Consider the following 57,671-nt stretch of genomic DNA (forward strand, 5'->3'; position numbering starts at 1 on the left):
ATAATTCGTTTGTAGTGAGGACTTTAGTCCTTATTTATAAAAATCTCAGGACTAAAGTCCTCACTACGAACCACAGGATTTTTACAGGATTTATCAAACAATTAAAAACCCGGTTTATGCAAGAAATCGGGTTGTTTAAAATCGATGGTGAAGCGCGATTTGCTGTCTAAACTATGCGGAAAATAAAAGGGTAGCGGTAAGGTTGGTTAGGATCTTGCAAAACGTGGAGGATAGCCATGATTGTCAGTCCCCAATGCAGCAGATAACCTAGGGGCACTAGGATAAACCCGGCCAGCCCGAAAGTCACTACAGTTAAGGCCACAATCACAGCGCTGTACAGCCATACATTCAGGTGAAAATTGATTGCTTCTGTGGCGTTTTCTTTGACAACGGGGTCATCAGATACTAACAATACAGCGATCGGCGCTCCGATCGAGAACAGTAAGGTGCTGAAAAAAATCGCCCCGTGACACACCAGTGATAGCAGCTTCCGCTTGTCGGAGTCGTACATATGGCTTTTATTCCCTTGACTTTAGCAATAAGTTTACCTTTAATAGTCACTCTAGCACAGGCTATAATGGCGATCGGGTGATGATTCCCCTACCTAATTTGTGATGACAACAGAACTCGAAACTGAACTGCTAACTGCTGTTGAGCGCCGGCGCAACTTTGCGATTATCTCCCACCCTGACGCGGGGAAAACTACTTTGACAGAAAAGCTGCTGCTCTACGGAGGTGCGATTCATGAAGCAGGTTCTGTGAAAGCGCGGCGGGCTCAACGACACGCTACTTCTGACTGGATGGCGATGGAACAGCAGCGGGGAATTTCGATTACTTCTACTGTTTTACAGTTTGAATATCAAAATTATCACATTAATCTGCTCGATACTCCCGGACACCAAGATTTTAGTGAAGATACTTATCGCACTCTGGCTGCTGCTGATAATGCGGTGATGCTTGAGGACGCTGCTAAGGGTTTGGAACCGCAAACTCGCAAGTTATTTGAAGTTTGTAAGCTGCGACGTTTGCCTATTTTTACTTTCTTTAATAAGCTCGATCGCCCTAGCAGAGATCCTTTGGATTTGTTGGACGAAATTGAGAAGGAATTGGGCTTGCAGACTTATCCGGTGAATTGGCCGATCGGTACGGGCGATCGCTTTAAGGGTGTTTTCGATCGCAGAGGGCGCAAAATTCACTTGTTCGAGCGGAGTCAACACGGTTCTCGCGCGGCGGTTGATACTGTAATTGAATTGGGCGATCCGCGCATTGAGGATTTGTTGGAACAAGACCTTTACTATCAGCTTAAAGAAGAGTTGGAACTGCTCGATGAGTTGGGAACTGAACTGGATTTAGATTTGGTTCGGGCTGGGAAAATGACTCCGGTTTTCTTTGGTAGCGCGATGAGCAATTTTGGGGTGGAGCTGTTTTTAGATGCGTTTTTAGATTACGCTATGAAGCCGATCGCCCGCAACAGCAGCGCCGGAGAACTTCCGCCAACTTACGAAGACTTTACCGGGTTTGTGTTTAAGTTGCAAGCGAATATGGACCCGAGACATCGCGATCGGGTGGCGTTTATTCGGGTTTGTACCGGTAAGTTTGAAAAAGACATGAATGTGACTCACGCTCGGACTGGTAAAACGGTGCGTTTGTCAAGACCTCAAAAATTATTTGCTCAGGATCGAGAGTCGATCGAGGTTGCGTATCCCGGCGATGTGATTGGTTTGAACAATCCGGGGGTTTTTGCGATCGGCGATACTATTTACACCGGTCAAAAACTCGAATATGAAGGGATTCCCTGTTTTTCGCCGGAACTTTTTGCCTTTTTGAGAAATCCCAATCCTTCTAAGTTTAAGCAGTTCCGAAAGGGTGTTTCGGAGTTGCAGGAAGAGGGCGCCGTACAAATTATGTATTCGGTTGACGAGTCGAAACGCGAACCAATTTTGGCGGCTGTGGGACAGTTGCAATTTGAGGTGGTGCAGTTCCGAATGCAGTCGGAATATAATGTCGAAACTACGATCGATATGTTGCCTTACAGTGTAGCTCGTTGGGTTGATGGCGGTTGGGATGCGCTGGCAAAGGTTGGACGGTTGTTTAATACTGTGACGGTGAAGGATAGTTGGGGACGGCCGGTTTTGTTGTTTAGAAATGACTGGAATTGCCGTCAGGTGGAGGGGGAACATCCTGTTTTGATGTTAAATGCGATCGCGCCTGTGGCTTCTGGTTTGGCCGTTAGCGCGGAGTAGGGAAACCCTGATAAGACCGGGCGAATGGAATTCGCGGCGACACAAACACTCACGCGCCTCCGCGGGTTGAGGAAAACACGATCGTTGAAATTACGTTATTGTCTTCAGTCGGCGTCCGGCGTCCAGGATCGTTTGTGTAGACGCGGTTTCAACCGCCGTCTCATTTGGTAACTTTGTACCGATTAGGACTTACGCCGCGCGGGTGGCCAGAAACCGGGTTTTTTCGAGAATTCTTCGTTGTGATTCGCAGATTTAGGGAAAAACCCGGTTTCTTTGTCTGCGTCCGTAAATCCTGCGCGCGGGGCCAGAAACCGGGTTTTTTCGATAATTCTTCGTTTTGATTCGCAGATTTAGGGAAAAACCCGGTTTCTTTAAGTCCTGCGCGCGGGGTCAGAAACCGGGTTTTTACGATAATACTTGGTTGTGATTCGCAGATTTAGGGAAAAACCCGGTTTCTTTGTCGGAGTGGGTAAGTCCTGCGCGCGGGGCCAGAAACCGGGTTTTTTCGATAATTCTTCGCTGTGATTCACAGATTTGGGGAAAAACCCGGTTTCTTTGTCGGATTCACTCGTTCGCATCAAGCTAACTGCTGATAGTATCCTCACGCAAATAATCGAGAGATTCTTGCAGCGAATCGCGCGTATTGCGAACCGAATCGTCATTAGGATTAATGGCTAAAGAGCGATCGAACATTTCCAGCGCCTCTTGCCAATTCTTGAGTGCTTCCTGTCTCTCAGATAATTTTTCTGGCAAATCACCCAGACATCGCAGCGCATTCCCTTTGTTGGTGAGAGCAACGATATCATCCGGTGCAATAAGTAACACAGAATTATAGGCTGCGATCGCCTCAAAGTAAGACTGTTTTGCCGCCTCAAATTCACTTAGCTGTGCTTGCAATTCACCCAGACATCGCAGCGCAATCCCTTTGTTGTTGAGAACACCGATATCATCCGGTGCAATAAGTAAAACAGAATTCAAGGCAGCGATCGCCTCAAAGTAAGACTGTTTTGCCACCTCAAATTCACTTAGTTGTGCTTGCAAATCACCCAGACTTAACAGCGCCTTCCCTTTGTTGTTGGGAGCACAGGTATCATCCGGTGCAATAAGTAAAGAAGAATTACAGGCAGCGATCGCCTCAAAGTAAGAATGTTTTGCCGTCTCAAATTCACTTAGCTGTGCTTGAAATTCACCCAGACCTCGCAGCGCATTCCCTTTGTTGTTGAGAACACAGATAGCATCCGGTTCAATAAGTAAAGCAGAATTCAAGGCAGCGATCGCCTCCAAGTAAGAATGTTTTGCAGCCTCAAATTCACTTAGCCGTGCTTGCAAATCACCCAGACTTCGCAGCGCATTCCCTTTGTTGTTGAGAGCATTGATATAATCCGGTGCAATAAGTAAAGCAGAATTATAGGCTGCGATTGCCTCTGAGTAAGACTGTTTTGCAGCCTCAAACTCACTTAGCTGTGCCTGTAAATTACCCAGACATTTCAGCGCAATCCCTTTGTTCTTGAAAACGTCGATATCATCTGGTACAATAAGTAAAGCAAAATTATAGGCGGCGATCGCCTCAAAGTAAGACTGTTTTGCAGCCTCAAATTCACTTAGCTTTGCTTGCAATTTACCCAGACTTTGCAGCGCATTCCCTTTGTTGTTGAGAGCATTGATATCATCCGGTGCAATAAGTAAAGCAGAATTCAAGGCCGCAACTGCCTCTAAATATTCCTGTCTTGCTTCTATATATCGAGCCAACTCAGCATAGTAAGCTCCCTCCGATCGCGAAACTCTACCAAGCCAATAATCACTTTTAATCCACAACTCATCTCTAACTTCCAGCAGCGCCTCGCATTCCTTATAGCGACTCTTTTTCAAAGCTTCATCAAACACCTCTACCCACTCCTCCACACCCCGCTGCCAATCCAAGCGATTAACATGATAAATTGCCTCAGCCCGATTCCCCAATTCCCGATAATGCCCCTCTAAAACTCCATGAGCTCTGCGAGTTTTCTCGTTATCCCTATCCGCATCCAAGCGCCGCAATAAATCGTGAATTCGATACCACCTTTCACCCCGCTGCGGCTCTTTCCACACAAAGGAAAAACTCGTCAACATCTCAAAATTTGCACTGCTAGCTTGGAAGTAACAACCTGCTCCCAATCTCATGTACAAATCCTCATCAAAAGCCCGACAAGCACTCAAAGAATGCACAGCCGATCGCACTTCGCGATCCACATACATCAACAAACGATCCGTTAACTCCGCTGTCTTATGTTCCAACTTCCGAATCCGCGGAAAATCCGACGACAGCAACTCAATCCCCCTGCGCCTTTGGGCCAACACCACATCCGCGCACAAACCCAAATAAAACGGATGTACCTGCAAATTCTCCCAACTCTCATCGGGATTAATGCTGGCATATTTAATCACAGCATCCGCCAAATCCGGCTTGTCAATCTCCACTTTATGCAAATAATCCTTAGCATCAGCCGGAGACAAATGCCAAACCAATTGTGCATCGATATAATGTTCGGGAATTGGAAACCTCGGCGCCTTCGGCCACCGCAATTGTGCGACTGGGGAATCACGCCCCGCCACAGCCACCACAATCCCCGATTTGAAATCCAATGCCCTCAGCAACCGCCGAAACCACTCATCTTGATACCAAAACTTTTCACCCTGAGAATTGCGTTTTTCATCCCACAATTTCTCGTGAGTATCGAACAGCATCACAAGGCGTTCGGGTTTTTGTTTCCCAGCCATTGCCGCATTCAAATCCCCTGCAAACAATTTCGGCAAACAGTCGATTAACTCAATATCAATATCTTTACGGCGAATTTCATCTGCTTGTTCATCGCTGACACCGAGGCGCGTTTGAATTAACTTCATCGTGCGCTTAATGCCGCCGAATTTATCGATCAATTTCAGCCCCGCCGCCACTTGCGACACCACGGGAAATCCGGCAAAGGTTTCGACTACAGGTGTTAAAAAATCAATTAACTCATTGGGGAAAAGTTGGTTGAGAGTTGCGTCTGACTCGCCTTTGTTCAGCAAATACCAAAAGCAGGCAAAATCATAATTAGGAAACTTAAATTTATATTTTTTAGCGGATTCTGCCAGATTGCGCCGCAGCATCAGCAAGCCGTAAAATCTATCTTGGGGTTTATCTTCTTTTATCGGTATCAAGCCGAAGTCGTGCCGCACTACGGGTATGGGAGTGTATGTTTTGGCTGCTGCGTAGCGGACGAAATCGGCAACTTCGGCGGCTTTTGCTTCTGGGATGTCGCGCAATTGTTGCCAAACTTCCGGCGTAAATCTTTTGCAGCAGTGAAACTGCAAGTGTTTGAGCAGCAAGGATTTGCCGTTTCCTCCATCTCCGTAAAAATACAATATTTGTTCGCGCGGGGGGTCTTCGTTTAAATAAAAGGCAAATCGGCGGGTAATTTCGTGTCTGTCGGTGAAAAGTTGCAGTTGGCGATCGTCGGCGATCGATTGGCTTTCAAAGTCTTCGTCGTCAATGGGCATATTTGTTGGGATTTGGTGATGATTTAGGTTTGGGGCTTTGGTGTTATTTTAACTCGAAAGTATTGAAGATTGGAGTCGGCGGTTGAAACCGCTTCTACACAAACGAAGTCCGCCTTCGCGGACTAAGAAATAAAAGGGAGTAGGGTGCGTCAGATGGCAAAACCTAATTGTTTTGCATATACCAATTCTGACGCACCTTATGTCAGTTGAAAAAAGTAATCCTACAAAATAAGTATTGTTTGTTTTGCGAGTTTTGTTTTCCCGGTGCGGATCTATGAGATTGTCGATCGCATTCAGGGATTTTTCGCTCGGCGACACACCCTACGACTACAAATATTAATATCTCTACGAAATAAGTGTTGTTTGTTTTGCGAGTTCTGTTTTCTCGGTGCGGATCTATGAGATTGTCGATCGCATCCAGGGATTTTTCGCTCGGCGACGCACCCTACGACTCATTTTTATGAGAAAGGCTATAGTTGCCGCACTGCCTTCAAGTGAGGTTATCTTAGACAAGACGCGATCGCAAGCACAGTTATGGCATCTCCAAACAATCAAAATTCGGCGGATTCATCTCTGAAACAGTCTCTGGAGGCTGGGTTAGCTGCTTTGAAACAAAAAGATTACCAACGCGCGATCGCCCTTTTGGAATCCGTCAGCCAAACCGCAGCAAATCAACCGCCCGGAATCCGCGCCCAGATGGGGTTAGTAGCGGCGTACAAAGCCACCGGTAATCTCAAAAGCGCGATCGCCCTGTGCACTTCCCTCACCAAAATCTCCAACACCCAAATCAAAACCTGGGCCGATCGCACTTTAAAAGAATTAACCCCACCTCCCCCTCCAAAAACACCGGAAACTCCACCTGAAACAGGCTTTGTCGCCTTCGATTCAGGAACCAAATCGGCGAAAAATACGCTGAAGGGCGATCGACTAACCGCAGACAAAAAAACTGGATTTTTACCGTTAGAGCCGACTACCACGCCAGTAAACACCAAATCAACACATATTTCCCCGCCACCTCCACCCCCCAAACCGCCGATTCGCCCGACACTAGAGGGCGGGCACGGGGGCACCGCCCCTACAGAAACCGCAACCGATGCAGAAAATAGCGACGAAAACAGTTCCGGTTCCCCAACAGATACTTACGAACTTACTTGGCGCCAAGCGGGGCGCGCGAAAAGCCCGCGCCCTCTCAAATCGCTAAAGTTGCTGAATTTTCGGATTGAAGCTTTGGGAAGTGCGATCGCCCTATTTTTCCTAGCCCGATTTGTCCTACAATTCCTGCTGACAAACACTAATTCTCTATTAGTTCAGCTTTATATATTTACTAGGGTGCCAATTTTCCAGCCGATTCAGCTTTTTTACCGAGATCCAACTTTGTTTCTACAGTTTGTTTTCGGATTGCTTTTGGCCTCATCTCCCTGGCTGACAGACGCACTCCTAAAACTATTTGGCGGAATCGAAACCCTGCGCGCCTCAGTTTTATCCAAACACAGCAAAGAAGCGACGCGCGTACTCCGCAGTTTTTGTACCAAGCAAAATATGCCCACCCCTGTGCTGAAACTGTTGCCGCTGAATGTTCCTGTGGCTTTCAGTTACGGCTGTTTGCCCCGTTTTGCTCGGATTGCTGTCAGTCAAGGGCTGTTGGATCAACTCACGGATGATGAAATTGCCACTATTTTTGCGCGGGAGTTGGCCCATATCGCCCATTGGGATTTTGCGCCGATGTCCCTGACGATGCTGGTACTTCAAATTCCTTACCTTATATATTGGCAGACTGCTTACTGGGGCGATCGGTTGTGCGATCTAATGACGATCGACTTTTTGCGTTCTGCTGTGAGAATTGTAACGGCTGCAATTTCTGCCACGAGTTACGGGATTTATAAGTTGTTGCGGTGGCCGATGTTGTGGTTTTCGCGCCGTAGAGTGTATTTTAGCGATCGCACGGCGGCAGAAATTACCGGCAATCCTAACGGTTTGACGCGGGCACTGACTAAAATTGCGATCGGCATTGCTGCAAATATCGAACAGCAAAAACAAACAAGCTTTTTTCTCGAAAGTTTCGATTTATTGTTACCCGTCGGCGTCGCACAAGCTGTAACCCTTGGTTCTGCTGCGTTACAGGCCCCGCTGTCACAGATTTTGCTGTGGGATGTCACCAATCCCGATCGCAATTGGTTGACAATTAACAACACGCATCCTTTGCTGGGAGAGCGTTTGAAGCTGTTGGAACTCTACGCTCAATTCTGGAAACTGGAGACTGAATTAGATTTGGCGAGTCTGTCGCCCGAACCACCCAAGAAAGGAAAATTGTCTCTGTTTAAGTCAATACTCGAATTTAAAGACTCAAAACTCTTTTTACAGGGTGCGCCGTTTTTTGGGATTCCGATGAGTTTGGCGATGGTGGCCCTGCTGTGGCTGATTGGCGGGATGTTGTCGAGGACGAGTATTTGGCTGCTGGATTGGCTTTGGGGCGATCGATCGATTATTTGGGGCTGTTTGCCGATCGGATTTTGTCTTGGTACTTTGCTGCGGATTAACTATTTTTTCCCCGACATTACCCCACGAAAAACCGCTTCGCCGAGTTTACCGGAAATTTTGTCAAATCCTGAAAGTCTGCCCGTAGATGCTCAACCTGTGCAGCTTTCCGGGCAACTTTTGGGTAGGTCTGGTATTGAAAATTGGCTCGGACAGGATTTAATTTTGCAAACGGCGACGGGTTTGGTGAGGTTGCACTATGTTTCGAGGATTGGCCCGATCGGCTCTTTGTACCCATTTTTGCTCAAACAGACGACTCGCCCCAGTGATTTGATCGGAAAACCGGTTGTGGCGACTGGTTGGCTGCGCCGAGGCGCTACTGTGGCGATCGACCTGGAAACTCTCCGCAGTCAATCCGGGAGAGTCAGTGACAGCGGACATCCGATTTGGTCGGCGATTTTGGCCTTTGCTGCTGCTTTTTGGGGCGCATACATTATTATGCAGGGCGGAACATGAGATTATTTTTGATTTTTGATTTTATTTATTGTAGGGTGCGTCAGGGCGGAAGGTCGCGACCACAGACTCTGAATTTTCTCCCTGACGCACCCTACGGTCTAGCTGGTATGAGCAATAGTTATCAGATTGCCGCACGAGTCGGACACAACCCCCAGCCGGAGATAAGTGTTGAGTTAAATGGCCCATGGGCGATCGATCTTCTTGGTGTTCGGCCCGCACCCTATGGGATATTCACGCGCAGCACGCATCCTTCTTCCCTCTTGCTACTAACTACTGACTACTAACTACGGACTACGGACTACGGACTACTGACTGCGGACTGCGGACTGCTGACTGCGGACTGCGGACTGCTGACTGCGGACTACTGACTGCTGACTACCCTTCGTAAAGAAAAGTTGCTTTTTTGCCGACATCGTGTTACATTTATTTACATATTGGATTGAACCAAATAGCGCAATAACTTCAATTGGCTAAAATCGTTAAGGCATTGCGTAAAAATTGTCAACCTCCCAACACAGCAAGTTCAGCCAGCCGCTTGTCGGCTGTTTTTTTTCGACAGCCAATTTAGCTCTGCGGGATGAATTCAGAAAAATGATTCAGATGCGGTTTTCGTTCAATTGCCGGTGAAATCTTCCTAAATAACTAGCTCTGTTACCAAGGCTGTGATACCTTTAAAGAATGGTCGGACGCTGCCGGGGCCGATTTCAGGTACCGGGTAAGTGAGTAGTCCTCAGCATTAGGAGCGAGATTAGGGGTGAGGTAAGATTACTGGCTGAAAAAAATGTTAGCGATTTTATCCCTCACTGTATTAGACTGAATACTGGCATTCCGATCGCTTGCAATTGACATCCTTGGACATAAATTTCTACACGGCCCTGGCTATAAACATTCTGAATCAAAACCGGAAGCAAGTAATACAGAATAGCCAATAGCCTCAACATTTGAGTGATGACTAAAAGTTTACACAACAACCTGAGATTTAAAAGCTCTCTGCATTGGCGGTTAAGTTCCGGCCCGATCAGAGTAAATCATCTTTTTGTTCTAAAAGGTGGGGGGATCTGTCAAGGTTGGTGGGAGGAATGCGCGAATTCTGCGGTTATCTGGTGTTTCTGGGGGTCAATATTCAGTTGACTTCAGGTAATTCTGTTCGAGCAAATTAATTAAAATCCAAGTCGGGAGGAATTTTTCATGTCTATTCGTCTTTATGTTGGTAATCTACCCAAGGAACTCGATCGCCTAGAATTGCAAGAAGTTTTTGCACCCGAGGGCGAATCTGTTACCACAAAGGTAATTACAGACCGCAAAACTGGTAAATGCAGAGGCTTCGGTTTTGTGACGGTGCTAACCGACGAACAAGCAGATCAAGTTATTGAGAAATACAACGGCTTGATGTTCAAAGAAAACCCGCTGAAAATAGAGAAGGCTTTACCCCGCTCTAAGGGTAAATCTGAGAAGGGCGAAGACGATCAGCCGCAGTCATCGTCGCCTGCTTCGCCGCAATTGGTGTCGGCGTCGCCGTCGCAGCCTGTACCTGCGCCGCAGCAACAGCAGCGCTCGGCTCCCCCTACCCAAGGTGGAGGCGGCGGTTCTAGCAAAAGCAATCGCCGTCGGGGTGACAACAACAAGTCTCGCCGCAATCAGTCAGCAACAACGGTTTCGAGCGCTGATACCGGCTCGGTGCAGCCAGATCCGCGCTGGGCGAGTGCTCTGGAAGAACTCAAGCAAAGATTGGTGGAAGCTCAGACTACTAATTAGTCGAAAATGGCGGCTAATTGCTGCTGTATTTCGACTGCGGTTGACTGATTTTATTTGGAAGTGCGATCGAGAACCTGTTAAACAGCCTGTTCTCGATCGCACTATTTTATTGCAAAAAACCTCTACTCTAATCTAGCAGGGACAATATTCGTAGGGTGTGGATCCATGCTTAATCTCTAGCATTCAATCGCAAATCTCATGGAGCCGCACCTTTTGAGATTTTAGATTGAGGGATTGAAGGACAATATTCCTAGGGTGTGGATCCATGCTTAATCTCTAGCATTCAATCGCAAATCTCATGGAGCCGCACCTTTTGAGATTTTAGATTGAGGGATTGAAGGACAATATTCCTAGGGTGTGGATCCATCTTTAATCTCTAGCATTCAATCGCAAATCACATGGAGCCGCACCTTTTTAGATTGAGGGATTGAAGGATTGAGAGATTGAGAGATTGATTAGTCAATACTTCATCTTTCCCTCGCTCCGCTATAAGTCGTGTTTATTCGAGGGCCGAGAATTCGATAGTCTCAATAAACTCGAAAATATTGTTCATAATCCCCTCAACTTCAGACTCAAGGGAACCCAATTCGTCCTTGTCCTGATAAATTCGCTGACAACTTACCGTGTAGCAAAAATCGTCAGCGATAAAAGCCATAAGTCCCCGGTAACAATCCAGCCGAGTTAGAGAGCCGTCGTTTTCTTGCACGCTGAGAGTTGCGCCCGCCGGCAAATCGACAACCGCAAAATAAGCTTCTTCATCTTCTAAATATTCCGTGTGGAGTAACTTAGAGTTGGCAACATTAGTAAAAATTGCCTGAGAAACAAAATTGTCGAGAAAAGACTTGAGATAAGCTTCCTCGCCAACAGACTCGATTTCTGCTCCCACTTCACTAGCAATTGGAAAATAATCAATTTTCAGCAAAACGCCAAAGTCGTCAGAAAATGCCACACAGCCTTCTTCCTCGTCAATTCTACCGCCTTTTTGCTCGTCAACTGGAATCGGGACGCTAAAATTGCCTTCAGGAGATACGTACAATGCCCCATCTAAATCTAAATCAGGCTCTTCGCCCTCTACTTCCGAGTATGCAGCAATTACATCCTCGATAATTTCCTCAGCTTCCTCATCTTCCACACCTAATACTTCCTGGAATTCCTGGATAAAAGGCAGGTGCTTCTGGGACAATTCGCCATCTGCGACAAACATTGCTGCGGTGACGGCAAAAGTATCCAAAACAAACTCATCTGGCACTGATTCCCAAGCAGTATGAAATAATGCTCCTAAACCGTCTTTAGCGATAATACCGGCGAGTTTTTGAAGCATTGCTGACATATCATCTTCCGAGAATTCAGCAAATATTTCTGAGTCCCAAAGTATGCTTTCTAAGATATCTGCGTCTGCGTCAGGGGAATTTGCCTCCGCTGCAACAAGTGCGATCGCAGCGACGGATTCCTCTGGAGTCAAGCTGGCTTCGGATTTGTCTTCAGAATTGAATATTTTAGTAAAGTTGCTCATAGATTTTGCTTCGCTAAATAGTTTAGTTTTGCCTTTGGCCTGGAGCATCTGATTTTTGCAAACAAAAAAGTTTTTTTGACAGTGCTTTCCCCGATCGCACAATCATATACAAAGCATACGAGCGGAGACAGGACTACAAATGCAAAAATGAGATGCAGCCAGTTTTGCTATTCATACCAAATTTATGACATCAAAAGGTAGTCGTCTGGGATACATTTAGTTACTTGTTTATGATAAAATTTGTAAATACTGTTGCATGAATTTGGGAAATTGGTATGAAAATTAAATGCGTGCTAGCTGATTACCAAGGACTGCCAATTAGCGTAAATCCGGCCCAATATTTCGGGTGAGATAAATCTGAATTTGCTACTTGTCGAGCTTTGGTAAGATCGATCGCCCTTTGACTCCCCACCAACTTACCATCTTTAATGACTAGCTGTTTGCGAATCATCGCCAGTTGAGCTTGTCTGAGGGCTTCAGCTTTAATGGGAGCCGATCGCAAATTAGCATAAAACTCAGTCATCAGCCCCAAAGTCCCGAAATCATTAACTTTCCACAAACTCGCCACAGCCGATTTTACACCGCTGCGGACTGCCAATCCCGCAAAACCCATTTCTGCTGTACTGTCGCCGATCGCACTTTCGCACGCACTCAGCACCAATAATTGTACTTGCCTGCGATCGTACCACTTCGCCAACCGAAATTCATCCAGCGCCAAAGAGCGCTTCCACAAATCAATCTCAGCCTCCTTCCGTCCGTTTTGATTGAGCGGAAAGCTGGCGTGAGTAGCTAAGTGAACAATGTCAAACGCCTGTTGCTGCCGCTGTTTGGTGAGATTTTCCAGGGTAAAGTCTTGATTGAGAAAAAACCGTCCGGGCCACAAGGGGAATTCGGCAGGATTTTGGTTGTTGCGGATGGTATCCGCGATCGCCGATAATTCGATCGGCACTGCACGCAACTCATCTTTATTAGTATGGGGAAATAAGGAAGCGCCCATTGCTAAAACTTGAGCGTTTTTCAAACTTTGATAATTGGTATTAGTCAAGCTGACACTGGGAATTGAGCCGAGGCTGTACTTTTCTACTAAAAATTGCTTGCCATCGTGGAAAGCTGCTAGCGGTAATTGTCGCAAACCCGCATCGAATGAAAACACTAGGGTATCGACATTTAATGCTTCTAAATCTGAACGGATCGGCGCAATTAGCCACTGGTAAAGTTGCTGAGCATTTGTCAAATATTCTCCATTTTCCGAATCATTTGCCTTAGCTAACGAGCCGTGAAAACTTTTCACTGTTTCGAGCAAATCTTTGCTGTCAACAGAGATGTTTCTGATAATAGGAGGGCCGTCGGGAACTACTAAGACTAGCGACAATTCTTCGATACGGACGATCGCGTAAACAATCACAGCTTGCTTCCCGGTTTCCTCCTTGATAGTTTTCAGAGTTTCTCTCAGATATTCAACCGTTACTTTTTTGTCAGTGAAATTATCCCCATAATAATTTTCATAGTCTTGTTCAAAGAGTTTATCAATTAGGGGGACAGCATCATTAGCATTGCCTCGATCTAAGGTTTGTTCGACGCTAAATCTGCTGATTTCTAAGGGAATCAGATTGGGGATATCTGCCGGTGGGGGAGTTTCGGCGATCGGAGTTGGTGCGGGCGCTGGAGTTGGTGCAGGCGCTGGAGTTGGTGCAGGCGCTGGAGTTGGTGCTGGAATTGGTGCTGGAATTGGTGCGGGGACGGGTGCGGGAGTTGGTACAGGGGCTGGAGTTGGTGGCGGAGTAGTTTCGGGAATGTTTGCCGAGGAATTAGGTTCGATTTCCTCAACGGGCGGCTCAATAGCAGGCGCAGGATTAGGAGTTAAGACTATCCATCCATCGGGTTTTTCTGTAGCAGAAGAACCAAGTTCTGGCGGCGTTTCTGGCGGTTTTTCTGGCGGCGTTATTAAGGTAATATCCGGTGTTGTTTGTGGAGGTGGTGTGAGGGAAAAATTGTTTTGGGGATTGGGAAATTGCCAATCAAAAGTTTGGCTTCCGGTTTCAGGATTTAGAGTGATGGTGGTTTTTGCTCCTAATGAATTGCCAATTAAAAAGGCTAAATCTTGTTGCGGATTTTCGCTTTGGGTGGGTGCTATTGCGGCTGGGGGAATGGGTGCGGGAATGGGTGCGGGAATGGGTGCGGGAATGTCTGAAAAAGAGGGTGCAGATACTGGTGGAATTTGTGCTACAGGCGGGTTGTAAGGCGATTGTAGGGGTGCGGGTGTTGGATTTGGCGCGATCGCACTTGGAGGAGCCATCGGGCTTGGAAGGGCGATCGGCGCAGTGAGTTGGGCGATCGGGGGAATTGCGGGGGCGGCGGGTATGCGATCGGCGGCGCTTGGTATTGTTGGGGGTGAGGGCTGTGTGCGGGGTGTGCGGGGCGGTAATGTGAAGAAATTGGTGTTTAGTAGTTCTTCGATGGGGGAAAAATCGATCGGCGGGGGTTCGGGTGTTGGGGATGGGGATGGGATTGGGGCGATCGAGATTGCGGGTGTTGGGGATGGGCTTTCGGGTGTTGGATTGGGAGTAGGGGCGATCGGGCTTTCGGGTGTTGGAGTGGGAGTAGGGGCGATCGGGCTTTGGGGTGCAGGCTGCCGCGTGGGTGGACGTAAAGGTGCGAAAGTTGCAGTGGTTGTCGGCGACGGACTCCCAATGGTTATAACTCCAAGCGCAGCAGTTGCAGGCGCAGGCGATAAAGTAGTTGCAGGTGCGGGCGATGCAGTAGTTGCAGCGGTTTCAGGCGCAGGCGATGCAGTAGTTGCAGGTGTTGGCGCAGGCGATGCAGGTGTTGGCGCAGGCGATGCAGTAGTTGCAGGTGTTGGCGCAGGCGATGTAGTAGTTGCAGGTGCGGGCGATGCAGTAGTTGCAGGTGTTGGCGCAGGCGATGCAGTAGTTGCAGGTGCGGGCGATGCAGTAGTTACAGGTGTTGGTGCGGGGGATGTAGTAGCCGCAGGTGTTGGCGCAGGCGCAGGCGCAGGAGTCGGTGTTGCTGAAGGAGTCGGTGTTGCTGAAGGAGTCGGTGTCGCTGATGGAGTCGGTGTCGCCGATGGAGTCGGCGCTGCTGAAGGAGTCGGTGTCGCTGAAGGAGTCGGCGTTGCTGAAGGAGTCGGCGTTGCTGAAGGAGTCGGTGTCGCCGATGGAGTCGGCGTTGCTGAAGGAGTCGGTGTCGCCGATGGAGTCGGCGTCGGTGATGGCTGAGGATCTGGAACAGATATGACTTGAATCCTTTCTGTATCTTGTTTATGTGTATAAAGATAGCTGTTACCCGACGAAATCGTTGACTCAGCCGTGCCATTTCCCCTAGTAATAGCACCAGCACTTCCGTTAGTTGTTGAATTGCCAACAATAAAAGGTGTAACTCCATTACCGCCGTGACGCACAAAAATTGTACCGCCTTTATCCCCAGCACCTCCCGCAGCGGAAATGCTAGCAGCCACCCCATTTCTATCTATAAAAGAGTTTACCGCCCGAAAAAACTTTTCACTCCAAACATAGATATTCCCACCTCTACCATTACCAAGGCTCTGACTGTCAATTTGATTCACATTAATATTACCCCCAGCATTTAGACTAATATTTCCACCGTCAGTAGAGGAACTTGAGTTAAGATTCCCCGTTTGAATTGTTCCCTTCTCGCTGTACAAAGAAATCCCCAATGGCGAGGTGATATTTCCCGTGGTAATAATATTATTAGTAGTAGTAATGTTAATCGCTGTGGTAGTTGTGGAAATATCGTTTTGAATATCGATGCTGTTAAGAGGAGCTATACTGCCCACAGCATCTAAAAACTGAGCCACTCCCGCATCAGGTTTGACAGTCAGATTGTACGGCCCATCAACTGTAGAGTTACAAGTAATGTCACCTGTGCCGGAAATCTTAACAGAGAGGTCATTCGCCAATCTTACCGGAGCGCTAAATGTAATATTATTGCGGTTAGTTTCTATATTCCCTGAAGCAGTAATTGATTCCTTTGCCTTGAGATCAATATTGCCACCAATCACATTAGTATTGGTAGAAAAAGTGCGGGAATTAATAGTAAAAGTAGCCAGATTTCCTTTAGCATCTATGGCTACATTTCCACCTTTACCATTGGCTGCCGCAGTAATAATTGGGCCAGCAGTTGTGTTAACATTACCGCCACTTTGAATGCGAAGATTGCCACTATTGGCGTTGAAACCGCTTAATAATAGAGCACTACCAATTTCGCCTGTATTGATATTGCCCGTGGCTTCGAGGGAAATATTACCGCCATTATTGCCTCCTATTGCGTTGATAAATCCAGCAGTGGTATTTATCGCACCACCGCTTTTGAGAGTAATATTTCCACCATTATTATTGCCTACAGTAAACAGATTTTGAGTAGTGATAGAGCCATTGCTATTAAGATTTATTGACCCACTTTGTTGCTGAGCTTTTGACGCGACAATAGTAGTCGTAATATTCCCGCCAGCATTTACATTAATATTGCCACCAGTTTGAGTTGTGAATGGCGGAGGCCCAGGTACATAAGCACCGGCAACCAACTGATTTGTATTGATATTACCATTAGTATTAGTAATATCAATCTTGCCACCTTGTGATTTAGACTCAGTATTTATACTCCCAATGTTAACATTTCCATTAGTATTAGACACAATAATATTGCCACCACTGCCAACCGAAGAACGAGAAAATATTGGATTAGCAGGTGATATTTGAATACCATTTTGAGCTTGAACCGTAATATTTCCACCTTTGCTGTTTTCACCATCGGCATTGAGCGAATCCAAATTGATCGAACCACCACTCTTGAGACTTATTGCACCACCTTCTTGCCTACCAGTCGTAGAAATTTGATAACCATTAATATTGCCATTAGCCTCTAATCTGATTGCACCACCGTTATCATTGTCAGAATTGGTTGATACCTGTGTACCACTGAGATTAATATTCCCTGCTCTACTTAAAATAGAAATATTGCCACTAATCCCTACACCATTATTAGTGACTCTAGTATAGATTATGCCAGTTGTAATATCATTTTTAGCTTCTAGATAAATAGAACCTCCTTTTCCGAATGTAATTCCTGTATCTAATTTGTAAGCAACATTATCTGGTTGAGAATTTCCATTGTTTAATCGGCCACCATTAAGATTTATGCTTCCTTCTGTACTTACGATCGAAATATTGCCACTATTGCCACTTGTTGAACCCAAAAGAAGAGTTATTATCTCAGCACTAGTAATATTATTCTTAGCTTGTAGAGTAACGGAACCGGCATTACCATTATTTGCTCTACTGTCCAAACCTCCGGCACTGGTATCGATGGAACCTCCCATGCTAGTAATCGAAATATTACCAGAGTTTCCTGTCTTGACATAACCAGTGACATATTGATCGAGTGCAGATTCTAAACTGGCAGTGAAAATATTTTGTTGAGCGTTGAGTGTAATATTACCAGCATTGCCATTATACGAATAACTAGATAAAGTACCAGCAGTAGTGTTTATGCCTCCTGCTGTGCTGGTAATAGTGATATTGCCTGAATTTCCCCTGCCTAATGCGCCGAACCATTTAGTATTAATATCTGTTGTAATAATATTACCTAGAGCCTGTAAAAGTACGGAGCCACTATTGATTTTATCAGTTGTAGATAAGGTACTAATAGTTCCCTTGAAAACAACATCTCCATTTTTTAATTGAGTCGTCGAACCAGTTAATACTACGTCCCCTTGAGAATTAACTGTGACTCCCGTTACATTTTCCCCTCCACCCGTCAACAACTTTGGCAAAGATGTAACTGCCAACACCCAAGTTTGAGGCAAACTACCAGCCACAGATTGCGGCTGAATCTCCAAACTCAATAAATTTCCAGGCTGGCTAATTCTGACTAAATTTTGACCTGGTACAGCAGCAATAGTAATATTGCCTGCGGGTGCAGAAAGTTGTCCGGTACTCAAAATTGTGCCGCCCAATAAAGTTAAATTCTGCCCTTCCTTAACTGCCAAACTACCAAGATTGATAATTGCTCCTGGTTGTAGATTTGTAAAAGCAAAAGTGTTTGGACTTCCGAGTAATTGTGCGTAATTATTAGTTCCAGCAGCGCTAAACCAGTTATTGCCGAAACCGATGCCTGTCGCAGTAGTCGCGGTGAAAGAACCGGGAATATTCAAGCTCGAATTTGCACCGAAAACAATCCCCGATGGATTCATTAAAAATAAATTAGCATTGCCGCCCGTAACTTGAATTATCCCGTTAATTATCGAAGGATTGCCACTGACAACTCGCCCGAAAATATTGCGGATATTGGGATTTGAGATAAAATTGGCAGTTTGTCCTTGAGTTAAACCAAACTGTTGGAAACTGTGAAACAGATTTGTGCCATCGCTGGATTTTTGGCCTCCTTGGATGTTGAATTGGTTGCCGTTGGGAATGATTTGAGTATTCGTGCCGTCGGTGGCGGGGGTGATTTGGGCTGTGGCTGTTTGGGATGGGGTGAAAAGTCCTGTTTCGCAAGTTGCTAAGGCGGTGAAGGAGAGGAATGTTAGGAGAAATAGATTTTTGGGATCGGCTGATTTCATATTTTTTGTTATTATATGATAAAGTTATTAACAATACATAATATCACAATCCTGTAGGGGCGGGTTCACCGAAATATATGACACCCAGTGACGGTTTATAAAACCCGCCCCCGCCCCACGAAAAATTAATAATTAATTCAATTTAATCCATCGGTGGGGATGTTTATTGGGATGATTTGTTGGGTGGGGGCGGGTTTATGCAGATTGTTTGTCGGTGACATAATTAATGGTGAACCCGCCCCTACAAATTCTGGGTTTTACGATCGCAAATTTAGTATTACTATTGCCTATCTTTTCTCCTTTGGGCATCTTGCAATTGCTTGCCTATCTTTTCCACCATTGGCAAATCTCCCAAACTTTGATATCCCTCTTTTGCTAACTGCAAATACTGTATCGCTTCAGCATACTTCCGCATGGATGAATAAACCTGTGCTAAACCGTAACGCGCGTCGGTTAGCTCTTCGATATCATCGGATTTAGCTGCATCGATCGCCCTTTTATAGTATATTTCAGCCTGGGGCATCAGTTGCGATCGCTCTCGATACATTTCCCCCAGCTTCCGGTAAATGGGCGCTGTCTCAACTCCCGCTGCTGGTAAGCTTTCTAAGGTTTCTATTGCTTCGGAATTCAAGTTCGCGCTACCATAAACTTGTGCGATCGCTAATTTCTGACTCGCTGCATTCGATACCTGTTGCTCGATCGTCCGCACGGCCTCCTTAACCCCCAAAACCTCCTTCTCATCCAGCAAACGAAACTCTGTATCTCCCTCTACGAGAGGACTTTCCGAAGAAACCCCCGTATTCGCCTCCACAATCAATCGGTACTTAACACCCGGTTTCAGCGCCGGTTCCCCCGGATACACAGCCTCAGTACCGTTAACCGTCATTTCCCAATTTAACTTTGCTCTATTTTCGAGAAGACTCAACTTATAGCTAGTCGCACCCGCAACCGAATTCCAGCGCAAAGTCGGCTTATTTCCCAGCAATTTTGTCCGCCTCGGACTGATTATATAAGGAATTGGCGCATTGTTCCAAGCAATTTTATCATCACCGCGATCGGGACAATGAATTAAGTTTTTATTGCACTCATCCTTCGACTTATCGCTAGCCAACAAACAGCTATTCAATTGATTTTCGCCCGCTTTAATTGATTTAATTCCTAAATCTGCACATTGAATCGTAATTTCTCCATTTTGTGAAGTTTGCAGTTTGTCGCCCGGATAAATTGGCGTACCGGCTGTCGCCCGAATCTTTCGGCCATCATGACGTTGTAGCTGCACTTCGCCGCTAATATTTAGGATTTGTCCGTTGGGTATTCTTGTTGTTGCTGCGCTTGCTGGGGAAATTATCGGGTTGTTAGCGGAGATTTTGGATAAACTTGTATCAATTCCCGATCGCACATGAGGTAGAATATTGACTGAAATAAACGTACTTGCGATCGCACTTGCACCCATAACAACAGTCGTCGGTTTTTTCATTGACTTTTTCCTGTTATTCGTAAACGTTCCTTTGCGATTTGGATACACTCATCTTGTTCTGGTATCCTGGGATTGGCAGTTTTCAGCGTTTCTTGCCAATGTTTGAGTGATTCTTTCGATTTCCCTTTAGCTTCGAGTACCTTCGCTAAAAGACATTGAGCTTCTGGAGTTTTACTGTTGAGAGATATTGCTTTTATTAAATCTGCTTGCGCTTCGTCGTATCGCTTTTGGTTTAAGCGCAACCAGCCACGATTTTTGAAACAAGCTGATTTCACTCCATCGTGTTTAGTGTTTTTTAAGCAAAGTGCGATCGCCTTTAAAACATCTTCAGGTTTATTTTCCAGTAAGAAGGATTTGGATATTTGAGCGTGAGCTTCGGGAATTCCACGCCAGACTGCACTTTGCATTGATTCTCGCTCGCATTTGCGATCGCTTAATTCTTTGCAAAGCTCGGATAAGTTATAGTAGGGTTCGCCGTTAGTGGGGTTAATTAACGCAGCTAGATTGTAGGAAGCTTTAGCGATTAAAAATTGATTGCTGCGATGCTTTTCCACTCCAAATGCGTTAATCGCAGATGCCAGATTTGGGCCGATAAATGGATAGCCGATCGCCAAACCGGCTAAACTGATGCTGGCACGCTGCATAAATTTAGTGGAAATGGTAAATTGTGGGTAGTTTGGGCGATTATCCCCAGTTACAGCATCTGTTTCAGGTACGAAAGGGCGATCGGCTTCCGGCTGCGGTAAAACAAACTCCTCAAACGTCGGATGCTGACACAGCATTGGAATCCCGCTCGCACCCGGAAATTGAGAATCCCATTTCTGCAACTCATCCTTAGCTTTTCGCACTGCTAAAAACAAAAGCTCTCCCGCAGCCAAATATGTGAATAAAGACTTCACAAAATCGTGAGCAACTACATCAGGTAGCGGCGCGCGCATCACAATTATCGACGGTAAATCTAAACCCTCAGCAACTATATCTGTCGCAATTCCCAAGCTAGAACAAGAGTTGAAAATTAGCAACTGCAAGCCTTTGCTAATCGCTTTTTTTAAACCTGCTTTTAAATCTTCTACTTTAATACTATTGTCATCAGGATTTTGATTGATATACAGCACTCCGTTAGCAGCATTGTTGTCGCTGTTGCTGTGTCCGGCAAAGAAGAAAACTTGCCAACCTTTATCGTCAAAAAGGCGATCGTGCAATTCTTGAGGAGTCGGCTCTTTGAGAAAATTTAATTTGCAAAGCTCCCCTAAACTATTTTGTATAAATTCTCGATCTTTCTCAATATCAAGTCCCTTACTATTCCCAGCAACACACAAAATTCTGCCTTGGGAAGGTAGAGATATTTCTGCTGTGGTTTTCTGTGGATTTCTTTGGCCATATTCTGAGGAAGTGGGAATTATTTCGCAGTTAGCGTAAGCTTCGCGAAACGCCCACGAATCCCAAGGTAACTCCCAAATCTCAGAGCGATCGACTTCTAAAAATATTTTAAAACATTGAGATACATTGCCGATGTGCGTTCTGAGATTTGACTCAATTCTCCTACAAAATTCGTCAGCCTCCAGCCACTTTTTCATGTGTTTCTGCAAGTTCCGATATACGGCTTCAGGTTTGTCCTCATAAATGTTTGTAACTCCTGTGGATTTGACCTTGATCCGATCCTCACCACTTCGAGGTTTAAGCGCTTTACACATTATTTTCCATCTTTCCTGCAATAGCGCAATTTCAGGTGCTGGTGGCAGGCTTCCCGAAAATTGAATTAAGGTTTTTTCTGATTCTTTGATTTCCGCTGTGACGTGAGGAAAACCGTCGTCTAAATTTCCAGAACCCAAAACCAATATAATACTCTTACTCATAAATTCGAGGTGAGTGTAGTGATTTTCAAAATCATACCACAAAATTTTCTGTTACGCTCAAATCATTTAGAGCTACTCGGATGCTAAAGCTCTCTTCGGGTTCTACCTCAAAATCATTCAGCAAGATACACAAATCTTCAACCGTTGATTCACTTTTGTGTAAGATTTTTCCCGTGTCGGATATTAACGAGAGTTTAGTATGGGGTGGGAGGTAGCGTTGTCCGATCGCCGGATGCAACTGAACATGAACTGTAATAGTGCGATCGCTCTGTTGGGCGATCGCCACCAACAAAGCCACAGTTGTCCTACCCAACTGCATTCCCAAATCAATCAATCTAGCCCTCGCAACATCCGCTTCGGGAAATCTCTGCTGGAGGCTGGCTTGTCCCCCTGATAATGACAAATTTTGTCTCGAATTTCCACCACTTCGGAATGCAAAATTTGGAGGCTCATCAGGAAAAATTGCCTCTTCTAAATTTTGCTTACCTTGGTCAAATTTTTGCCAACCTGTTTCAACAACATTCTTCAACCAATTACCTAAATTAGATTTGACCGGATTTTCAATCTCAGTGGGTTCAGTCTCCGGCTGCGGATCGAAGATCGATTCAACAGACTGCCAATTTGATGTAAATATATTCTCCAACCACTGACGCAGATCGACTTTAGATTCATATATTTTTTCAAGGTGAATCAAGAAGTCATCCAGGGAATGTAAATCTTTCAATACTAATTCGCCAGTCTCCGCAGTTGGAGAAAATCCCAACAATCTTGCTTCCTTTTCTTCCTCATCAATTTCTACGACTATATAACCGATGCGTTCCTCCCTCGCCTCGGTGGGAACACGACACATTTCAGGTAAATTTCCAGATAAATTTTGATTGCCATTTTCTGCCTTTTGCTGTACTCTTCTAATTGCGCGACACTCAATTTTTCCCAATCCTTTAATATATACATCTGCCACATCTTCCAGCAGACGAATTACTGAGTTCCAGCTATCGCATTCAGTCAAGTCAGTATCAATATCTAAAATTCTTAAATAATCGGCGACTGCCAACACTGCCAAAGTATTAATGTAAATTTGTTCTACTTTTGGGGGATGTTGGTGCTCGGAAGCAAATTGCCATGCTAGACGAATTGCCTTTGGGGTAATTGGCATTGGCAATGATTCGGTTCCGCTAGTATTCTTCATTTCCCTTGTTTAACTCCTTGTATGATTAATAGCCACGTTTTTCTCGAAATTCTTGCAAGCAAGGCCGACATTTGTTTCGGTAAAAGCCATAGATTGTAGGATAAGCACAGCCAAACTCTGCTGCTATTGTGGTAAAATCTTTGCCAAATAACCTACTTCTCAATATAACTTGACAATTGATATCTTTTCTGCCTCGAACGTACTCATTTAACACTCCATCAGGATTGGTTTCGATCCATACTTGAACTTCTTCAAATGATTGAATACATTCGACTAGATGAGTTTCATCCGGGGCGGGTAAAATATCGATGCGATCGATCGGCGTTCCGTCTTCTAAAAAATGCTCTCGATCGTCTCTCCTGCTATTTTCTCTAGCTACCTTCACAGCCCAATTTTTTAGTCTCCACTTGAAATAATTATTGAACCAAGTTATGACATTGCTGCGATCGCGATCGTACTGAGTGCCAGTGCCGCATTCACACAAATTGCTACAGAAAAACTCCCACTGTTCTTGGACAGCATCTTCATAGTAAGGTACATTTTCCTTCCAGATCAGACCGGAGTTTTTCATTTTAGTGACAAGCTGATTCAACAAACGTTTTCGCTTCCAAGGGTTAGAGGACTCCTGGCAAGTTTGGATGACAAGGCTGTTGAGCTCTTGATATAAAAGTTGTCGAGTCGATAATTTAGAGTCTCCTGAGCCCGGAACAGCATCGGAATCGTCGGATGAGTGGTCTTCCCCCTCGGAGGGGTTGGATTGATCGTTCATAGTTAAGTGCGGCCGCAACTTTGTTCCTACATTTACTTATCAGGGTGAGTTGGGAAATTTTATGCGAAATTTCCAAGTTTTTTTTGTAAATTTGGTTGAAAGCTTTGCTGTGCGGTTGATGTAGCTATTTTAGTGTAGGTTGAGTTTTGTAAATAGGTCGATCGCCCATGTCGATTTATAGACAGACTTGGGAATCCCGCTTCAACTCCCGAAACCAGCTCTTTTCTGTGCTTTCACGCAGTCTTTACAAATTTGTCTCAAAAAAAAGTTGAGTTTTGCATAAAACTACCGAGTCGGCCCTGATAGATAAGTATGAGCGACAGTTAGGCGGTTGGGGCGATCGGGCTTCAACCCCCGAAATCAACTCTTTTCGGTGCTTCCACGAAGTCTTTACAGAATTTCTCAAAAAAAATTGAAATTTTGCATAAAACTACCGAGTTGGCCCTGATAGATAAATAAGGACTTACGCACCAAGCTCAAGAAACCGGGTTTTTGGCCTAATCTCCTGGTAACAGCGAATAATTTTCGTAAAAACCCGGTTTCTGGCCACCCGCGCATAAATCCTATGGTGCGATCGACGATCGGGCGGTTGGGGCGATCGCACTTCAACAGCTAAAACCAGCTCTTTTCAGTGCTTCCACGGAGTCTTTACAAAGCTTTACCAAAAACAAGTTGAGTTTTGCATAAAACCAGTGAGTTGAGACTGATAAGTAAACAGGAAAGATTATAAGACTGTTGGTCGCATTGAGAGTTATGTAAAAGTGCGAGCGAGCCTAATTTTCAGTTGAGCAAGTTTAGTAATTATGACACGTATGTGCGGCGTGTCTGCGGAGTCTTTTTGTCAATTTTTCAGCAGACTTTGTATCTAGGACTATAGGACAACAATCATGGCTATTCCTGATATTGAATCAGATGCTGTATTTCTTGTAAAGCCAAAATCAAATCGCTCCCACAAAATGTCAAAACCAGCTTTTTTGGGTTGGCGATTTACTCTGCTAATCGCTTTACAATTAGCAATTTTATCTTTAGGAAAAAAAGCACAGGCAGGAGGTGGAGAACCAGTAGATTTAGACTCAGAGACTCGACCAAAAACAATCAATGCTACTGCCAATATTAAATGGGAGAAATGGAGTCAACCTTATTGGTTGAATTCCCAAATTTGTCGAGAAAAAAGTGGCGATATTGCCTGCTTTAGTTCTGACACTGCTAGAAAAATGGGCTGGAAGATCCCAGAACGTAATTAATCAAATCACTCATCAGTAAAGGATTCGGATTATGAATTTCGATCGAATTCAAAAAATGACGGTCATCGCGATTGCTAGTATTTCTTTTGGTTTGACCGCTCAAGCAGCTCAAGCAGCAGAAACTTTTCAGGTAAATGGCGGATATGCACTGAATACAAACAACTCTTTTCGGTTGATTGACGGGACTCCTCGAATGTCTCTTTATCAACATAACATCAACGACCCTGACCAACAATTTGAACGTTTACCGGGTAGCAGTAGCGCTAGCACACTGTTACGTCACGGTTCTACAGGAAAGTGCTTAAATGCTCATTATCTTGCCAATAATGCCGAAATAAATGTTTGGTCTTGCAGCGCTGCCGATCCCGACCAAAACTGGAACTTAGTGAATCTTCCTAGTGGGGAATTTTTAATCCGCCGAAATGGAACTAATTTCTGTGTTGATTCTCCTACTCGTACTAATACTGGCAGGATTCATCTAATTACGTGCGATGCTAATAATGCGAACCAGCGTTGGAAAAGCACTACTACAGGGTCAAATCAAAGTCGTATTTTACAGCGTGCCAAAGCCTGGGTAGATGCAAAGGTTCCATACAATCAGGGTACTTACCGTGATGGATATCGCATGGACTGTTCAGGTTTTATTAGTATGGCTTGGGAACTAACAGCATCATTTGTGACTGGCACTTTACCGCATACAGCAGTCAACAATGCAGATGATTTGCGCCCTGGTGATGCGATCAATAATAAACAGGTGGGCAATTATGGTCATGTCGTGATGTTTGTTCAGTGGAGCGGTGACTGGAATCAGGGCAAAAGAAAGTTTATTGCCTATGAAGAAAATGGTAGTTACGGTAAGACAGTCCAAACAACTTTGACCATGGAAAAATTTGGTAATGCCTGGAATATTAAGGAATATCCTAATCATGCCCCTTGGTATCTGCAACGCAAACGATAAGCTCACGCTGTTGTAGAATCTGATTTCAGAATATCCTAGTGAGTTGCATAACGGGAGTTAAAACTTGTTTTAATTCTCTCTCGTTAGAGAACCAGTTTGACATCTTGCGAGCGATATGGTATCCACAGTTGAGTGGCTCGCAGCAGTCAAGCAGCTCGCGGCCTAAAAGATGTCAAATGGGTTCTATACGGTTATTGCAACCGCAGATATTGGCAGATAAACGCAAATGAACGCAGATAGAGTTTTATCTGCGTTCATTTGCGTATATTCGTTAGCATCTGCGGTTTGCTTACAGCATCACCAATGTAAAATCTTGTTACAAGTTACTTGACAGCAGCAATAGAATTTGTTTACCAATGACTATAATTGAAAAAAATCATTGTGTACGGAAAATTCCATGCAGAAACTAAATAGAATTTTATTCACTACAGCTTTAACTCTAATTATCTTCAGTTTTCCTACAGCCGCTTTCGCTAAAGCAAAAATTCAGATAGCCATCCTTTTAGATTCTAGTAATAGCATGGATGGACTGATTGACCAGACTCGCAATCAACTTTGGCAAATTGTGAATTTTTTAACGAAAGTCACTAAAGATGGGGAAGTTCCAGAGTTACAAGTTGCTCTCTACCATTATGGTAATGACAGCCTACCTTCCGAGGAAGGTTTTGTCAGATTATTAACTGGATTTACTCCTGAATTAGATGTAGTTTCCGAAAAGCTATTTAGTATCAAAACCAACGGCGGCCAAGAATATGTTGGCTGGGTAATTCGCTCAGCAATGCAACAATTAAACTGGAGTAAAGATCCTGCTGATTTTCGCGTAATTTTTATTGCAGGTAATGAACCATTCGATCAAGGCCCAATTGTTTGGACTCAATCTTTCAATCTCGCTGTGAAAGCAGATACCCTCGTTAATACTATCTACTGTGGTTCAGCAGAAAGTCAGGAGCGACAACTTTGGGCATCAGGAGCTACTGTAGCAAGAGGCAGTCACTTCAATATCAATCAAAATCAAGTAATTGTGGTAATTAAATCCCCTTTCGACGACCAGATTTCGACTTTGAATGCTAAACTAAATCAAACCTACATTCCCTATGGTAGAGATGGAGCAGTAGGACAACAGCGTCAAGCAGTTGAAGATAGTAATGCTGGCAGCAATTTGGTGATGCGTAGTAGCTCCAAAGCTTCTGAATACTATGATAATGCTTCTTGGGATTTGCTCGATGCTCTGGAAAACGGCAGAGTTACGCTTGAGTTACTATCAAATGATGCTTTGCCGGATGTTATGCGCAGTATGGCTTTAACCGAAAGAAGAGCATATATAGCTGCTAAGAAAGCCGAAAGAGAGAGCATTAAAAAGACGATTCGCGAATTATCTCAAAAGCGAAATGAATATGTTGAACAACAACGTAAAGCTAGTGCCAATAAAGGCGAGAATACTGTCGATAGCGTCATAATTCAAAGTCTACGCCAACAATTAGCTGCTAAAGGATTTAAACTTCAGTAGTTCCTGAAATACCATAGCAGATAAACGCAGATAAAATTCTATCTGCGTTCATCCGTGTTCATCCGCTAACATCTGCGGTTGCTTTCCTCCCAATCTAACTACTTCGCCGCCGGCAAAGATAACTGAGGCGAAGTTTTAGGATAAGCTGCACTCTCGGGAATCGCTGCCGGTTTCTCCGAAAGCAAAAACTCGCGAATTAACCGAGTAACTGCTCTTTGAGCTAAACCGCCCACAACTTGCTGGCTCATATTCTGCACTTCTGGTTTCACCAACAACTGGGGAATTAGCTGCAATACTTTCATGCTGTCAAATCCTGGAGTTGATTGCAAAATATCCCAAATCCGCTTGATGTGATCTAAGTTTTTTTGTTCGGTTTGGGAAACTACCGGTACACTCGCCTTGACTCCAAACCATTCGCCGACAACTGCTTTGGCGTTAGCAAAAGCTTTGCTGGAAAGCGTGTCGAGACTTTTCACCAATTCAGTGACAATGCGATCGCGAATAAAATCTCCTCTTTGGGAAAATAAATACTCTAACGCTTGGTTGAGGATTTTGCTGACATCGTAATCGTCGCTTTCGCGGGCATTGTTCAGCAAGTTTTCTAAGCGATTCCAGCGGAATTCGCCTTGTTTGAACAATAAATCTTGTAGGGATGCTCTCAATTCCGGTGCGGGGTCGCTCAACAGCCGTTTTGCTACGTAAGGATAAGCTTTACTCAGCACTTTGAATTCTGGATCGACATTAATCGCAATCCCTTCTAGCGTAACGAGCGATCGAATAATCAAAGCATAGTAAGCTGGAACTCGGAAAGGATACTCGTACATCACCGCCGAAAGTTCGTCAGTAATGCTTTTGAAATTGAGTTCAGCAACGCTAGCACCCAAAGCATTGTTAAAGACCCCAGCCAAAGCCGGAATAATTGGCGTCAAATCGGTGTCTGGCGTTAAAAATTCCAACTTTACGTAATCTCTGGCCAAACCTTCAAAGTCGCGGTTTACCAAATGCACCACAGCTTCCAACAAGCCGTACCGCTGATAAGGTTTGACTTCGCTCATCATCCCGAAATCTAGATAAGCCAACTGACCGTCAGGAGTTGCCAAAAGATTGCCGGGATGCGGGTCAGCGTGAAAGAAACCGTGTTCTAGAAGCTGTCTGAGAGAGCACTGCACCCCCACTTCAATTAAGTAAGGAGCGTCGATTCCTTGAGCCTTGACGGCTTCTAAATTAGTGAGTTTGATGCCGGTAATCCACTCCATGGTCAAGACGCGGCGGCGGGTATATTGCCAGTAGATTTTGGGAACGTAAATATCCTTCAGATTCCCGTAGAGTTCGGCGAAGCGTTCGGCATTGTGTCCTTCGTGGGTGTAGTCCATTTCTTCGTAAATGCGCTCGCCCAACTCGTCCATAATTCCGGCGAGGTCACTGCGAATTATTTTGAAGTTGTTTTGCGCCCAAACTGCGACGCGCCGCAGGATGTAAATATCTAAGCCGATGTTTTCGGCTAAACCGGGTCGCTGCACTTTAATGGCGACGGTTTCGCCGGTTTTGAGTTTGCCTTTGTAGACTTGTCCGAGAGATGCTGCTGCGATCGGATCTGCGGTGATTTCAGCGTAAATTTCGTTGGGATGCGCGCCCAATTCTTCTTGTATAAATTGATATGCTACTTCGTTGGGAAACGCTGGCAATTGGTCTTGCAGCGTGGTTAGTTCTTCTAAATATACAGGCGGCACTAAATCGGGGCGAGTTGACAGTGCTTGTCCGATTTTGATGAAAGCTGGGCCGAGTTGGCTGAGAATTTCTCGCAGGCGGGCGGCGCGGCGCTTTTCGTTGGCTGCGCTGCGACCTGTTTTTTTGTCAAACCACAAGCTGAAGGCGAAGCTAAAAAATGTCCAAACCACGTTCGACAGCCGTCTCCAGACTTGCAGCGGGCGATTGCGGTACTCGGCTGCGATCGCAACTGGATCGTAGCGCACAGCTTCTCCTGCCAACTCATAAGCGATATCTTTGGCTGATTTGAGCGGTTGGGGAGTTGTCGCCACTGTCTCTAGTTCTACTTGTACTGCTTGCAGGGGAACTGTTTCTACCTCTTTGAGATTGCCGAGTGCAGCGTGAGTCCCTGAATTTGAGTAAGTTGGGGCGGCTGGCGATACTGTCTTGACATCCATAAACTCAGACCTAGTGTGAAGCATTGTAAAGACATTGTAACAATTTGTGGCCTTTCTACCACTGCTGTGAGATAGAGAAAACCGAATTCGTTAGTCAGTTGACAGGAAAGCAGTTGACAGGAAAGCAGTTGACAGGAAAGCAGTTGACAGGAAAGCAGTTGACAGGAAAGCAAAAACTTATGCACTACGACCAAAGAAACCGGGTTTTTTTGGGGATTTAGGGTTGGCAGCGAAGTATTTCGCGAAAAACCCGGTTTCTGGCCACCCGTGCGTCCGATCGCTACTCTCCCACTCTCCCATTCTCCTCCTCTTCACTCCCCGCCGGTTCTGAGGAGTCGATCGCGAATGCTGGAAAGTTGCGATTTGGTGCTGACGGGCGATCGAGGTTGGGGCATTTGGGTATCGGGCCAGTTGGGTAAGTCATAACAAGGACAGCACTCTGGCGGCATTCCGGTTTGTTGGAACACTACGGGCATGGCACAGCGCGCGCAGGGACTGATTTCCCATGCTGGTGTCAGCAGTTCGGCAATTGTTTCGTTTGTGCCTTGCAGGTGGCACTCTCCGCTGTCGGGGGAGGTGATTTTTTGCCAGCATTCTTCAAATTCGCTGCTGTAGCGATCGCCCGCAATTACCGATTTTGGTAGCAGTGCTTCGGAACCGTTGCGAATGAATACTTTTTTGCCTAACTGAAACCAGTAAGCAATATATTTTCTGACTTCACTTTCTGATGCCATAACTGTTATTGTATCCTGCAACTAATTGGTGATTTTAGACTTTCAATTTAATATGGGAACTCTATCTCAAGAGACATTTTCTATTTTACCTTTTTGCCAAAGAAGGCTATTTTTCGTGTCAAATTGTCGTGTGGCTGGCGCGAAGGAGGATTTTTTTGAGTGATTTATGTGCTGTTGAGTTTTCGCTCTAGATTACGATTATACCTGATTTTTTGCTAAAATTTCCCGCTGGGAAACCGGGATTTTTCTCTATTGTCGATCGCACCGACCTCTGTTAATTTTTCCCTGGCGGTAGTGGCGTGCCCAAAGCCGACAGATTCAAGGCGTAACCTCCGGTGGCGAGATAAACAGTATTGGCGATCGCCGCGATGTGACGGACGAGAGTGCCGAGGCGATCGCGAAACAGCCGCCCCGCCGGATAAGCAGGCACAACGCCCCATCCAGTTTCCTCTCCAACCAAAATTACATCGGCGGCTGTTGACTTCAAACTAGCTAGCAAATCTTGTTGCGCGGCAGTCCAAACTGCGGCTTCTTGTTCCAAAAGATTCGCCGTCCAAGTTCCGAGGGAATCAATTAACAAACAATCAGAGGCTGAGGCAGATCGCACAACTGCTGCTAATTCGATCGGCACTTCTAGAGTTTTCCAATGGGCCAGGCGGCGATTTCGGTGCTGTTCGAGGCGGCGCAGCCACTCCAAATCTGTTTCATCTACCAGGCCGGTAGCCACATAGATTACTTGTTTTCCAGAAGCCACAGCTAGAGTTTCTGCCCATTCACTTTTGCCACTTCGAGCAGGCCCAGTTACTAAGATTAATTGTCTTGATGCCATAAGTTAGTCCTGCCGTCATTAGTCATTCGTCGGGCCGTCATTGGTCATTGGTCATTGGTCATTCGTCGGGCCGTCGGGCCGTCGGGCCGTCGGGCCGTCGGGCCGTCATTAGTTGGCAGTTGGCAGTTGGCAGTTGGCAGTTGGCACTTGGCAGTTGTCATACACAAAGGATTAAACACAATTATCAATTATCAATTATCAATTACCAATTACCAACGGCTAAATGCTTTTTAAGCGATAATAGCATTGTTGAGACAATATCAGAGTCAGTCGATCGCGAATCCCAATATTTCCCAAGCTGTTATTTATGCAAAATCCTCAGATATCAGCCATAATTTGCACTCACAATCGCGCCAGCTATTTAGCTGGGGCGATCGACAGCTTGCTGGTACAGGATTTTCCCGACAACTTTGAAATAGTGGTAGTGGATAACGCTTCTAGCGATTATGCCAGCCCCGAAAGCTCCAAAACGCTGACCCGCGAAGTCGTAGAAGCCAGACTCTCCAACCCCCGCCTCAAGTACGTCTGGGAACCCGAACTCGGCTTGTCAGTAGCCCGGAACACCGCTGCGAGAGTGGCAGAGAGCGAAATATTAGCTTATCTCGACGATGACGCTGTTGCTGAGTCCAATTGGCTCAGGGTGCTGCACAGCGCCTATCAAAGCAATCAAAAACTAGCCGTAGCCGGCGGCAAAGTTAACTTGCTGTGGCCTTGTGGAGTCTCCCCGCCCGAGTGGCTGTCGCCCGGATTGGCCCAAAACTTGGGAGTTTACGATTTAGGGGATACTTGCCAGTACGTAACTGCTGCCGGTTTGACTCCCAGGGGTGTAAACTACTCGATCCGGCGTGCTTTTCTCGAACAAATTGGTGGCTTCGATGTCAAACTCGGTAGAGTCGGCAAAAAGTTGTTGTCAAATGAAGAATTGCGCGCGACAGAATTAGCATTAGAGTTAGGCTGGCAAGTGGTTTATCTGCCCGAGGCCCTGGTTCTGCACAATGTGGCTGTAGAAAGGCTCAAGCAAGCTTGGTTTCTCGATCGGGGTTGGTGGCAAGGCATCAGCGAGTGTTATCGGGAACAATTGTCCGATCGAGCAGGTATTGCTCAGCTTGGACGGGGCGGTGAAAGAATACTGAGGGGAGTATACAAGTCTTTTAAATACATTAGAGATCCGGGACTGCGCTTTGAAAATTTCGTTTTTGCTTGGGGTCAAATCGGTTATTTAAGTGCCGCCCTCCGAGGTCTGATTTTTCTACCGAAATCGACCAGCAGGCATTAGGCTATAGGCAATATCCCTCGCTGTTAAAGTCGTCGGCGCTACCATGCCGATCGCACTTCATCCACAATAACTCGACCGCATTCAGGTTCAAGCACTCGATTATGACATCTAGTTCATCAAAGATTCCGGTTTCAGTTCTCATTCCGGCAAAAGACGAAGAACTTAATCTACCTGCGTGTCTGGCCAGCATTGCCAGGGCAGATGAAGTTTTCATGGTTGATTCCCAAAGCAGCGATCGCACGGTAGAAATTGCCATCAGTAGCGGTGCCAAAGTCGTGCAATTCTACTTTGACAACCGCTGGCCAAAAAAGAAAAATTGGTCTTTGGACAACCTGCCCTTTCGCAATGAATGGGTCTTAATTGTCGATTGCGACGAGCGCATCCCCCCGGAACTTTGGGACGAAATCGCGCGGGCGATCGCCGATCCAAATTTTGACGGCTACTACCTCAACCGCAAAGTCTTCTTTTTAGGTCAATGGCTGCGTTACGGCGGCCGATATCCCGACTGGAATTTGCGTTTGTTCAAGCATCAAAAAGGCCGTTACGAGAATCTCGGCACTGAATCCGTCCCCAACACAGGTGACAACGAAGTGCACGAACACGTAATTTTAGCAGGTGCTGTCGGCTACTTAAAAAACGACATGATCCACGAAGATTACCGCGATTTATTTCACTGGATAGAACGGCACAACCGCTATTCTAATTGGGAAGCTCGCGTTTATTACAATATAATTGAAGGCCGCGACGACAGCGGCACTATTGGCGCCAACTTATTTGGAGATGCAGTACAGCGGAAGCGATTTCTCAAAAAACTTTGGGTGCGGCTGCCTTTTAAACCACTACTCAGATTTATTTTATTTTACTTCATTCAGCTCGGTTTTTTGGATGGAAAAGCTGGCTATATTTATGCAAGGTTATTAAGTCAGTACGAGTATCAAATTAATGCTAAACTTTACGAATTGCGCTGCTGCGGCGGTCAGTTGAATGTGGCAGAACCCCAGCCTACTCTGCCGCCCCCAGAGAGTGATTCGGCGGTTAAAACCGGGGCCACACAAACGAAGTCTGCCCCAGCCGACTAAGAAATAAAAGGGATATTTAAGCCGAATTTTGTATCAGTCTGCGGAGGCGGACATTGTTTGTATAGCCGCAGTTTCCAGCCGCCGGGTTTCTTCGTCCGCGGAGGCGGACATTGTTTGTATAGCCGCGGTTTCCAACCGCCGGGTTTTTTCGTTTGACAAGACGCGGTTTCCAACCGCCGGGTTTCTTCGTTTGACAAGACGCGGTTTACAACCGCCGGGTTTCTTCGTTTGACAAGACGCGGTTTACAACCGCCGGGTTTCTTCGTCCGCCTCCGCGGACATTGTTTGTGTGCCCGTAAAAGTTCGCGGTTTCCAACCGCCGGGTTTCTGCACAAAAGAAGTACAATGATTATGACCAAATAAGAATTATTCAATTAATCGATCGCCATTATCCTAATGATTACCATTACCCAATCAGAAATTGAACAGTATCGCTCCCAATTACAAGAATATCCCGATGCTCTAAAAGCCCTTGATGTACTTCAAGAGTGTGAAGGCGATTTAGAATATGCAGCCGAAACCTTAGCAATTGAGTCAGGAGAATTAGACAACGATCTAGGTGACAAAGACCCGAATGAACCTAGCTGGTTAGAAAAATCAGCCGCTAGATTGCGTCCTCATGTTTGTACGCAAGCCTTTAAAGACGTATTGAGTCAAGGTTTTGCTGTTGCATTGGGTTCGCTAATAACTGCTGGCGTTTACCCAGGAGTACCATTAACACTGGTACTTATTTACATAAGCACGAAAAATTTGGACAAGTTTTGTCAGGATTGCTAAACGCCGATCGCAGTGAAGCCAGCCCAGTAATGAGGTTCAGCAAAAGGAAAGGGCTTACGGTTCAGTGCGCCATCCAGAGGAGCATTAACAAAGCGCGTGCGTTCTTTTTTAGGCAACAGTTTAAATGTTCGATCGATTTGCGGTTTGAGGCATTTTAATAATGCTTCAAGCCCCTCTGAGGTCAGATTTCGCAGCCATTGTTGTGCCTCATTGAGAGCAGTAACCGTTGATAGAGTTTCTAGGTTTTCATAGAACCGAATCAGTAACAAAGTGCTGGCGAGTTCATCCACTTTCCAAAGGGTACTGACCATACTAGGGCTACCTGCTAAGAGAAAGCCAAAAGGTAAGCCGATATATTCATCGCTGGTTTTGGATTCTGTCAATCCAGTTTCGCAGGCCCAGAGAGTGACAAGACGACATTGACTGAGGTCAAGATTCAAGATTTCCAACAGTGTCAAACGTTCTTTATTTGCGAATACCAGGGATGATTCCAAAGGCGAGTCAGGCTCAAACTCGCCGTGACAACCGAAATGGGCGCAGTTGGCAAAGCTGAGTTTCGCGTTGAGAATTGCGTTCTTATTAGCATCATCTTTTGCCAAGAAATCATTAGATTTGAATTTGTGACGGATGTTAGCGGCTTGCAGTTCAAGTAAGTAGCGGTCTTTGGTAGGATTGGCAATAGCAAATAGGTGAGAGAAATTAGGGCGTTGTCGCTGTTTCGCCTGTTGCAGTAGTTGGCAACTGGGGGCATAGCTGACTCCACCAACGAAGCAGTCTAACAGATAAGGATTGGGGGGTGAGGAATCGCTGTTTGGGTTAAACTGCAACCAAGTTTCTTGGCTAACAGGTAGGGCGTGCAGGGGAAACAGGTGCAGGAAGCGATGGGGAATTAAAATCAGTCGATCGCACGGTTGCGGAATATTCTTTAAAATCTCATCAAGATGCAAAATCTCAGCTAGGTTTTGGAGGCGGGAGGCTAGTTTTTGCTTCCATTGGGTTTTTATCTCTTTGTAGTCTTTCTGATACTCGTTATCCCAATTTACTAAGGCTTCAAAGTCTTCTGTTGAAGATTGCCAGACTGTAGGAGTTGGTGATTGAGGAGTGATGATGAATGTGAGGAATTTGTCGCCCAGGATGTACCACTCAACGATAGCAGTGTTTTCTGCTGTGAGGGCTTGAATATCGCTGTAGAGGATGCCTTTAACTTCTTGAGTCAGCAGGAAGTCGGGGTCAATGGGTTTGATGTCGCGGACGAGTAGTTCGTCGAGTTGTTGCCGCAATTGGGTGAGATGGGTAGAATCGCGGCTGGTAGTTTGTAGGCGGTCAATTTGGAGGCTGCGTTCTCCCGATATTGTGCCACTGTTGCTGTCACGATTTGTCTGTTGGTAGTCTAGTCGGCGCTGTTCGGCATCAATTTCTCGACGCAGGCGCGAGAGTTCGTTGAGAACGTTTTCGGGAATATCGCCTTTGGGGTATAAGTCGCGGGTGGCGAGGAGTTCTACTAAGTTGCGGGCTTTGCTGCGTTCGGCGTATTCTATGGCTGCGGTATAGTTTTTTTGTTCCAGGCAAACCTCCACTATATTTCGATAGAGTTTATTCCATTCTTCGGCGAGTTTTTGTTTGCTTTGAGCTCCAGAATGAATCTCACCCCGCATAAATTCTACGGTATCAATGGCGGCGGAAAAAGTATTGTAAGCTAGCTGTAAATCGGGAACTTCTCGATAGGTAAGCCCTAAATTAAACAAAGTTGCTGCATGATTTTGCGGGAAAGCCTCACGAGCTCTGATTTTTAAAGCATTTTTATGACAGTTTATCGCCAGTTCGATATTCTGTGCTTTCTCTCCCCTGATTCTGTAAGTGTAGGCATTTGCCAGATTATTTTGCGTCATTGCCCATTTTTCGGGAAAGGCTTCGGGGCTGTAGACGGTTAATGCAGCAGTGTATGATGCGATCGCCCTTTCTATATTCTCGGCTTTCTCTCCTCTGATTCTGTTACGGTAGGCTATTGCCAGATTATTTTGCGTCATTGCCCAATCTTGGGGAAAGGCTTCGGGGCTGTAGACGGTTAATGCAGCAGTGTATGATGCGATCGCAACTTCGATATTCTCGGCTTTCTCTCCTCTGATTCTGTCAGAGTAGGCAACTCCCAGATTATTTTGCGTCGTTGCCCATTTTTCGGGAAAGGCATCGTCTGTGTAGATGGTTAATGCAGCAGTGTATGATGCGATTGCAACTTCGATATTCTCAGCTTTCTCACCCCTGATTCTATAAGTGTAGGCTGTTGCCAGATTATTTTGCGTCATTGCCCAATCTTGGGGAAAGGTTTCGGGGCTGTAGATGGTTAATGCAGCAGTGTATGATGCGATCGCAAGTTCTATATTCTCGGCTTTCTCTCCTCTGATTCTGTTACGGTAGGCATTTGCCAGATTATTTTGCGTCGTTGCCCAATCTTGGGGAAAGGCATTGTCTGTGTAGATGGTTAATGCAGCAGTGTATGATGCGATCGCCCTTTCTATATTCTCGGCTTTCTCTCCTCTGATTCTGTTACGGTAGGCTATTGCCAGATTATTTTGCGTCATTGCCCAATCTTGGGGAAAAGCTTCGGGGCTGTAGACGGTTAATGCAGCAGTGTATGATGCGATCGCAACTTCGATATTCTCGGCTTTCTCTCCTCTGATTCTGTCAGAGTAGGCTATTGCCAGATTATTTTGCGTACCTGCCCAATCTTCGGGAAAGGCATCGTCTGTGTAGACCGTTAATGCAGTAGTGTAAAATGCGATCGCCCTTTCTATATTCTCTGCTTTCTCTCCCCTAATTCTGTTTCTGTAGGCTTCTCCCAGATTATTTTGTGCCATCGCCCAATCTTCGGGAAAGGCTTCGTCCTTGTAGACGGATAATGCAGCAGTGTAACACTCAATCGCCAGTTCGATATTCTCTGGTTTCTCTCCCCTGATTCTGTCAGAGTAGGCTATTGCCAGATTATTTTGCGTTATCGCCCAATATTCGGGAAAGTCATCGCGGGTGTGGACTTTTAATGCAGCAGTGTAACACTCAATCGCCAGTTCGATATTCTGTGATTTCTCTCCCCTGATTCTGTTTCTGTAGGCTTCTCCCAGATTATTTTGCGTCATTGCCCAATCTTCAGGAAAGGCTTCGTCCTTGTAGACGGATAATGCAGCAGTGTAACATTCAATCGCCCTTTCAATATTCTCTGCTTTCTCTCCCCTGATTCTGTCAGAGTAGGCTATTGCCAAATTACTGTGGGGTTGAGCAAATTTTTCGCTTCCCGGTTCCCGATTATTTAAAACTATTTGATAACCAGTAATGGCAATTTCCAGATTATTCGCTCTCTTCCCCAGCGAAAAATTCTTAATATCAATAGTCAAATTTTGCAGCTCACCAATAATTAACTTAATTGCTTCTGTATCTTCGCCGAAAATTAAATTATGGGCCACTTGCTGTAAAGTTTCGGCAAAACGATCATTAAGGAGATGTTGCCGTTGACCGAGCATGGGGTAAATTACTGTAACAGGGTTATTGCTATCTGCTTCTGCTTGCAATAATTCTAGGATAAAGTTTACATACTCCTTATTTCCCTCATCGTTCATTTCCAAGAAATTAGCTATTTGAGTTGCTATTTGTAATAAAATATTAGCCTCATTTTCTTGATTGTCTCCCGACAATTGCGCCGCAACAACCCACATCATTTGTACCAACTCAGCATCCACCAATTCCGAGTGTGCATCCAAGATTTGATTTTCTTGGCCGTTGGGGCAATTCAGGAGTGTTTGAATTAGTTGCAGGTAGGCTTGGGCGCGGGTTTCGTCCATTGTGGGGAGTAGTCAATAACACCGATGTTTATTTGATCGTGATTGTTGGTTGGGGGCCCAGAAACCGGGTTTTTGCGAGCATATTTGGTGACAGGCGAAGAGATGGGAAAAAACCCGGTTTCTAAAGATTGTTGGTTGAGTGCCCAGAAACCGGGTTTTTGCGAGCATATTTGGTGACAGGCGAAGAGATGGGAAAAAACCCGGTTTCTAAAGGTTGTGGATGGGTGGCTGTATGAAGGAGGCGATTTTAACCGCGTCTACACAAACTTTCGTCCGCCGACGCCGACTAAGAAATCGCAAAATCTTGCAACTTGTCAATCTTTTTCTTAGTTGCTATACTGTAGACACTCTGTATATACATCCTTAAAAAAAAGGTGAAGTTCTCAGAGTAATATCACTAGCTAGAGGATTAGGCTATGGTTGGGACGATCGCAAAATGGGGAAACAGTCTTGCTGTTCGGATTCCACAGCATTTAGCTAAAGAGATTAACTTAGCTGAAGGTTCCCAAGTGCAGTTTGTATTGATAGATGGTAGGCTGACGATCGAGCCGATAACTCGTCGGCGGTATTCGCTTGAGGAGTTAGTTGAGGCGATTACCCCAGAGAATCTTCATACTGAGATTGATAGTGGAGTTGCTGTGGGGAACGAAGTTTGGTGACACAATCAAATCCCTACATTCCGAGTCGAGGCGATATCGTTTATTTAGACTTTGACCCAACTAAGGGACACGAACAAAAAGGACTTAGACCTGCTTTTGTGCTGTCGCCTCGTGCTTACAATGAGAAAAGCTCCTTAGCTTTATTTATGCCGATTACAAAGCAACAAAAAGGGTATCCTTTTGAAGTTACCCTACCAACTGGATTGAAAGTTCAGGGAGTAATTCTTGCCGCTCAAATCAAGTGTCTAGACTGGAAGGTTCGCGGTGTTCGATTCGTTGAGTCTGTATCTGAAGATGTGATTGAGGAGGTGCCAACCAAAATTGAGCCGTTGTTACTGTAAAAGTGGTCAGAAACCGGGTTTTTGCGACAGACTTCGTTACAGTGCAAAAATTTGGGGGAAAACCCAGTTTCTAAAGATTGTGCGCGGCGCAACCATAACTTGACAATTGACTATCCAGTTTTAAAATTGTGGCGGATGTACACTGATTTTCGTTGATGAACGCAGATGAAGAGACATCATTTAATAAGTTCTTCGAGGGATGGAAACAGCAATTTTTCCGCGCTCACTCTTTCGCAATCGCAAGGTTCTTGAATTGCGGATATTGCTGATACATTTCCTAGCAGCAACTGGATACTTTCAATCAGCAATGGTAGAGTTAATAAAATAATTGATGCCGATACCAGCAAGCTAATCAAGCCATCCGCCCAATTCCAATGCAGCCACGCTACGGCGATCGCAGCTAATATTACTCCAGCCGACGAAAATATGTCGGCAACTGCGTGCAGAAAGGCGCTTTTGAGGTTCAAGTCGCCGTGACAGCAGGAATGCAAGCAACAAGCATTGATTGAGTTGATGCTTAAACCGACAATGGCGGTAATTAACATCGGGAGTCCTTCAACTTCCGGGGTTGGGGACTGCAAACGGGCGATCGACTCTGCCGCAATCCAAAGCGCGATCGCCACTAAACTGATACTATTAACTAAAGCAGCAATAATTTCCGGGCGATCGGGAATTGGCGATCGGGCGATCGCACAATCCACCGATTTACTTCTTTTTAGTGATGAGTACCAAGTAGCTGTCAAAGTGATCGCTAAAGCTGCTACATCTGATAAAACGTGACCGGCATCTGCTAATAGGGACAAACTGTGAGAACTCGTTGCGGCGATTAACTCTGCTACAAAAAAGCTGCTAAGCAGTATTAAAGCTGTTTGTAAAAGTCGCACTTTGGGAATGCTGGGATTGGGATTTTGGCTGTGTGCGAGATCCTTCGTGTTTTCCGAGTGAAAATTGTCCCTAACTGGAAATGTCATGCAGCAGTCCTTAAAGTTAAACTCGATTTTCAATTAAACATTAGATGACTTATTATACGCCAACTCCCGACCCGGAACCGCAAAAGCCGATCGCAAATTCCCCCAATCCTGAAATCAACGATCGTCCAATTGGCGACAACCAACCAAATATTTTAACAGGCGAATCTTTAGTTGATTTGCGGAAGTACGATCAATCAAAGTTCGATCGGGGAAGGCCTGGTTGGGTAATTTTGCTGTGGTGGTTCGTGCAGGCGATCGCATTTCCCCTCACTCCACATCCTTGTAATAGCATCAGAAGCGGGCTGCTGCGGTTATTTGGAGCAAAAATAGGTCGCGGTGCGGTGATTCGCCCTACGGCTCGTTTTACATATCCTTGGAAAATTGAAATCGGCGATTACAGTTGGATCGGAGATGATGTTGTATTGTACAGTTTGGAGCGAATTGCGATCGGCGAACACTGCGTCATTTCTCAAAAAAGTTACCTCTGCACCGGCTCTCACGACCCCCAAGACCCAGCCTTTGGGTTAATAACAGCATCTGTTATCATTAATAACGGCGTTTGGATTGCCGCTGACTGCTTCATTGGCCCTGGTGTTGCGATCGGTGCAAATGCCTTAATCGGATCTCGCAGCAGTGTGTTTGAAAATATGCCCGCCGGCTTTGTTTGTACCGGTACTCCCTGTCGCCCGCGCGATCGGCGAGAAATCAAAAAAGTTCGTAGTTAGGACTTCAGTCCTTTCTTCTCCCACTTCGTCGAGAAATATGTCGAGAAATATGTCGAGAAATATGTCGAGAAATATTAAGGCCGTTGGTACCGCCATATATTTACTTAATTTACCACAAAATGACTGTAAATACAATCCCCCAAACATTACTCACAAATATCTCCCAAGTCTTTACATCTACCTTATTTAAAATCGGGGATAATCCTGTATCGCTGCGGTCACTTGGGGAACTGATTGTATTGTTCATGGCTGTCCTCGTTATATCACGAGCTTTTACGGACTTTCTGAAGGAACGCTTGCTCGTGCGATTGGGAATTGACGAGGGAAACCGGGAAGCAATCGCCGTAATCTTGCGCTATTTAATCGTAGCTTTGGGAGTGGTAACCGCCATCCAAAGCATCGGCTTCAATCTCGCTTCTTTGGCAGTAGTTGCGGGGGGATTGGGCGTGGGAATTGGCTTCGGAATACAGGATTTAACTACTAATTTCGTCAGCGGCTTAACGCTGCTTTTAGACAGACCGGTGAAAGTCGGAGACTTTGTGGAATTAGAAGGATTGATGGGAATTGTCAAAAAAATCTCGATTCGCTCGACGATTATCACTACCAACGATGACTCCAGCGTCATAGTTCCCAACAGCACCATGATTAGCAACAAAATTGTTAACTGGAGTTACGAAAACCCGCTACTCTGTCTGCGACTCTCCATAGAAGTAGCCGAAAATAGCGACCCGCTGTTAGTGACAGAAACTCTGTTAAATATTGCTTACACCGAAGCAGGGGTTTTGTACGAACCAAATCCTAAGGTATTGTTTGTTGAGTTTGGCGATGATAGTTTTAAATTTGAGCTGTTAGTTTGGACTGACAAGCCGACGGAAAGAGAAGTAATTAAAAGTTCGTTGAATTTTGCGATCGAGTACAATTTCCGCCAGCAGGGAATCGATTTTCCCTTCAACGATAGAGAAATTTATTTGAAAAACCCTGAAGTTTTGTTGTCGCTATTCAACAAAAATGAAACTGCAAATGAGGCGACTGAGAAAGCCTCACACAACGGTCAAAAAAATCCGATTTGCCCAGGTGAAACAAAAAAGCTATCGTCACTTAGCTGTTTGCTGCGAGAGGTGCAATACTTTGAAACTCTGACGGATCTTGAATTGCGTCAATTGATTGAAGTTGGATACCGCCAAAGGCTGCGGCCGCAAGAATTTTTATTTCGCGAAAATGACCCTGGAGATGCTTTTTACCTGATTCTTTCAGGTTCGGTGGAAGTGTTTGTCGAAGCTATTGACAAGCACTTGAACAATCTCGGCGCTGGTCAGTTTTTGGGAGAACTTTCTTTGATGTTGGGAATCCCCAGAACGGCTTCGGTGAGGGCTTTGGAAGAAACAATTTTATTTGCAATTAATAAGGAAGGTTTTCAGAAAGTTTTAACGGAGCGACCGGATTTATCGGAACAAATTATTCAAGAGATTGTCAAACACAAAGAAGAGTTAAGCGAGAGACAGCAAATATTGCGAGAAATGGAATTAGGAGAGGCAGCAGCAGAAGATGATGAAAATCCTGTAGAATGGGTGAGACAAAGATTAAAAAAATTGTTTAATGTGTGAATAATTTCTATGACGCGTTTCATTCACGATCTGTTTGCAAAAGAATACCTAGAGGAATTGCTTTCGCCGCTGGGAACAGTGAATGTCGGTCGAGATGTCAGTTCCGAAGTGCGAGAAATTGATGTTTATTTCACTCCCTACACAGCAAGTCCTGAATACTCGGAAACGCTGGGATTGTTGGGTAAAATGGCAAGCACGACGGCAATTTTTGAACCTTTTCGCAATCCGGCAAGTGCCAGCGAAATTTGTAGCTGTCTGGGCAAGTCATTGGACGTGCGCGGCGAATTGGAGCGAAAATTTAGACGAGACAATACTCGGTATGATGACGCTAGATTACCGAGGCTGTGGATTCTGATGCCTACGGCCTCGAAAGCTTTGGTAGATAGTTTTAATGCAATACCGGATACGGAGAATTGGGTGCCGGGAATTTATTTTTTGGGTGCATCGTTGCGCGCCGCGATTGTGGCGATCCACCAATTGCCGGAAACTCCCGAAACGCTGTGGTTGAGGATTTTAGGCAAAGGCGGGGTACAGCAGCGTGCAATCGCCCAATTGACTTGTTTAGCAACGAACGATCCGTTACGGATGATTGCGCTAGAATTGCTGTATCGGCTACAGTCAAATTTAGTAACTGATACCCAACAGGAATTAGAGCCAGAAGAGCGGGAGTTAATTATGGCGATCGCACCACTTTTTCAACAACAATTAGAAGCAGCGCAGCAACAGGGATTGGAACAAGGACTCGAACGAGGACTGGAACAAGGACTCGAACGAGGGCTGGAACGAGGGCTGGAACAAGGGCTGGAACGAGGGCAAGAACAAGGCAGACAAGAACAACAACGCTTAATATTAGAGAACTTTCTGCGAGGGAGATTTGGAGAATTAACTTCAAAAATGACAGTTTTTCTCTCTCCAATCTCCAAGTTGGCTGCGGCGGAATTTACTATGCTGTTGCTGGCATTGTCGGTGCTGACAGTCGATGAGACAGGGCCCGAATCAGCGGTTAAATTGTTGGCGGAAAGTGTGTTGCAAGTACGATCGCCAGAATTGGGCGATCTGCTGCCAACAGCCGTGACTAATTTATTGACATGGCCGATCGCAGATTTAACATTGTGTTTAGAACAACTGCCACAGCTATCGGCTGATGAGTTGAGGGAACGGCTAGGACAAACACCTGAATAGAACCGTACTCGCAGCCACAAAGGGCGATCGCCCGTATGATGTCAACTCGGCTAGCCATCATAACATTGGTTTGTAGTGAGGACTTTAGTCCGCATAAATCAGCGGACTAAAGTCCTCACTACGAACCTGTTTTTATTTCACGTAATTGACTGGACATGATATTAAATAATTAATTATCTCGTCCAATTCCTCGATTCTGTCGATCGCCCTTAGGAATTCGACTGCGGGGGTAAAATCAAATGCAGCAGAGCGTCGATTACTCGATCGCGCTCCATGGGGATAATATCTTTACCGTGCATCATCTCCTGCGTTAACTGGAAATATACCAGAGACCCAATAAAAATCCGCGCTGTCGCCTCCGGATCGGGCAATTTTAACTCTGGATGCAATGTTAAATATTCCGCTAGCCGATCGATACCCGGTTTAGCTAAGTTTCTCACAAATGTCTGCGCTAGCTGGGGAAAACGCCCCGACTCCGCAATCACTAATCTCACGAAATTGAGAAATTCGGGTTCGTGGGTCGCCTGATCTAATATAGTTGTGGCAATGAATCGCAGCGCTACGATGGGTTCTTCATCCAGAATTGTAAAATGGACTTTTTTTCGCGCCAGCCACTGAACTAAGGCCGCGAACAATCCCTCTTTATCTTGAAAGTAGCTGTAAACCGTGGCTTTGGAAACTCCCCCCGTCTTTGCTACCTTGTCCATACTCGTGCCCGCGTAGCCGTGAGTTAAAAATTCTTGCATCGCACCTCGCAGGATTTGCTCGCTTTTATCACCTAATGTTGCGTCTGGTTCGATTGGTTTTGTCCTGGCCATCTCTGGTTTCTGTAATTTTTGCTTCGGGTATTGACATTATTATACTGAACGGTTTAGTATTTAACTATAAACTAAACCGTTTAGTTTTTTACTTACCCAAATCATGAGGTGTGTCATGGTACACCGATTAACCGCAGAAAGCTTATCTTCAAATTCACCCTTAGTTAAACAACTCCTAGTTGTAGCAGCGTTAGCAACCCTGGCGGCAGGAGGAACCACAGGCTACACGATCTGGCGATCGCACATTCGAGATCCCAACGCAGCAACCGCAGCCGCCGCAGTCGCAGCATCCCAATTAACCACAGTGACAGCTTTGGGGCGATTGGAACCTAGGGGAGAAGTGATTAAAGTTTCGGGATCTGGGGCGGCGGATGGTAACAGGATCGATCGACTTCTCGTCAAAGAAGGAGACAGAGTGAAAACAGGTGAAACGATCGCAATTCTCGACAGTCGCGATCGCCAGCAAGCCGCCTTTGAGCAAGCCAGAGAACAAGTGCGCGTTGCTCAGGCAAATCTCGCAAAAGTGAAAGCAGGAGCCAAAAACGGCGAAATTCAAGCCCAGAAAGCCAGTATTGCCCGCTTAGAAGCCGATCGCAGTAACGAGATCGCAGCGCAACAGGCGATCGTTGCTCGCTTAGCAGTCGATCGCAGCACCGAAATTACAGCCCAACAAGCCACCATTGCGCGCATAATCGCCGAACAACAAGGGGAAATTCAAACCCAACAAGCAGCAATTGCGCGCATAGAAGCCGAACTCCGCAACGCCACAAACGAACAACTGCGGTACTCGCAACTCTATCAACAAGGAGCAATTTCTGCCTCAACTAGCGACAGCAAAACCCTCGCCGCCGAAACAGCCCAACAACAAATTAACGAAGGAAAAGCCAAACTGAATCAAATTCAGCAATCTCGCCAACAACAAATTAACGAAGCGCAAGCCAAACTGAATCAAATTCAGCAATCGCGCCAACAACAAATTAACGAAGCGCAAGCCAAACTCAGCCAAATTCAGGAATCTCGACAGCAGCAAATCGACGAAGCCAAAGCAAATCTCGATCGCATCGCCGAAGTGCGCCCCGTTGACATAGAAGCAGCCGCCGCCGAAGTTAGTTCCGCCCAAGCCGCCGCCAAACAAGCCAAAGCCAATCTAGCTCTAGCTTACATCCGCGCTCCCAGAGATGCTCAAGTCCTAAAAATTCACACGTATCCGGGGGAAAAAGTCGGAAATGACGGGATTGTCGAACTCGGACAAACTCGCGAAATGCTGGCGGTGGCTGAAATCTACCAAAGCGATGTGGACAAAGTACGGATTGGACAGCCAGCCAAAATTACTAGCGATTCTTTCGAGGGGGAATTGCAGGGAAGTGTCGAATACATCGGTTTGCAGGTGCAGCGGCAAAATATTGTTAATACCGATCCTTCTGCGAATATTGATGCGCGAATTGTGGAGGTAAAAGTGCGCTTAGATGCAGCTTCCAGTCAGAAAGTAGCGGGATTGACTAATTTGCAAGTCAAGGTTGCGATCGGCGGGAATTAAGGATTAAGAAGTTTTTAACCGCTCCCGAGCGCAGAGGACGCAGAGGAAGAGAGTAGAGAGATGATTAAGAAGTATTCAAGTCTCTGATTGCTGTATTGACTATTTTGCAAGTCAATGTTGCGAGCGGCGGGAATTAAGGATTAAGAAGTTTTTAACCGCTCCCGAGCGCAGAGGACACGGAGGAAGAGAATAGAAGGATGATTAAGAAGTGTTCAAGTCTCTGATTGCTATATTGACTTTTTTGCAAGTCAAGGTTGCGAGCGGCGGGAATTAAGAATTAAGAAGTTTTTAACCGCTCCCGAGCGCAGAGGACACAGAGAAAACAGAGGAAGAGAAGAGAGATATGATTGGACTAATTAAACCCTTACAACAGTTAAGAAACAGAACTCCTCTCGGATGGTTGCAACTGAGTCACGACAAAGGACGAATGGCGGTTGCAGTAGCAGGAATTGCTTTTGCTGATATTCTGATGTTCATGCAGTTGGGCTTCCAAAATGCCCTGTACACCAGCAATACGCGCCTGCACGCAACATTGCAAACAGACTTAGTTTTGATTCACCCTCAAGCCCGGAATTTGATTAATTTATCTTCGTTCCCCCGCCGCAGATTGTATCAAGCAATGAATGTACCGGGCGTGAAATCAGCCGATCCGCTTTACGTGAAAATTGCCAACTGGAAAAATCCCGAAACTCGGCGGGAAACATCCTTGATGGTGGTGGGTTTCAATCCCGATCGCCCTGCGTTTGCGCTACCGTCCGTCAACCAAAATCTGAGCGCGATTAAATTGCCGGATACTGTGCTGTTCGATCGCGCTGCGAGGGGAGATTACCAAAGGACGATCGCCCAAATCGATCGCGGAAAGTCGGTTAAAACTGAGATCGAGCGGCGCACTGTTAGCGTCAGCGGGTTATTCACAGTGGGAGCATCTTTTGCCGCCGACGGCATCTTGATGACGAGCGATCAAAATTACCTGCGCTTGTTTCCCCGACAAAACTCTGCGAGTGTTAATGCTGGGTTAATTCAACTCCAACCGGGTGCTGACCCCGTGCAAGTTCAACAAGTTTTAAAAGCATACTTGCCGGAGGATGTCAAGGTACTTACTAAACAAGAATTTATCGATTTTGAGAAAAATTACTGGGCGAAGAATACTGCGGTTGGCTTTGTGTTTAATTTAGGCGTAGCGATGGGTTTTGTAGTAGGAGTAATTATCGTTTACCAAGTTCTCTCAACCGATGTCAGCGATCACATGGGAGAATATGCTACTTTTAAAGCGATGGGCTACCGCAATGTTTATTTGCTCGGCATTGTTTTTGAAGAAGCTCTAATTTTATCAATTATCGGTTTTTTCCCAGGATTGGGAGTCTCTTTCGGACTTTACGCCTTAACTCGTCAAGCTACAAATTTACCCCTGTACATGACGCTGATTCGAGCAGTTACAGTATTAATTTTAAACATGGTTATGTGCAGTATTTCTGGCGCTATTGCTACTCGGAAACTGCAAGCAGCCGACCCGGCAGATATGTTTTAATCAGGTTCGTAGTAGTCTTCGGGTGCGTCGCTCTCGCTCATCCCTAAATAAACATTGACAATCTAGCGAGCGACGCACCTGTGCCTAGACGGTTAGCCAAATGAACTCAATAAAATAATTGTTAGGTGCAGTGAAACGGATGGTTGTTTGCAATAACCGCAATGGCACAGGTGCGTCGCTACCAGATTGTCGATAAATTTCAAAGATTGTTGATGGCGACGCACCCTACGACATCAATGCAATCAAATAATTGTTAGGTGCAGTGAAACGGATGGTTGTTTACAATAACCGCAATGGCACAGGTGCGTCGCTACCAGATTGTCGATTGTTTTAGGTATTTTTAATGGCGACGCACCCTACGATTACCAACCTAACTTTGAATTACTTTTTGGTAGGTATTAAGTTATGAATTATACTAATGTCTGCGAAACAACTAACAATTTACAGATTCCTGAACCTGTAATTGCCGCGCATCACCTCGACCACTACTTCGGTCAAGGTCAACTGCGAAAACAGGTACTTTTTGACATCAACCTCGAAATTAATGCTGGGGAAATTGTGCTGATGACGGGGCCTTCCGGTTCGGGAAAAACCACGCTTTTGACTTTGATTGGCGGACTGCGGTCAACTCAATTTGGCAGTCTCAAAATTCTCGGTCAAGAGATGTGCAAGGCTAGTTCAGATTTATTGGTAAAAGGGCGGCGGAAAATTGGCTATATTTTCCAAGCCCACAACTTGCACCGCAGTTTGACGGCGCTGCAAAACGTGCAAATGGGTTTGGAAGTTCACGGAAATTTGTCGCGTGCCGAAATGCGCGATCGCTCTGCGCAAATGCTAGCATTGGTAGGGCTCCAAGAACGGGTTAACTATTATCCCGATGATTTGTCGGGCGGACAAAAACAAAGAATTGCGATCGCCCGCGCTTTGGTCAGTCACCCGCAAATTGTTTTGGCTGACGAACCGACAGCCGCCCTGGACAGCAAATCCGGGCGCGAAGTGGTCAATTTGATGCAGAAACTTGCTAAAGAGCAAGGTTGTACTATTTTGTTAGTGACCCACGATAACCGAATTTTGGATATTGCCGATCGCATCGTTAACATGGAAGATGGAAAATTAGCATAATTTTTAACTTCCCAAACAATAGACATCACCCACAACTCCCCCATTCTCAATTTTGGATGTCAAAATTTCATCCAAAATCGTTAAACTCAACTCGTAACTCGTCCTTGAAATATTGACCAGCAAGAAACGGGTACCAGCCCCCGATGGTTCTGAGTAGACGCTCCCCAAATTTTAGACTTTTGTTCAAGCTCCCAGATTCAAAGCTGAAGTCAATTCTCAAATCGAAAAATGGAAAATCGAGTGACTAATTGCTCACAACCAATCCTTGGCGGTAAATCCCTAAATTTTGCAGGTACATTTGTTCGAGTTTGGGCATCGACGATTCCACGGAACCGCCAAAACGCCGAAAAGAAGGCCAGATGTAGGCGAGTTTTTTGACTGCTGACTCCAATCGACCCGCTTCTATATCTTCTAAGGCACCTTTTTCTCGGATTAACTCTACAGCTACAAGGTCTTGATTTTGCGGGCTGAAATCGCTGAGGCTAAATTTTTTGGCAAATCTGTCCCAAGTTGTGCTCAGAAACTGATACCGCCCCGCAGCGTCGGAACACAGCTTTTTGCCGTAACGGCGGCCGCATCTCATTTCCCTCGGATGGTCGCTGAAACTGACAAATTTGGTGCCGGTGTACTGGGTGCGGTAGCCGTCGGGGCTGGCGGTTCCTTCGGCGGCGGCGATGGTGTCGAGAAAGGCTTTGACTCGATCGCGCTCAATGTTATCCTTGTTATCCTCTCCTTTGTCTGGTGGGTCGTCAGTTGCAACTTTCGGCAACGCTTCTAAGGCCGAAGCCGACGAGCTTTCTGCCGAGACAGTCAGGCGTTTTGGAGGTGGCGACATTTCTGCCGAGACTGTTTGGCTCCACAGTTTCGGGGTCATTCTACCCAAAAAAAAGCACAAACAAATGCACAAACTCCACCCCACCCTCAAACGGAGTCGTTTGGACTGCTGGCTGTGCTGTCGCACGGGCCACGCGTACAGGGGAATGGCTGCGGGCAAAATTCTCCTTTGCTGGCCGAAGGCGAACAGCGATTTTAGAGCTAGCAAGGTTTGCTTGTAGAAACGGGGTGGAACTTTGCGAGTCCTCATCGCTGCGGCGAAAGTCTGGACATCTGTCAGAGTCACTTCTGCCAAAGGTTTTTCTACAAACAGTCGAAAACCGTTGGCGGCCTGCCAGCTAAAGCGCTTGCTGCGAGGGGATTGGCGCTCCACCCACAGGCGAATTAGCTCTTGGTCGGACATACGAAGCAGATGGCTTCCCAGATGTTCTGATGCGTACAAGAGTACCTCCTCATATCACTTCTAGTTGAAGGTTCCCAGTTATAGATGAGATGGATAGGGATCGAGGGAAACAGGCTTCAACCATACTAAGTGATACTACTAAGCGCTCACGGGGTCAAGTTTCATCGCCGCTTTTTCGAGCAGTTGAGTGTAAAGTTGACCGAGTTGGGAGGCTACACCGTCCCAACTGAAATTGGCTTCGACGCGCGCTCGGCCTGCTTGTCCGAGTTGCTGGCGCCATACTGAGTCAACTAACAGCCGATCGATCGCACCTGCAAAGGCTGCTTCGTTTTTCACAGGCGCGAGCAAACCTGTTTCTCGCGGCAATACGGTATATTTGAGCCCTCCCACGTCGGAGGCGACTACGGGGGTGCCGCAGGCCATCGCTTCAATGGCGACTAAACCGAAGGGTTCGTAGTGGCTGGGAACCACGCAGACATCGGCGGCGGCGTAGTAGGCGGGGAGAATGTCTCGCCTCAAGCCTCCGGGAAAACTGGTAATGTCGCTTAAGCCTAATTCTTCAACGATTCTGCCGATGCGATCGCGCTCTTTACCGTCGCATTCCCCCTCACGCCAGCCGCCGCCGATAATTAGTTTTAAATCGCCTTTGCGCAGCGCCGACAGACTGACGGCGCGGACTAAGGTTTCGATGCCCTTGCGGGGGTCAAAACGGCCGACGTACAGCACCACTTTGGTTTCCGGGGCTATTCCCAACTGACGGCGGGCGGCCGATCGCCCGATCGACCCAAACTGATGAGTGTCGGTACCGCAGGGAATGATGTCTATATTGCCTTTTGAGGACACCAGAGACCTCATGTGTTCTTTTTCTTGGGGACTGGTAGCCACCACGCGATCGGCTGTTTCCAAAAGTGTTTTTTCTACTTGCAGCCTGGTTTTAGCAATCATCGGAATTGTCGAAACCGACTTGTATTTTACGGCCGCCAAAGAATGATAAGTATGAACTTGTCGCAGGGGTTGCGATTTTTTCAACGCCATTCCCACCCAAGAAGACAGCCAGTAATTCGTGTGAACTAAGGCATATTGAAAGCCTGACTCTAACTGAAACTTCTGAAATTCGCGAACAAAAATTGGCAAATATCCGTAAAGTTCGTCGCGGGGAATAAATTCTTGCGGCCCTGCTACTAGGCGAATTGTGCGGCAATTGGGGCTGTGCTGTACAATGCTTGCTTGTTCGCGATCGGATGAGCGGGTGAACATATCAACTTGCCATCCTTGTGCCGCCAGAGCTTCTCCTACTTGACGCACGTAAACATTTTGCCCGCCCGCTTCTTCTTTGCCAATTTCCACAGCTGGATCGCCATGTACCGAGATTAGGGCGATGCGTTTTTTAGTTAATGAAATCATGATTGTTTACCAGAATTTAAAAAAAATTGCAGCAGATTTAAAGTGCGATTTTGGCTACTGCGCGGGGAATGGAAAGTAACTGCTAATTTTTATTAAAGTCAAAATAGGCGATCGATAAATCATCCCTCAGGGATAATTGCACGGGAAAAATTGACAAACGACTTCCTTCTGCTGACAGAGACCAGCAGCAGCTAAAACCCTAGATAATCTAAATGGAAATGAACGAGGGTGAAGAGAATTTCCCGGATTTGAGCAGTTGTCAAACTCAAACCAGCTTTCAGCTTGCTGTTCGAGCTGATCCCGTCAGTCGGAGGTAAAATTTTCACCGATCGCGATAAATAGTTTGAGCTGTGGAGAAAGCAGAAGTAAATCTTCCCAAAGACAGAATTTGACATGGCGCTCGAAAAGAAAGCTAAATTATTGCCTTCAAAATTTTTCTTTCCTTCCGCCTTCCGCTTTCTGGCTGCTTCACTCTTACTTTTATCAAAGCCGGGGATCGACTTTAACCTCTAATTTCCCAATTGTCAAATATTAAGAATTGTTCCGATGTTTGGGTGTGGAGGATTCCCCCTTTTCGCTGTGCAGGGTATTATTTCGCGAACCTCGCATTCGAGAGCCGTATCGGTTAGCCCAAACTTGGGTAAACTCGGCACCTAAGAAGAGAATTTGAGCGGAATAATTAATCCAAAGCAGGATAATTACGAACGATCCAGCAGCACCGTAGGTAGAGGCAATACCGCTACCTCCCAGGTAAACTCCTATTAGGGATTTGCCGATCGTAAACAGGACTGACGTGATGGCGGCGCCGATCCACACATCATTCCAAGCAAGATCGACATCGGGCAAAAGTTTGTAAATTAACGCAAAAAGCAGCGTAACTACACCAAAGGAGATCCCAAAATCCACAATCTGCCAAATATTGACTGGTAATTGCAGCAAGCCATTCAACCAAAAGCTGACGGCTGCTAAAACGGCACTAATTACTAAAGATACTAGCAGCAGAAAGCCGATGCCTAAAATCATCGCAAAAGACAATACGCGGTCTTGCAAAAATCCCCAGATGCCGCGTCCCGGAGGCGGTGAAACATTCCAAATCGTATTGAGAGCTTCTTTGAGGTTAGTAAATACGTTGGAAGCGCCCCACAAAAGTGTAGCGAGACCAACTATAGTAGCAATCATTCCCGACTTGGGTTCGGAAGCTTTCAGGATCAGTTCTTGGACAGTTTGGGCGCCATCTTTGCCGATTAAACTTTGGAGTTGGGCGACGATTTGACCTTGGGCTGCATCTGCACCAAAGACTAAACCGACGATCGCAATTACGATAATTAGCAGCGGGGCGAGGGAGAAAACTGTGTAATAGGCTAGGGCGGCGGCTAGGGTTGGCGCTTTATCTTCTTGCCATTCAGCAAAAGTTTGTTTGAGCAGCGATATGACGGTTTTTAAGTTCACGACCTTTGGTTTCCTTATACTTATGCTTCACAAAGGGATTGTAATAGTTTAGGAGTGCTTCAGCCTCAGCCACAAGATAGATTTATCGATTAGCAAACTCAGAAAATTACTTTTATGTCAAATTCCAACACAACTGTTAACAGCACCGATGTACAATTGTCCAAAAAAGCAGTTTCTTGGGCAAAACTGAGCGCATTAGTAGCGCTGGTCAATTTCTTGCTGGTGCTTTTCCATTTCAGTTACCCGCAGTTGCGCCCTGTTTATCAGAGCTATTTGCCCGGTATAGTTAAACTTTACGACCCGATTAAAGGCATTAATTCGAGTTTGCCCAATCCGGCATATTTGCCAAGCGCTGACCAGTTTTGGCGAATAGATGCGTGGTTTATCGGTTTTTTCTGGGCGGAATTTTTGATAAAAAGTCTGTTCCACAACCGCCGCAAACCGGGAGTAAGTTGGTCGAATTTTGTGCTGAGGCGCTGGTACGAAGTGTTTCTGCTGGTGCCGATTTTCCAGGGGTGGCGGATTCTGCCGGTGTTGGTGCGACTCCACAAGTCGGGTTTGGTAAATCTCGATCGCGCCGTTGCTCAAATTACCTACGAACCGGTGGCTTATTTAGCCGATACGATGTCGGAATACATGATGGTGCGGTTTATCAATCAAGCTCAAAGTTCGATCGAACAAGGCGACGCAGCACGGGTACTGCTGCAACCTCAGCAGCCCTACCTTCACGTCAATCAGGAAAATACGATCGAACAAATTACCAACCGGATTTTGGATCTGACAATTTACAAAGTTTTGCCGCAAGTGCAACCGGGTTTGGAAGAATTGCTGCACCACAATCTGGAAACAACCATCAAACAATCGGATTTTTATCAACTCTTGCAAACTTTCTCGCCGATTAATATTTTGCCTAAGGAAATGACGGAACAGCTAGCGAATTATCTGGCTCAAACTGCGGTTGATGTGGTAGCTACTACTTACGAAGACGATAAAGGGCGCAAAATTATCGATAATTTCAGCCAAGAATTCAATCAAAGTTTGCGGCGGGAATTGCAAGATGAGAAAACTCTCGCGGAATTGCAGTCTCTGCTGTCGGATTTGTTGGAAGAAGTGAAGTTGAATTACATTCAAGGCGGGTTGAAGTCCGATCCGGAGCAGACTTTGACGGAAATTAACTCGTTGCGGGAGGTAACGGAGGGTTGATACAGGAATTAGTTTCGGGTTTGTGAGTTGGATTTTTTTTTAACGAACCGCGAAGGCGCTAAGAGCGCGAAGGAGGAAAAGAGAAGAGTAAGAGTTCACAAATTGTAGGGGTAAGGTGCGCCGAGGCGCATCCTACGAATACGGGTAGTGCGGATATCCGATATCAATCTATCTGAATGGCCCAGCTAAAATAAGAGTGTTAGTGGAAAACATCTATCATATTATTTATCTATTTTGAACAACCTTACTTGTCTGGAAATAGAAGTCGCCGAAACATTGCTGAGGTTAGCAATGTTGCTGGGCTTAACACTTTTAATCGCGTTTTTTGTGGCGTCAGAACTAGCATTAGTATCGGCCGATCGCCATCAAATCCGCCAACTCGCTCAATTGGGCGATCGCCCAAACGCTAAAACTGCCGAACTCGTGCACCAAGCGCAGAACAACATACCGCATTACCTGTCGGTGACTCAAACAGGCACTACAGCGGGGAGTTTGCTGCTGGGATGGTTGGGCGAGGGGGCGACTGTACACTGGATCGAGCCCTGGATCGACAAATTGCCGATCGGTCATTTTCCGGCGATGCTGACGGCGCACTCGATCGCAGTTCCCGTAGCTTTCATTTTCGTTACATACATCGAGATAGTATTAGGAGAACTCATCCCCAAAGTATTAGCAACCCACGCTCCAGAACGCACCGCTTTGTTACTGATGCCCGCCCTCGAAATCTGCTCAAAAATACTGTGGCCGCTGCTAGCAGTTCTCAACGGTACTGTGCGGCTGCTGACAGGTTGGATTACCAGTAAAAAGTCCGAACCGCTGCTATCAGCTTCCGAACCAACTTTCGTTCAAAAAGATGCTCATTCAGCACTAATTTCAGGCGTCTGGGAAGTAACAGCAGTTAACGAAAAACTCGGGTTAAACCTGCCCACGAACCAAGCTTACCAAACAATCGCCGGATTCGCGATCCACACTTTGGGTAAAATGCCCGCTCAGGGCGATCGATTTTTGTGGGGAGAATTAGAAATAGAAGCAGCAGATGTAGTAGAAGGCAGTTTAGAAACAGTGCTGGTGCGCCAAGTAACACGCCCCTTATTTGAGCCGCAACGTCCCGAACTCGTCTTGAATTGAATTGCCGTTTTTAATGAGAGTAATATCAAATCCGCTCGCTCCACCACTATAAAACAGGTTTGTAGTGAGGACTTTAGTCCTTCTTTCGCTCGAACTAATACCATTTTTTAAAAGTTCTGAGAGACTTATGTAAGAACTAAAAGCCAGAATTATATATTTCTGGTCGTTCTCAATCTCTATTACATCTTTAAAAAAATGGTATAAAGTCCTCACTACAAACTAATACCATTTCTCAAAAATCGTGCAACATAACAATTGTTGGGCAAGAGTGTTACGAATAGTTGTTTGTTTTTCCCGATGTCTAAGGTGCGTCGCCACTGGAAAAGTCGATTAAATTTAGGGGTTTTGGAGAGCGACACACCCTACAAATACACTTGCTACCAGTAGGGACAATGATTTCTCAACTCTTTCTCTTCCTTAGCGTCCTTAGCGTCTTCGCGGTTCCTTTAAATCCTGAGATTTGAGATTAACAAACAATCCCAAATCTCAAAAACTGCACCCCTTCTCACCCAACAGCCACCTTAACCGCAGCCCCAACAAACTCCTCGTAATCCTCCAACAACCACTCAGGCAAACAACTATTCGCATCCTCAACTTGCAACTGTCCAGCACGACAAAACAGCCTCGCCGCCAACAAATAATTCACAGCATTAGGCGTTCCAAACCCTTTACTCAACTCAGCAACCAAAGAATTCAAAACAGCACGTTCAGTATCAGTCAGCGGCTCGTTAACAAACCCGCAGCCCAGCATTGCCTTGTAACCCTTGCCGACATCGCTCCGGTACAAAAGTTCAAGTTGTTCGCCGGAAACCCTCAGCCACAAATCAGCAATTTGCTTGCGAATTTCCCGCAATTCTGCTATTACCATTTCCGCCGTCGGATCGATTTCATAAAGATTCACGGCCGCAGTTAATTGATTGAGAAACTGCGGTAGATAATCTTGGTTGACAATCGTTTGTTGATTGCCCGCAAATGGGATTTCAAACACCTTTTCGTAATCGTCAATCAACCACTGTGGCAAGCGGGCGCGAGCGTCTGCAACCCGCATTTTGCCCGGTAAAAAATACAGCATTCCACCCAGCAAAGCATTAATAGCTTGAGGATGCACTAACCCTTTGCTAATTTCGGTCACTTGCTGCAAGAAGTTTTGTTCGGCTTCAGTCATTGATTCTGCTTGCAAGTCGCAGCTAAGTATTGCTTGATATCCTTTGCGAACTTCCCCTCGGTAAAAAGTTTCCAGTTTTTCTGTAGGAACACTCAGCCAAAAATCAGCCAGTTGTTTGCGGATTTGGCGGAGTTCCAAAACTACTGATTCGTCAGACGGATCGATGCGGTAAAGGTTGACGCATCCTAATAGTTGATTCGCAAATTTCGGGGATTGAATGTATTGAGCGAGCAAGTCAGAACTTGACTCAGACTCGACGGCGACTTCTGTTTCAAAAACTTGTTCGTAATCGCCGATCAACCAGTGCGGCAAGCGGTTGCGAGCGTCGGGAATTCGCATGGTTCCCGGCGGGAAATACAGCATCGCGGCGAGCAAGGCGTTGACAGCTTTGGGATGCACTAATCCTTTGCTAATCTGCGTTAGTTGCTGCAAAAATATTTGTTCGCCTTCCATCATCGCTTGATGTTGAAAGCCGCTATTGAGCAGCATTTGATAGCTTTTACCGGCCGCACTTTTGTAGGTGGCTGCCAGGTTTTCGGTGGGAATGTTCAGCCAAAAATCAGCGATTTGTTTGCGGATTTGGCGGAGTTGGGATATTGCTGAGATGTTTGATGAGTTTGTTTGGTAAAGCTGGACGTTTTTCGAGAGGATATCGCCCAAATCTGGCGGCTTGGGAATGCTATCCTGCAAGCTGCGGGAGGCTTCTAGGTGGCTAGTTTGCCAGTTGCTAAAGAGTTTTTGGAATAGTTTCGCGATCGCCCCCGAGTATGCCACACTGTCAAAACAGGCGGGATTGGCTTGCATTTTTTCCTGAATTTCCTGCCGTTTTTGCTGGCGCAACTGCGGGTTAGTGGCGAGACTGACGGCTAGCTGAATGTAGGATGCTTCGTCACGGGCGATTAAATCGGGCATCAAGAGCGATCGTACCACTGCGGCCCCCATGCGCGATCGTAAAGTCTCGCCATCCCTGACAACAGCCGGCAATCCCACCTCCAGAGGATCGACAAGAGAAGTAGTCCCCGCATAGGGATAAGAATCCAAATAAACATCACCCAACTTCAAAACTTCCTTAACATCCGCACGATTCGGAAAAGCCTTCAACACCCGCAAACGCTTACTATCAACCCCATACTTCGCAAAAATCCCTTGCAAATTATTCACAAAAGCCGCCCCTGGATAATAATTAGTCCAGCTAGGGCCAAAAGGCATTAAAAACAGCAGAGAATTAGGAACAGCCGCCAGAATCTTCGCCCAAGTTTCCCTTAACTCCGGCAGCAACTTATACAAAT

Annotated in this window: 39 protein-coding genes (1 of these 39 only partly in view); 20 read left to right on the forward strand and 19 right to left on the reverse strand. The window is 45.9% G+C overall.

Annotated elements, in window-relative coordinates; translation table 11 throughout:
- Positions 1-166: 166 nt before the first annotated feature.
- The gene (locus QUB64_RS11555) at positions 167-511 is read right to left on the reverse strand and encodes a DUF4870 domain-containing protein (RefSeq protein WP_333273035.1); all 345 of its coding nucleotides are present in this window, start codon (positions 509-511) and stop codon (positions 167-169) included.
- A gap of 103 nt (positions 512-614) precedes the next feature.
- On the opposite strand from QUB64_RS11555, the gene prfC reads away from it, so the two are divergent.
- Positions 615-2,243: a peptide chain release factor 3 gene (gene prfC / locus QUB64_RS11560; protein ID WP_333273032.1), complete on the forward strand. Its 1,629-nt coding sequence runs from the start codon at positions 615-617 to the stop codon at positions 2,241-2,243.
- 582 nt (positions 2,244-2,825) lie between these two features.
- Here the strand turns inward: prfC and QUB64_RS11565 are convergent.
- Positions 2,826-5,762, reverse strand: coding sequence for a tetratricopeptide repeat protein (locus QUB64_RS11565; protein ID WP_333273030.1), 2,937 nt, complete (start codon positions 5,760-5,762; stop codon positions 2,826-2,828).
- A gap of 534 nt (positions 5,763-6,296) precedes the next feature.
- On the opposite strand from QUB64_RS11565, the gene QUB64_RS11570 reads away from it, so the two are divergent.
- Together QUB64_RS11570 and QUB64_RS11575 are read left to right on the forward strand one after the other, a co-directional pair.
- Positions 6,297-8,753: a zinc metalloprotease HtpX gene (locus QUB64_RS11570; RefSeq protein ID WP_333273027.1), complete on the forward strand. Its 2,457-nt coding sequence runs from the start codon at positions 6,297-6,299 to the stop codon at positions 8,751-8,753.
- A gap of 1,188 nt (positions 8,754-9,941) precedes the next feature.
- On the forward strand, positions 9,942-10,508 hold the full coding sequence (locus QUB64_RS11575) for an RNA recognition motif domain-containing protein (protein WP_333273024.1): 567 nt from the start codon (positions 9,942-9,944) through the stop codon (positions 10,506-10,508).
- Between the two features lie 499 nt (positions 10,509-11,007).
- On the opposite strand, the gene QUB64_RS11580 is transcribed toward QUB64_RS11575, so the two are convergent.
- The 6 genes from QUB64_RS11580 to QUB64_RS11605 form a co-directional block, all read right to left on the reverse strand.
- Positions 11,008-12,069, reverse strand: a complete 1,062-nt coding sequence (locus QUB64_RS11580; protein ID WP_333273022.1) for a hypothetical protein — start codon at positions 12,067-12,069, stop codon at positions 11,008-11,010.
- A gap of 253 nt (positions 12,070-12,322) precedes the next feature.
- Positions 12,323-18,619: a CHAT domain-containing protein gene (locus tag QUB64_RS11585; protein WP_333273019.1), complete on the reverse strand. Its 6,297-nt coding sequence runs from the start codon at positions 18,617-18,619 to the stop codon at positions 12,323-12,325.
- 280 nt (positions 18,620-18,899) lie between these two features.
- The gene (locus QUB64_RS11590) at positions 18,900-20,096 is read right to left on the reverse strand and encodes a tetratricopeptide repeat protein (protein WP_333276628.1); all 1,197 of its coding nucleotides are present in this window, start codon (positions 20,094-20,096) and stop codon (positions 18,900-18,902) included.
- On the reverse strand, positions 20,093-21,952 hold the full coding sequence (locus QUB64_RS11595; protein WP_333276630.1) for a CHAT domain-containing tetratricopeptide repeat protein: 1,860 nt from the start codon (positions 21,950-21,952) through the stop codon (positions 20,093-20,095). The genes QUB64_RS11590 and QUB64_RS11595 overlap by 4 nt, the downstream gene beginning before the upstream one ends.
- 31 nt (positions 21,953-21,983) lie before the next feature.
- Entirely contained in the window at positions 21,984-23,141 is a 1,158-nt protein-coding gene (locus tag QUB64_RS11600) for a DUF1822 family protein (RefSeq protein WP_333276633.1), read from the reverse strand.
- Between the two features lie 25 nt (positions 23,142-23,166).
- On the reverse strand, positions 23,167-23,910 hold the full coding sequence (locus QUB64_RS11605) for a hypothetical protein (RefSeq protein ID WP_333276635.1): 744 nt from the start codon (positions 23,908-23,910) through the stop codon (positions 23,167-23,169).
- Positions 23,911-24,797: 887 nt separating this feature from the next.
- On the opposite strand from QUB64_RS11605, the gene QUB64_RS11610 reads away from it, so the two are divergent.
- From QUB64_RS11610 to QUB64_RS11620, 3 genes are all read left to right on the forward strand, one after another.
- On the forward strand, positions 24,798-25,154 hold the full coding sequence (locus QUB64_RS11610; RefSeq protein WP_333276638.1) for a hypothetical protein: 357 nt from the start codon (positions 24,798-24,800) through the stop codon (positions 25,152-25,154).
- A 31-nt stretch (positions 25,155-25,185) separates the two neighbouring features.
- Positions 25,186-26,112 carry a ricin-type beta-trefoil lectin domain protein gene (locus tag QUB64_RS11615; RefSeq protein ID WP_333276640.1) on the forward strand — a complete coding sequence of 309 codons (927 nt, stop codon included), beginning with the start codon at positions 25,186-25,188 and terminating at the stop codon, positions 26,110-26,112.
- A 397-nt stretch (positions 26,113-26,509) separates the two neighbouring features.
- Complete coding sequence (locus QUB64_RS11620; RefSeq protein ID WP_333276643.1) at positions 26,510-27,619, forward strand: hypothetical protein; 1,110 nt, start codon at positions 26,510-26,512, stop codon at positions 27,617-27,619.
- 98 nt (positions 27,620-27,717) lie between these two features.
- Here the strand turns inward: QUB64_RS11620 and QUB64_RS11625 are convergent, their stop codons facing one another.
- The 3 genes from QUB64_RS11625 to cobU form a co-directional block, all read right to left on the reverse strand.
- On the reverse strand, positions 27,718-29,784 hold the full coding sequence (locus QUB64_RS11625; RefSeq protein ID WP_333276739.1) for an ABC1 kinase family protein: 2,067 nt from the start codon (positions 29,782-29,784) through the stop codon (positions 27,718-27,720).
- Between the two features lie 311 nt (positions 29,785-30,095).
- Positions 30,096-30,518, reverse strand: a complete 423-nt coding sequence (locus QUB64_RS11630; protein WP_333276645.1) for a hypothetical protein — start codon at positions 30,516-30,518, stop codon at positions 30,096-30,098.
- Positions 30,519-30,792: 274 nt separating this feature from the next.
- The gene (gene cobU, locus QUB64_RS11635) at positions 30,793-31,347 is read right to left on the reverse strand and encodes a bifunctional adenosylcobinamide kinase/adenosylcobinamide-phosphate guanylyltransferase (RefSeq protein ID WP_333276648.1); all 555 of its coding nucleotides are present in this window, start codon (positions 31,345-31,347) and stop codon (positions 30,793-30,795) included.
- 54 nt (positions 31,348-31,401) lie between these two features.
- Between cobU and QUB64_RS11640 the strand changes: the two genes are divergently transcribed.
- Complete coding sequence (locus QUB64_RS11640; RefSeq protein WP_333276651.1) at positions 31,402-31,581, forward strand: hypothetical protein; 180 nt, start codon at positions 31,402-31,404, stop codon at positions 31,579-31,581.
- 73 nt (positions 31,582-31,654) lie between these two features.
- Positions 31,655-32,623 (forward strand): glycosyltransferase family 2 protein, encoded by a 969-nt coding sequence (locus QUB64_RS11645; RefSeq protein WP_333276654.1) that lies wholly within the window; start codon positions 31,655-31,657, stop codon positions 32,621-32,623.
- Between the two features lies 1 nt (position 32,624).
- Here QUB64_RS11645 and QUB64_RS11650 read toward each other — a convergent pair whose 3' ends face one another.
- Positions 32,625-32,837 (reverse strand): hypothetical protein, encoded by a 213-nt coding sequence (locus QUB64_RS11650; protein ID WP_293178845.1) that lies wholly within the window; start codon positions 32,835-32,837, stop codon positions 32,625-32,627.
- On the opposite strand from QUB64_RS11650, the gene QUB64_RS11655 reads away from it, so the two are divergent.
- Both QUB64_RS11655 and QUB64_RS11660 read left to right on the forward strand, forming a co-directional pair.
- Complete coding sequence (locus tag QUB64_RS11655; RefSeq protein ID WP_333276741.1) at positions 32,764-33,702, forward strand: glycosyltransferase family 2 protein; 939 nt, start codon at positions 32,764-32,766, stop codon at positions 33,700-33,702. The genes QUB64_RS11650 and QUB64_RS11655 overlap by 74 nt on opposite strands.
- Before the next feature lie 396 nt (positions 33,703-34,098).
- Entirely contained in the window at positions 34,099-34,479 is a 381-nt protein-coding gene (locus QUB64_RS11660) for a hypothetical protein (protein ID WP_333276657.1), read from the forward strand.
- Here the strand turns inward: QUB64_RS11660 and QUB64_RS11665 are convergent.
- Entirely contained in the window at positions 34,476-38,309 is a 3,834-nt protein-coding gene (locus QUB64_RS11665) for a CHAT domain-containing protein (protein ID WP_333276659.1), read from the reverse strand. The genes QUB64_RS11660 and QUB64_RS11665 overlap by 4 nt on opposite strands.
- A 416-nt stretch (positions 38,310-38,725) precedes the next feature.
- On the opposite strand from QUB64_RS11665, the gene QUB64_RS11670 reads away from it, so the two are divergent.
- On the forward strand, positions 38,726-38,968 hold the full coding sequence (locus QUB64_RS11670; protein WP_333276660.1) for an AbrB/MazE/SpoVT family DNA-binding domain-containing protein: 243 nt from the start codon (positions 38,726-38,728) through the stop codon (positions 38,966-38,968).
- Entirely contained in the window at positions 38,965-39,309 is a 345-nt protein-coding gene (mazF, locus tag QUB64_RS11675; protein ID WP_333276663.1) for an endoribonuclease MazF, read from the forward strand. The genes QUB64_RS11670 and mazF overlap by 4 nt, the downstream gene beginning before the upstream one ends.
- A 176-nt stretch (positions 39,310-39,485) precedes the next feature.
- Here the strand turns inward: mazF and QUB64_RS11680 are convergent, their stop codons facing one another.
- Positions 39,486-40,280: a cation diffusion facilitator family transporter gene (locus tag QUB64_RS11680; protein WP_333276666.1), complete on the reverse strand. Its 795-nt coding sequence runs from the start codon at positions 40,278-40,280 to the stop codon at positions 39,486-39,488.
- A gap of 44 nt (positions 40,281-40,324) precedes the next feature.
- Between QUB64_RS11680 and hpsU the strand changes: the two genes are divergently transcribed.
- The 3 genes from hpsU to QUB64_RS11695 all read left to right on the forward strand — a co-directional run bounded on the left by hpsU (position 40,325) and on the right by QUB64_RS11695 (position 43,791).
- Positions 40,325-41,005 (forward strand): hormogonium polysaccharide biosynthesis acetyltransferase HpsU, encoded by a 681-nt coding sequence (gene hpsU, locus QUB64_RS11685; RefSeq protein ID WP_333276668.1) that lies wholly within the window; start codon positions 40,325-40,327, stop codon positions 41,003-41,005.
- Positions 41,006-41,250: 245 nt separating this feature from the next.
- Complete coding sequence (locus tag QUB64_RS11690; protein ID WP_333276671.1) at positions 41,251-42,609, forward strand: mechanosensitive ion channel domain-containing protein; 1,359 nt, start codon at positions 41,251-41,253, stop codon at positions 42,607-42,609.
- Between the two features lie 9 nt (positions 42,610-42,618).
- Positions 42,619-43,791 (forward strand): flagellar assembly protein H, encoded by a 1,173-nt coding sequence (locus QUB64_RS11695; protein ID WP_333276674.1) that lies wholly within the window; start codon positions 42,619-42,621, stop codon positions 43,789-43,791.
- Between the two features lie 209 nt (positions 43,792-44,000).
- Here QUB64_RS11695 and QUB64_RS11700 read toward each other — a convergent pair whose 3' ends face one another.
- Entirely contained in the window at positions 44,001-44,609 is a 609-nt protein-coding gene (locus QUB64_RS11700; protein ID WP_333276676.1) for a TetR/AcrR family transcriptional regulator, read from the reverse strand.
- A 115-nt stretch (positions 44,610-44,724) separates the two neighbouring features.
- Between QUB64_RS11700 and QUB64_RS11705 the strand changes: the two genes are divergently transcribed.
- From QUB64_RS11705 to QUB64_RS11715, 3 genes are all read left to right on the forward strand, one after another.
- Positions 44,725-46,146 carry a biotin/lipoyl-binding protein gene (locus tag QUB64_RS11705; RefSeq protein ID WP_333276679.1) on the forward strand — a complete coding sequence of 474 codons (1,422 nt, stop codon included), beginning with the start codon at positions 44,725-44,727 and terminating at the stop codon, positions 46,144-46,146.
- A 343-nt stretch (positions 46,147-46,489) separates the two neighbouring features.
- Positions 46,490-47,674 (forward strand): ABC transporter permease DevC, encoded by a 1,185-nt coding sequence (gene devC / locus QUB64_RS11710; RefSeq protein WP_333276682.1) that lies wholly within the window; start codon positions 46,490-46,492, stop codon positions 47,672-47,674.
- Between the two features lie 405 nt (positions 47,675-48,079).
- Positions 48,080-48,796 carry a DevA family ABC transporter ATP-binding protein gene (locus QUB64_RS11715; RefSeq protein ID WP_333276685.1) on the forward strand — a complete coding sequence of 239 codons (717 nt, stop codon included), beginning with the start codon at positions 48,080-48,082 and terminating at the stop codon, positions 48,794-48,796.
- Positions 48,797-49,040: 244 nt separating this feature from the next.
- Here the strand turns inward: QUB64_RS11715 and QUB64_RS11720 are convergent, their stop codons facing one another.
- The 3 genes from QUB64_RS11720 to QUB64_RS11730 all read right to left on the reverse strand — a co-directional run bounded on the left by QUB64_RS11720 (position 49,041) and on the right by QUB64_RS11730 (position 52,886).
- Positions 49,041-50,033, reverse strand: coding sequence for a glycoside hydrolase family 24 protein (locus tag QUB64_RS11720; protein WP_333276687.1), 993 nt, complete (start codon positions 50,031-50,033; stop codon positions 49,041-49,043).
- 138 nt (positions 50,034-50,171) lie between these two features.
- Entirely contained in the window at positions 50,172-51,437 is a 1,266-nt protein-coding gene (locus QUB64_RS11725; protein WP_333276690.1) for a glycosyltransferase family 4 protein, read from the reverse strand.
- A 531-nt stretch (positions 51,438-51,968) separates the two neighbouring features.
- Positions 51,969-52,886, reverse strand: coding sequence for a YihY/virulence factor BrkB family protein (locus tag QUB64_RS11730; protein WP_333276692.1), 918 nt, complete (start codon positions 52,884-52,886; stop codon positions 51,969-51,971).
- 114 nt (positions 52,887-53,000) lie between these two features.
- On the opposite strand from QUB64_RS11730, the gene QUB64_RS11735 reads away from it, so the two are divergent.
- Both QUB64_RS11735 and QUB64_RS11740 read left to right on the forward strand, forming a co-directional pair.
- Positions 53,001-54,089, forward strand: coding sequence for a hypothetical protein (locus QUB64_RS11735; RefSeq protein WP_333276695.1), 1,089 nt, complete (start codon positions 53,001-53,003; stop codon positions 54,087-54,089).
- A 234-nt stretch (positions 54,090-54,323) separates the two neighbouring features.
- Complete coding sequence (locus QUB64_RS11740) at positions 54,324-55,217, forward strand: CNNM domain-containing protein (protein WP_333276698.1); 894 nt, start codon at positions 54,324-54,326, stop codon at positions 55,215-55,217.
- Positions 55,218-55,722: 505 nt separating this feature from the next.
- On the opposite strand, the gene QUB64_RS11745 is transcribed toward QUB64_RS11740, so the two are convergent.
- A protein-coding gene (locus tag QUB64_RS11745) for a glycosyltransferase (protein ID WP_333276701.1) crosses the window boundary here: on the reverse strand, positions 55,723-57,671 show its final stretch. It continues 4,804 nt past the right edge of the window; only the last 1,949 of its 6,753 coding nucleotides appear in the window; its start codon lies beyond the right edge, outside the window; it ends in the stop codon at positions 55,723-55,725.

The sequence above is a fragment of the Microcoleus sp. Aus8_D2 genome, from assembly GCF_036702665.1.
In the GTDB taxonomy this organism is placed as follows: Bacteria; Cyanobacteriota; Cyanobacteriia; order Cyanobacteriales; family Microcoleaceae; genus Microcoleus.

What these genes read in the sequence shown, in the direction of transcription:
- QUB64_RS11650 (WP_293178845.1), bottom strand. Translation starts at nt 32,837, where the DNA reads ATGAAAACTTCATCTGCCCTGGCAATGCTGGCCAGACACGCAGGTAGA.
- QUB64_RS11620 (WP_333276643.1), top strand. Translation starts at nt 26,510, where the DNA reads ATGCAGAAACTAAATAGAATTTTATTCACTACAGCTTTAACTCTAATT.
- prfC (WP_333273032.1), top strand. Translation starts at nt 615, where the DNA reads ATGACAACAGAACTCGAAACTGAACTGCTAACTGCTGTTGAGCGCCGG.
- QUB64_RS11565 (WP_333273030.1), bottom strand. Translation starts at nt 5,762, where the DNA reads ATGCCCATTGACGACGAAGACTTTGAAAGCCAATCGATCGCCGACGAT.
- QUB64_RS11735 (WP_333276695.1), top strand. Translation starts at nt 53,001, where the DNA reads ATGTCAAATTCCAACACAACTGTTAACAGCACCGATGTACAATTGTCC.
- QUB64_RS11600 (WP_333276633.1), bottom strand. Translation starts at nt 23,141, where the DNA reads ATGAAGAATACTAGCGGAACCGAATCATTGCCAATGCCAATTACCCCA.
- QUB64_RS11665 (WP_333276659.1), bottom strand. Translation starts at nt 38,309, where the DNA reads ATGGACGAAACCCGCGCCCAAGCCTACCTGCAACTAATTCAAACACTC.
- QUB64_RS11605 (WP_333276635.1), bottom strand. Translation starts at nt 23,910, where the DNA reads ATGAACGATCAATCCAACCCCTCCGAGGGGGAAGACCACTCATCCGAC.
- QUB64_RS11695 (WP_333276674.1), top strand. Translation starts at nt 42,619, where the DNA reads ATGACGCGTTTCATTCACGATCTGTTTGCAAAAGAATACCTAGAGGAA.
- QUB64_RS11705 (WP_333276679.1), top strand. Translation starts at nt 44,725, where the DNA reads ATGGTACACCGATTAACCGCAGAAAGCTTATCTTCAAATTCACCCTTA.
- QUB64_RS11555 (WP_333273035.1), bottom strand. Translation starts at nt 511, where the DNA reads ATGTACGACTCCGACAAGCGGAAGCTGCTATCACTGGTGTGTCACGGG.
- QUB64_RS11625 (WP_333276739.1), bottom strand. Translation starts at nt 29,784, where the DNA reads ATGGATGTCAAGACAGTATCGCCAGCCGCCCCAACTTACTCAAATTCA.
- QUB64_RS11575 (WP_333273024.1), top strand. Translation starts at nt 9,942, where the DNA reads ATGTCTATTCGTCTTTATGTTGGTAATCTACCCAAGGAACTCGATCGC.
- QUB64_RS11725 (WP_333276690.1), bottom strand. Translation starts at nt 51,437, where the DNA reads ATGATTTCATTAACTAAAAAACGCATCGCCCTAATCTCGGTACATGGC.
- QUB64_RS11660 (WP_333276657.1), top strand. Translation starts at nt 34,099, where the DNA reads ATGATTACCATTACCCAATCAGAAATTGAACAGTATCGCTCCCAATTA.
- cobU (WP_333276648.1), bottom strand. Translation starts at nt 31,347, where the DNA reads ATGGCATCAAGACAATTAATCTTAGTAACTGGGCCTGCTCGAAGTGGC.
- QUB64_RS11720 (WP_333276687.1), bottom strand. Translation starts at nt 50,033, where the DNA reads ATGTCCGACCAAGAGCTAATTCGCCTGTGGGTGGAGCGCCAATCCCCT.
- QUB64_RS11615 (WP_333276640.1), top strand. Translation starts at nt 25,186, where the DNA reads ATGAATTTCGATCGAATTCAAAAAATGACGGTCATCGCGATTGCTAGT.
- QUB64_RS11590 (WP_333276628.1), bottom strand. Translation starts at nt 20,096, where the DNA reads ATGAAAAAACCGACGACTGTTGTTATGGGTGCAAGTGCGATCGCAAGT.
- QUB64_RS11570 (WP_333273027.1), top strand. Translation starts at nt 6,297, where the DNA reads ATGGCATCTCCAAACAATCAAAATTCGGCGGATTCATCTCTGAAACAG.
- QUB64_RS11690 (WP_333276671.1), top strand. Translation starts at nt 41,251, where the DNA reads ATGGCTGTCCTCGTTATATCACGAGCTTTTACGGACTTTCTGAAGGAA.
- QUB64_RS11670 (WP_333276660.1), top strand. Translation starts at nt 38,726, where the DNA reads ATGGTTGGGACGATCGCAAAATGGGGAAACAGTCTTGCTGTTCGGATT.
- QUB64_RS11700 (WP_333276676.1), bottom strand. Translation starts at nt 44,609, where the DNA reads ATGGCCAGGACAAAACCAATCGAACCAGACGCAACATTAGGTGATAAA.
- QUB64_RS11580 (WP_333273022.1), bottom strand. Translation starts at nt 12,069, where the DNA reads ATGCTCCAGGCCAAAGGCAAAACTAAACTATTTAGCGAAGCAAAATCT.
- QUB64_RS11645 (WP_333276654.1), top strand. Translation starts at nt 31,655, where the DNA reads ATGCAAAATCCTCAGATATCAGCCATAATTTGCACTCACAATCGCGCC.
- QUB64_RS11585 (WP_333273019.1), bottom strand. Translation starts at nt 18,619, where the DNA reads ATGAAATCAGCCGATCCCAAAAATCTATTTCTCCTAACATTCCTCTCC.
- QUB64_RS11595 (WP_333276630.1), bottom strand. Translation starts at nt 21,952, where the DNA reads ATGAGTAAGAGTATTATATTGGTTTTGGGTTCTGGAAATTTAGACGAC.
- QUB64_RS11610 (WP_333276638.1), top strand. Translation starts at nt 24,798, where the DNA reads ATGGCTATTCCTGATATTGAATCAGATGCTGTATTTCTTGTAAAGCCA.
- QUB64_RS11630 (WP_333276645.1), bottom strand. Translation starts at nt 30,518, where the DNA reads ATGGCATCAGAAAGTGAAGTCAGAAAATATATTGCTTACTGGTTTCAG.
- devC (WP_333276682.1), top strand. Translation starts at nt 46,490, where the DNA reads ATGATTGGACTAATTAAACCCTTACAACAGTTAAGAAACAGAACTCCT.
- hpsU (WP_333276668.1), top strand. Translation starts at nt 40,325, where the DNA reads ATGACTTATTATACGCCAACTCCCGACCCGGAACCGCAAAAGCCGATC.
- QUB64_RS11680 (WP_333276666.1), bottom strand. Translation starts at nt 40,280, where the DNA reads ATGACATTTCCAGTTAGGGACAATTTTCACTCGGAAAACACGAAGGAT.
- QUB64_RS11715 (WP_333276685.1), top strand. Translation starts at nt 48,080, where the DNA reads ATGAATTATACTAATGTCTGCGAAACAACTAACAATTTACAGATTCCT.